The organism is Enterobacter sp. A8 (genome assembly GCF_004296595.1).
GTDB classification, from domain to species: domain Bacteria; phylum Pseudomonadota; class Gammaproteobacteria; order Enterobacterales; family Enterobacteriaceae; genus Enterobacter; species Enterobacter cloacae.
Genome location: NZ_SCMF01000002.1, coordinates 230,687 through 286,699, shown reverse-complemented (window position 1 = coordinate 286,699; position 56,013 = coordinate 230,687). Strand labels below are relative to the sequence as shown.

54 protein-coding genes, 5 tRNA genes and 1 riboswitch (1 of these 60 running past the window's edge) are annotated in these 56,013 nt (G+C 56.9%); of the genes, 35 read left to right on the top strand and 24 right to left on the bottom strand.

Annotation, left to right across the window (positions count from 1 at the left end; translation table 11 throughout):
- Positions 1–127 precede the first annotated feature (127 nt).
- The 10 genes from tolB to pnuC all read left to right on the top strand — a co-directional run bounded on the left by tolB (position 128) and on the right by pnuC (position 5,413).
- Positions 128–1,420: a Tol-Pal system beta propeller repeat protein TolB gene (gene tolB, locus EQV24_RS09420; RefSeq protein WP_013097529.1), complete on the top strand. Its 1,293-nt coding sequence runs from the start codon at positions 128–130 to the stop codon at positions 1,418–1,420.
- Between the two features lie 35 nt (positions 1,421–1,455).
- Positions 1,456–1,977, top strand: coding sequence for a peptidoglycan-associated lipoprotein Pal (pal, locus tag EQV24_RS09415; protein ID WP_006177214.1), 522 nt, complete (start codon positions 1,456–1,458; stop codon positions 1,975–1,977).
- 9 nt (positions 1,978–1,986) lie between these two features.
- Positions 1,987–2,781: a cell division protein CpoB gene (cpoB, locus tag EQV24_RS09410; RefSeq protein WP_013097528.1), complete on the top strand. Its 795-nt coding sequence runs from the start codon at positions 1,987–1,989 to the stop codon at positions 2,779–2,781.
- Positions 2,782–2,942: 161 nt separating this feature from the next.
- Positions 2,943–3,018, top strand: a tRNA-Lys gene (locus tag EQV24_RS09405).
- A 27-nt stretch (positions 3,019–3,045) separates the two neighbouring features.
- Positions 3,046–3,121, top strand: a tRNA-Val gene (locus EQV24_RS09400).
- 3 nt (positions 3,122–3,124) lie between these two features.
- Positions 3,125–3,200 (top strand) — tRNA-Lys (locus EQV24_RS09395).
- A gap of 46 nt (positions 3,201–3,246) precedes the next feature.
- Positions 3,247–3,322: transfer RNA gene (locus EQV24_RS09390), tRNA-Lys, on the top strand.
- Between the two features lie 22 nt (positions 3,323–3,344).
- Positions 3,345–3,420 (top strand) — tRNA-Lys (locus EQV24_RS09385).
- A gap of 191 nt (positions 3,421–3,611) precedes the next feature.
- Positions 3,612–4,655 (top strand): quinolinate synthase NadA, encoded by a 1,044-nt coding sequence (gene nadA, locus EQV24_RS09380; protein WP_058679323.1) that lies wholly within the window; start codon positions 3,612–3,614, stop codon positions 4,653–4,655.
- Between the two features lie 38 nt (positions 4,656–4,693).
- Entirely contained in the window at positions 4,694–5,413 is a 720-nt protein-coding gene (pnuC, locus tag EQV24_RS09375; RefSeq protein WP_020685075.1) for a nicotinamide riboside transporter PnuC, read from the top strand.
- Here pnuC and zitB read toward each other — a convergent pair.
- A complete protein-coding gene (gene zitB, locus EQV24_RS09370; protein ID WP_058679322.1) occupies positions 5,410–6,342 on the bottom strand; it encodes a CDF family zinc transporter ZitB in 933 nt (310 codons plus the stop codon). The genes pnuC and zitB overlap by 4 nt on opposite strands.
- A 106-nt stretch (positions 6,343–6,448) precedes the next feature.
- Positions 6,449–6,826, bottom strand: a complete 378-nt coding sequence (locus EQV24_RS09365) for a YbgS-like family protein (RefSeq protein ID WP_020685076.1) — start codon at positions 6,824–6,826, stop codon at positions 6,449–6,451.
- Between the two features lie 304 nt (positions 6,827–7,130).
- On the opposite strand from EQV24_RS09365, the gene aroG reads away from it, so the two are divergent.
- Positions 7,131–8,183 (top strand): 3-deoxy-7-phosphoheptulonate synthase AroG, encoded by a 1,053-nt coding sequence (gene aroG, locus EQV24_RS09360; RefSeq protein WP_013097523.1) that lies wholly within the window; start codon positions 7,131–7,133, stop codon positions 8,181–8,183.
- Between the two features lie 61 nt (positions 8,184–8,244).
- On the opposite strand, the gene gpmA is transcribed toward aroG, so the two are convergent.
- From gpmA to modE, 7 genes are all read right to left on the bottom strand, one after another.
- Entirely contained in the window at positions 8,245–8,997 is a 753-nt protein-coding gene (gpmA, locus tag EQV24_RS09355) for a 2,3-diphosphoglycerate-dependent phosphoglycerate mutase (protein WP_008501111.1), read from the bottom strand.
- 220 nt (positions 8,998–9,217) lie between these two features.
- Positions 9,218–10,261: a galactose-1-epimerase gene (gene galM, locus EQV24_RS09350; protein WP_095427303.1), complete on the bottom strand. Its 1,044-nt coding sequence runs from the start codon at positions 10,259–10,261 to the stop codon at positions 9,218–9,220.
- Complete coding sequence (gene galK / locus EQV24_RS09345) at positions 10,255–11,403, bottom strand: galactokinase (protein WP_013097521.1); 1,149 nt, start codon at positions 11,401–11,403, stop codon at positions 10,255–10,257. Before galK ends, galM begins: the two co-directional genes overlap by 7 nt.
- A 3-nt stretch (positions 11,404–11,406) precedes the next feature.
- Positions 11,407–12,453 (bottom strand): galactose-1-phosphate uridylyltransferase, encoded by a 1,047-nt coding sequence (galT, locus tag EQV24_RS09340; RefSeq protein WP_013097520.1) that lies wholly within the window; start codon positions 12,451–12,453, stop codon positions 11,407–11,409.
- Between the two features lie 9 nt (positions 12,454–12,462).
- Positions 12,463–13,479 (bottom strand): UDP-glucose 4-epimerase GalE, encoded by a 1,017-nt coding sequence (galE, locus tag EQV24_RS09335; protein ID WP_023622345.1) that lies wholly within the window; start codon positions 13,477–13,479, stop codon positions 12,463–12,465.
- 201 nt (positions 13,480–13,680) lie between these two features.
- Positions 13,681–15,153, bottom strand: a complete 1,473-nt coding sequence (gene modF / locus EQV24_RS09330) for a molybdate ABC transporter ATP-binding protein ModF (RefSeq protein WP_130626496.1) — start codon at positions 15,151–15,153, stop codon at positions 13,681–13,683.
- 67 nt (positions 15,154–15,220) lie between these two features.
- The gene (gene modE, locus EQV24_RS09325; protein WP_013097517.1) at positions 15,221–16,009 is read right to left on the bottom strand and encodes a molybdenum-dependent transcriptional regulator; all 789 of its coding nucleotides are present in this window, start codon (positions 16,007–16,009) and stop codon (positions 15,221–15,223) included.
- Between the two features lie 129 nt (positions 16,010–16,138).
- On the opposite strand from modE, the gene EQV24_RS09320 reads away from it, so the two are divergent.
- The 4 genes from EQV24_RS09320 (at position 16,139) to modC (ending at position 18,990) form a co-directional block, all read left to right on the top strand.
- Positions 16,139–16,288 (top strand): AcrZ family multidrug efflux pump-associated protein, encoded by a 150-nt coding sequence (locus EQV24_RS09320; protein ID WP_013097516.1) that lies wholly within the window; start codon positions 16,139–16,141, stop codon positions 16,286–16,288.
- A gap of 178 nt (positions 16,289–16,466) precedes the next feature.
- Complete coding sequence (gene modA, locus EQV24_RS09315) at positions 16,467–17,243, top strand: molybdate ABC transporter substrate-binding protein (RefSeq protein WP_038418921.1); 777 nt, start codon at positions 16,467–16,469, stop codon at positions 17,241–17,243.
- Positions 17,240–17,929, top strand: coding sequence for a molybdate ABC transporter permease subunit (gene modB / locus EQV24_RS09310; protein WP_013097514.1), 690 nt, complete (start codon positions 17,240–17,242; stop codon positions 17,927–17,929). Before modA ends, modB begins: the two co-directional genes overlap by 4 nt.
- A 2-nt stretch (positions 17,930–17,931) precedes the next feature.
- A complete protein-coding gene (gene modC, locus EQV24_RS09305) occupies positions 17,932–18,990 on the top strand; it encodes a molybdenum ABC transporter ATP-binding protein ModC (protein WP_029882496.1) in 1,059 nt (352 codons plus the stop codon).
- Here modC and EQV24_RS09300 read toward each other — a convergent pair whose 3' ends face one another.
- Complete coding sequence (locus tag EQV24_RS09300; protein ID WP_038986077.1) at positions 18,991–19,809, bottom strand: pyridoxal phosphatase; 819 nt, start codon at positions 19,807–19,809, stop codon at positions 18,991–18,993. It lies immediately after the preceding gene.
- Positions 19,810–19,949: 140 nt separating this feature from the next.
- Here EQV24_RS09300 and pgl point away from each other — a divergent pair, with 140 nt between their 5' ends.
- Positions 19,950–20,945, top strand: coding sequence for a 6-phosphogluconolactonase (gene pgl / locus EQV24_RS09295; protein ID WP_013097511.1), 996 nt, complete (start codon positions 19,950–19,952; stop codon positions 20,943–20,945).
- Between the two features lie 106 nt (positions 20,946–21,051).
- On the opposite strand, the gene EQV24_RS09290 is transcribed toward pgl, so the two are convergent.
- On the bottom strand, positions 21,052–22,335 hold the full coding sequence (locus tag EQV24_RS09290; RefSeq protein WP_095907526.1) for a putative acyl-CoA thioester hydrolase: 1,284 nt from the start codon (positions 22,333–22,335) through the stop codon (positions 21,052–21,054).
- Between the two features lie 224 nt (positions 22,336–22,559).
- Here EQV24_RS09290 and hutI point away from each other — a divergent pair, with 224 nt between their 5' ends.
- The 5 genes from hutI to hutH all read left to right on the top strand — a co-directional run bounded on the left by hutI (position 22,560) and on the right by hutH (position 28,799).
- Positions 22,560–23,780: an imidazolonepropionase gene (hutI, locus tag EQV24_RS09285; RefSeq protein WP_130626495.1), complete on the top strand. Its 1,221-nt coding sequence runs from the start codon at positions 22,560–22,562 to the stop codon at positions 23,778–23,780.
- Positions 23,777–24,712: a formimidoylglutamase gene (gene hutG / locus EQV24_RS09280; RefSeq protein ID WP_130626494.1), complete on the top strand. Its 936-nt coding sequence runs from the start codon at positions 23,777–23,779 to the stop codon at positions 24,710–24,712. The genes hutI and hutG overlap by 4 nt, the downstream gene beginning before the upstream one ends.
- A 19-nt stretch (positions 24,713–24,731) precedes the next feature.
- Complete coding sequence (locus EQV24_RS09275) at positions 24,732–25,466, top strand: histidine utilization repressor (RefSeq protein ID WP_013097507.1); 735 nt, start codon at positions 24,732–24,734, stop codon at positions 25,464–25,466.
- Between the two features lie 127 nt (positions 25,467–25,593).
- Positions 25,594–27,282 (top strand): urocanate hydratase, encoded by a 1,689-nt coding sequence (hutU, locus tag EQV24_RS09270; protein WP_013097506.1) that lies wholly within the window; start codon positions 25,594–25,596, stop codon positions 27,280–27,282.
- Positions 27,279–28,799: a histidine ammonia-lyase gene (gene hutH, locus EQV24_RS09265; protein WP_130626493.1), complete on the top strand. Its 1,521-nt coding sequence runs from the start codon at positions 27,279–27,281 to the stop codon at positions 28,797–28,799. The genes hutU and hutH overlap by 4 nt, the downstream gene beginning before the upstream one ends.
- An 86-nt stretch (positions 28,800–28,885) precedes the next feature.
- Here hutH and EQV24_RS09260 read toward each other — a convergent pair whose 3' ends face one another.
- Entirely contained in the window at positions 28,886–29,362 is a 477-nt protein-coding gene (locus EQV24_RS09260) for a kinase inhibitor (protein ID WP_013097504.1), read from the bottom strand.
- A gap of 48 nt (positions 29,363–29,410) precedes the next feature.
- On the bottom strand, positions 29,411–30,718 hold the full coding sequence (gene bioA, locus EQV24_RS09255; protein WP_130626492.1) for an adenosylmethionine--8-amino-7-oxononanoate transaminase: 1,308 nt from the start codon (positions 30,716–30,718) through the stop codon (positions 29,411–29,413).
- A gap of 68 nt (positions 30,719–30,786) precedes the next feature.
- Between bioA and bioB the strand changes: the two genes are divergently transcribed.
- From bioB to bioD, 4 genes are read left to right on the top strand one after another with little or no spacing between them, the layout of a single operon-like run.
- Positions 30,787–31,827 carry a biotin synthase BioB gene (gene bioB / locus EQV24_RS09250; protein WP_014831141.1) on the top strand — a complete coding sequence of 347 codons (1,041 nt, stop codon included), beginning with the start codon at positions 30,787–30,789 and terminating at the stop codon, positions 31,825–31,827.
- Positions 31,824–32,981: an 8-amino-7-oxononanoate synthase gene (gene bioF / locus EQV24_RS09245; RefSeq protein ID WP_058679315.1), complete on the top strand. Its 1,158-nt coding sequence runs from the start codon at positions 31,824–31,826 to the stop codon at positions 32,979–32,981. Before bioB ends, bioF begins: the two co-directional genes overlap by 4 nt.
- Complete coding sequence (gene bioC, locus EQV24_RS09240) at positions 32,965–33,720, top strand: malonyl-ACP O-methyltransferase BioC (RefSeq protein ID WP_130626491.1); 756 nt, start codon at positions 32,965–32,967, stop codon at positions 33,718–33,720. The genes bioF and bioC overlap by 17 nt, the downstream gene beginning before the upstream one ends.
- A complete protein-coding gene (bioD, locus tag EQV24_RS09235; protein ID WP_020685271.1) occupies positions 33,713–34,414 on the top strand; it encodes a dethiobiotin synthase in 702 nt (233 codons plus the stop codon). The genes bioC and bioD overlap by 8 nt, the downstream gene beginning before the upstream one ends.
- Here bioD and EQV24_RS09230 read toward each other — a convergent pair.
- Complete coding sequence (locus tag EQV24_RS09230; protein WP_013097498.1) at positions 34,377–35,099, bottom strand: ATP-binding cassette domain-containing protein; 723 nt, start codon at positions 35,097–35,099, stop codon at positions 34,377–34,379. The two genes, bioD and EQV24_RS09230, sit on opposite strands and share 38 nt — an antisense overlap.
- 751 nt (positions 35,100–35,850) lie before the next feature.
- Between EQV24_RS09230 and uvrB the strand changes: the two genes are divergently transcribed.
- Entirely contained in the window at positions 35,851–37,866 is a 2,016-nt protein-coding gene (uvrB, locus tag EQV24_RS09220; protein ID WP_130626490.1) for an excinuclease ABC subunit UvrB, read from the top strand.
- 71 nt (positions 37,867–37,937) lie between these two features.
- Here the strand turns inward: uvrB and yvcK are convergent, their stop codons facing one another.
- A complete protein-coding gene (gene yvcK, locus EQV24_RS09215) occupies positions 37,938–38,846 on the bottom strand; it encodes a uridine diphosphate-N-acetylglucosamine-binding protein YvcK (protein WP_040020669.1) in 909 nt (302 codons plus the stop codon).
- Positions 38,847–39,072: 226 nt separating this feature from the next.
- A riboswitch (molybdenum cofactor riboswitch) is annotated at positions 39,073–39,207 on the top strand.
- On the opposite strand from yvcK, the gene moaA reads away from it, so the two are divergent.
- From moaA to EQV24_RS09180, 6 genes are all read left to right on the top strand, one after another.
- The gene (moaA, locus tag EQV24_RS09205; RefSeq protein WP_038984999.1) at positions 39,195–40,184 is read left to right on the top strand and encodes a GTP 3',8-cyclase MoaA; all 990 of its coding nucleotides are present in this window, start codon (positions 39,195–39,197) and stop codon (positions 40,182–40,184) included. Its footprint overlaps the riboswitch before it by 13 nt.
- Before the next feature lie 24 nt (positions 40,185–40,208).
- Positions 40,209–40,721 carry a molybdenum cofactor biosynthesis protein B gene (gene moaB, locus EQV24_RS09200; RefSeq protein ID WP_013097493.1) on the top strand — a complete coding sequence of 171 codons (513 nt, stop codon included), beginning with the start codon at positions 40,209–40,211 and terminating at the stop codon, positions 40,719–40,721.
- 3 nt (positions 40,722–40,724) lie between these two features.
- Positions 40,725–41,210, top strand: coding sequence for a cyclic pyranopterin monophosphate synthase MoaC (moaC, locus tag EQV24_RS09195; protein ID WP_013097492.1), 486 nt, complete (start codon positions 40,725–40,727; stop codon positions 41,208–41,210).
- Positions 41,203–41,448: a molybdopterin synthase sulfur carrier subunit gene (gene moaD / locus EQV24_RS09190; RefSeq protein ID WP_013097491.1), complete on the top strand. Its 246-nt coding sequence runs from the start codon at positions 41,203–41,205 to the stop codon at positions 41,446–41,448. Before moaC ends, moaD begins: the two co-directional genes overlap by 8 nt.
- 1 nt (position 41,449) lies before the next feature.
- On the top strand, positions 41,450–41,902 hold the full coding sequence (gene moaE, locus EQV24_RS09185) for a molybdopterin synthase catalytic subunit MoaE (RefSeq protein WP_038984995.1): 453 nt from the start codon (positions 41,450–41,452) through the stop codon (positions 41,900–41,902).
- A gap of 58 nt (positions 41,903–41,960) precedes the next feature.
- Positions 41,961–42,668 (top strand): Bax inhibitor-1/YccA family protein, encoded by a 708-nt coding sequence (locus EQV24_RS09180; protein ID WP_014831151.1) that lies wholly within the window; start codon positions 41,961–41,963, stop codon positions 42,666–42,668.
- Between the two features lie 83 nt (positions 42,669–42,751).
- Here EQV24_RS09180 and EQV24_RS09175 read toward each other — a convergent pair whose 3' ends face one another.
- The 3 genes from EQV24_RS09175 to EQV24_RS09165 are packed head-to-tail and all read right to left on the bottom strand — an operon-like array spanning position 42,752 to position 45,710.
- Positions 42,752–43,714, bottom strand: a complete 963-nt coding sequence (locus tag EQV24_RS09175) for a YbhN family protein (RefSeq protein ID WP_013097488.1) — start codon at positions 43,712–43,714, stop codon at positions 42,752–42,754.
- The gene (gene clsB, locus EQV24_RS09170) at positions 43,714–44,952 is read right to left on the bottom strand and encodes a cardiolipin synthase ClsB (protein ID WP_130626489.1); all 1,239 of its coding nucleotides are present in this window, start codon (positions 44,950–44,952) and stop codon (positions 43,714–43,716) included. Before clsB ends, EQV24_RS09175 begins: the two co-directional genes overlap by 1 nt.
- Positions 44,949–45,710, bottom strand: a complete 762-nt coding sequence (locus EQV24_RS09165) for an endonuclease/exonuclease/phosphatase family protein (protein ID WP_013097486.1) — start codon at positions 45,708–45,710, stop codon at positions 44,949–44,951. The genes clsB and EQV24_RS09165 overlap by 4 nt, the downstream gene beginning before the upstream one ends.
- Before the next feature lie 133 nt (positions 45,711–45,843).
- On the opposite strand from EQV24_RS09165, the gene EQV24_RS09160 reads away from it, so the two are divergent.
- On the top strand, positions 45,844–46,254 hold the full coding sequence (locus EQV24_RS09160; RefSeq protein WP_014831155.1) for a YbhQ family protein: 411 nt from the start codon (positions 45,844–45,846) through the stop codon (positions 46,252–46,254).
- Here EQV24_RS09160 and EQV24_RS09155 read toward each other — a convergent pair.
- From EQV24_RS09155 to cecR, 5 genes are read right to left on the bottom strand one after another with little or no spacing between them, the layout of a single operon-like run.
- Entirely contained in the window at positions 46,216–47,322 is a 1,107-nt protein-coding gene (locus EQV24_RS09155) for an ABC transporter permease (protein WP_038984991.1), read from the bottom strand. The two genes, EQV24_RS09160 and EQV24_RS09155, sit on opposite strands and share 39 nt — an antisense overlap.
- A 9-nt stretch (positions 47,323–47,331) precedes the next feature.
- Entirely contained in the window at positions 47,332–48,465 is a 1,134-nt protein-coding gene (locus tag EQV24_RS09150; RefSeq protein ID WP_130626488.1) for an ABC transporter permease, read from the bottom strand.
- Positions 48,455–50,194: an ATP-binding cassette domain-containing protein gene (locus tag EQV24_RS09145; RefSeq protein ID WP_013097482.1), complete on the bottom strand. Its 1,740-nt coding sequence runs from the start codon at positions 50,192–50,194 to the stop codon at positions 48,455–48,457. Before EQV24_RS09145 ends, EQV24_RS09150 begins: the two co-directional genes overlap by 11 nt.
- Positions 50,187–51,182, bottom strand: a complete 996-nt coding sequence (hlyD, locus tag EQV24_RS09140; RefSeq protein ID WP_013097481.1) for a secretion protein HlyD — start codon at positions 51,180–51,182, stop codon at positions 50,187–50,189. The genes EQV24_RS09145 and hlyD overlap by 8 nt, the downstream gene beginning before the upstream one ends.
- On the bottom strand, positions 51,179–51,856 hold the full coding sequence (gene cecR / locus EQV24_RS09135) for a transcriptional regulator CecR (protein WP_130626487.1): 678 nt from the start codon (positions 51,854–51,856) through the stop codon (positions 51,179–51,181). The genes hlyD and cecR overlap by 4 nt, the downstream gene beginning before the upstream one ends.
- A 207-nt stretch (positions 51,857–52,063) precedes the next feature.
- On the opposite strand from cecR, the gene rhlE reads away from it, so the two are divergent.
- Together rhlE and dinG are read left to right on the top strand one after the other, a co-directional pair.
- Positions 52,064–53,416, top strand: a complete 1,353-nt coding sequence (gene rhlE / locus EQV24_RS09130) for an ATP-dependent RNA helicase RhlE (RefSeq protein WP_038418948.1) — start codon at positions 52,064–52,066, stop codon at positions 53,414–53,416.
- A 97-nt stretch (positions 53,417–53,513) separates the two neighbouring features.
- Positions 53,514–55,691: an ATP-dependent DNA helicase DinG gene (gene dinG, locus EQV24_RS09125; protein ID WP_047352104.1), complete on the top strand. Its 2,178-nt coding sequence runs from the start codon at positions 53,514–53,516 to the stop codon at positions 55,689–55,691.
- On the opposite strand, the gene EQV24_RS09120 is transcribed toward dinG, so the two are convergent.
- Positions 55,678–56,013, bottom strand: partial view of a fimbrial protein gene (locus tag EQV24_RS09120; protein ID WP_038984985.1) — the 3' portion only. 165 nt of this gene lie beyond the right edge of the window; only the last 336 of its 501 coding nucleotides appear in the window; its start codon lies beyond the right edge, outside the window; it ends in the stop codon at positions 55,678–55,680. The two genes, dinG and EQV24_RS09120, sit on opposite strands and share 14 nt — an antisense overlap.

The window sequence follows — 56,013 nt, the reverse complement described above, 5'->3', positions numbered from 1 at the left end:
TTTTCCCCGTGCAAACGGGGAAAAATAGACCAGGTTTAGTCACAGGGTTTAGTAGTTTTGTCTATTTGGGTTTGTTAACATTCTGCTAAATTATCGTGGGTAAGGTTACCCAGATAAGGGAGATATGATGAAGCAGGCATTACGTGTAGCATTTAGTTTCTTAATGCTGTGGGCAGCTGTACTGCACGCAGAAGTACGTATCGAGATCACCCAGGGGGTGGACTCGGCACGCCCAATCGGTGTAGTTCCATTCCAGTGGGCTGGCCCTGGTGCGGCGCCTGAAGATGCCGGCGGCATCGTGGCAGCTGACCTGCGTAACAGCGGTAAATTCAACCCGTTAGATCGTTCTCGTCTGCCTCAGCAGCCGGGTAGCGCGCAGGAAGTTCAACCTGCCGCATGGTCTGCACTGGGCATTGATGCCGTGGTTGTGGGTCAGGTTACCCCTAACCCGGACGGCTCTTACAACGTGGCCTGGCAGCTGGTGGATACCGGCGGTGCACCGGGTACCGTTCTGGCTCAGAACTCTTACAAGGTCACTAAACAGTACCTGCGCTATGCGGCTCACGCTGCCAGCGATGCGGTATTCGAAAAACTGACCGGTATTAAAGGTGCGTTCCGTACCCGTATCGCCTATGTGGTACAGACTAACGGCGGCCAGTTCCCGTATGAGCTGCGCGTCTCTGACTACGACGGTTACAACCAGTTCCTGGTGAAACGCTCTTCTCAGCCGCTGATGTCTCCAGCCTGGTCTCCGGACGGGTCTAAACTGGCTTACGTGACCTTCGAAAGCGGTCGTTCTGCGCTGGTTATTCAGACGCTGGCTAACGGTGCTGTTCGTCAGGTGGCGTCGTTCCCACGTCACAACGGTGCGCCTTCGTTCTCGCCGGACGGCTCTAAGCTGGCCTTTGCGCTGTCCAAAACCGGTAGCCTGAACCTGTACGTGATGGACATTGGTTCTGGTCAGATCCGTCAGGTGACGGATGGTCGCAGCAACAACACGGAACCATCATGGTTCCCGGACAGCCAGAACCTGGCGTTTACCTCTGACCAGGCAGGCCGTCCACAAATCTATAAAGTGAACATCAACGGCGGGGCTCCGCAGCGTATCACCTGGGAAGGCTCTCAGAACCAGAACGCAGATGTGAGCAGCGACGGTAAATTTATGGTAATGGTCAGCTCCAACGGTGGGCAGCAGCACATTGCCAAACAAGATCTGGTAGCGGGTGGCGTCCAAGTTCTGTCGTCAACGTTCCTGGATGAAACGCCAAGTCTGGCACCTAACGGCACTATGGTAATCTACAGCTCTTCTCAGGGGATGGGATCTGTGCTGAATCTGGTTTCTACAGATGGGCGTTTCAAAGCGCGTATTCCGGCAACTGATGGACAGGTAAAATCCCCTGCCTGGTCGCCGTATCTGTAAATAATAATTAATTGATTACTAAAGGAATCATAGAAATGCAACTGAACAAAGTGCTGAAGGGGCTGATGATCGCTCTGCCTGTAATGGCAATCGCAGCGTGTTCTTCTAACAAGAACGCCAGCAATGACCAGAGCGGCGAAGGCATGATGGGTGCCGGCACCGGTATGGACGCGAACGGCAATGGCAACATGTCCTCTGAAGAGCAAGCGCGTCTTCAGATGCAGCAGCTGCAGCAGAACAACATCGTTTACTTCGATCTGGATAAATACGACATCCGTTCTGACTTCGCTGCGATGCTGGATGCTCACGCTAACTTCCTGCGTAGCAACCCGTCTTACAAAGTCACCGTAGAAGGTCACGCGGACGAACGTGGTACTCCAGAGTACAACATCTCCCTGGGTGAACGTCGTGCTAACGCTGTTAAAATGTACCTGCAGGGTAAAGGCGTTTCTGCTGACCAGATCTCCATCGTTTCTTACGGTAAAGAAAAACCTGCAGTACTGGGTCATGACGAAGCGGCGTACGCCAAAAACCGTCGTGCCGTACTGGTTTACTAAGAGAATTGCATGAGCAGTAACTTCAGACATCATCTGTTGAGTCTGTCGTTACTGGTTGGAATAGCGGCCCCCTGGGCCGCTTTTGCTCAGGCACCAATCAGTAGTGTCGGCTCAGGCTCGGTGGAAGACCGGGTCACTCAACTCGAGCGTATCTCTAACGCTCACAGTCAGCTTTTAACCCAACTCCAGCAACAACTTTCCGATAACCAAACTGATATCGACTCCCTCCGTGGTCAGATTCAGGAGAGCCAGTATCAGCTTAACCAGGTTGTGGAACGTCAAAAGCAGATCTTGCTGCAGATTGATAGCCTGAGCAGCGGGGGGGCAGCAGCGCAACCAGCAGCGGGCGATCAAAGCGGAGCGGCCACAGACGCGCCAGCGCCTTCAGCCGATGCCTCTGCTGCGACAGGGGCGCCTGTGCAGAGTGGTGACGCGAACACGGATTACAACGCGGCCATTGCACTGGTACAGGATAAATCGCGCCAGGATGATGCTATCGTTGCGTTTCAGAACTTCGTTAAGAAGTACCCGGATTCCACTTACCAGCCAAACGCAAATTACTGGCTGGGTCAGTTGAATTACAACAAGGGTAAAAAAGACGATGCGGCGTTTTATTTCGCTTCTGTGGTGAAAAATTACCCCAAATCGCCAAAAGCGCCTGATGCGATGTTTAAGGTCGGCGTGATCATGCAGGACAAAGGTGACACTGCGAAAGCCAAAGCGGTTTATCAGCAGGTGGTTGCAAAATTCCCGGGCACGGAAGGGGCCAAACAGGCGCAAAAACGTCTGAGTTCGATGGGATGATTATCGCATGACCAGAAATCGCGTTATTTCTGGTCGTGCAGCATGATTACTAAGCAGTTAAGTGATCTTCATCGAAATTTTTGTTGCGCAGAATTCTTAAATCAGTAATATATGCCGCCGTTGCCACGGGATATCAAACAACGTGAAAGCAGCGTAAAAGTGGGTCGTTAGCTCAGTTGGTAGAGCAGTTGACTTTTAATCAATTGGTCGCAGGTTCGAATCCTGCACGACCCACCACTTATAGCAGTTCCGGCAGTACAGAGTGGGTGATTAGCTCAGTTGGTAGAGCATCTCCTTTACACGGAGGGGGTCGGCGGTTCGAGCCCGTCATCACCCACCACTCGGGTCGTTAGCTCAGTTGGTAGAGCAGTTGACTTTTAATCAATTGGTCGCAGGTTCGAATCCTGCACGACCCACCACTTCAAACGTGGAACCGAGTAAAATCTTCGAAGTCAGCACCCGAATGGGTCGTTAGCTCAGTTGGTAGAGCAGTTGACTTTTAATCAATTGGTCGCAGGTTCGAATCCTGCACGACCCACCACTTCGAAGAAAAATCCCGCAAGGGGTCGTTAGCTCAGTTGGTAGAGCAGTTGACTTTTAATCAATTGGTCGCAGGTTCGAATCCTGCACGACCCACCAATGTTAAAAAGCGCCCTAAAGGCGCTTTTTTGCTATCTGCGATACAACAAATGCTCCGCACATCTATTCCCGGTGACTTTTCACTCCAGATTCGCTATCTTGTTTAGTATACAAAACACAATTGTCCTGCGTTTTGCTATGTCAGGCAAAAGAAAGGCAATATTGTTAAGCCAGTAAAACGAGAAGCCATAATGAGCGTGATGTTTGATCCTGAAGCCGCAATCTATCCCTTCCCGCCGAAGCCTGTTCCGCTGAGCATGGATGAAAAGCAGTTCTACCGTGAGAAAATCAAGCGTCTTCTCAAAGAGCGAGATGCCGTGATGGTGGCACATTACTACACCGACCCGGAAATCCAGCAGTTGGCGGAAGAGACCGGAGGCTGTATTTCTGACTCTCTGGAGATGGCGCGCTTTGGTGCAAAACATCCTGCTTCCACGCTACTGGTTGCGGGGGTGCGTTTTATGGGGGAAACGGCAAAAATCCTTAGCCCTGAAAAAACCATCCTGATGCCAACGCTGAACGCGGAGTGTTCACTGGATCTCGGCTGTCCGATTGACGAATTCTCGGCCTTCTGCGATGCCCATCCTGACCGGACCGTGGTGGTGTACGCCAATACGTCCGCTGCAGTGAAAGCGCGCGCAGACTGGGTTGTTACGTCGAGCATCGCCGTTGAACTGATTGAGCACCTGGACAGCCTGGGTGAGAAGATTATCTGGGCACCCGACCGCCATCTGGGAAGCTACGTCCAGAAGCAGACCGGGGCAGACGTGCTCTGCTGGCAGGGCGCCTGCATCGTTCATGACGAGTTCAAGACGCAGGCACTGTCCCGCATGAAGGCGCTTTACCCTGATGCCGCTATTCTTGTTCATCCTGAATCACCGCAGTCGATTGTCGACATGGCCAATGCCGTGGGTTCAACCAGCCAGCTTATTAATGCTGCCAGAACGTTGCCGCATAAGCAGCTTATCGTGGCGACCGATCGCGGTATCTTCTACAAGATGCAGAAGGCCGTGCCGGAGAAAGAGCTCCTCGAAGCGCCAACCGCAGGCGAGGGGGCCACGTGCCGCAGCTGTGCGCACTGCCCGTGGATGGCGATGAACGGCCTGAAAGCGATTGCCGAAGGGTTAGAAACCGGCGGTGCGTCGCATGAAATCCATGTGGATGCCGCTCTGCGTGAAGGCGCGTTAGTTCCACTTAACCGCATGCTGGATTTTGCGGCTACACTACGTACTTAATTCACTACGTACTTAATTCACTACGTCCCGGGGAAAAGATGGATTTTTTTAGCACACAAAACATTCTGGTTCATATACCGATTGGTGCAGGTGGCTATGACCTGTCATGGATTGAGGCCGTTGGCACGCTGGCGGGATTACTCTGTATCTGGCTCGCAAGCCTGGAGAAGATCAGCAATTACGCGTTCGGGCTCATTAACGTTACGCTGTTTGCGATTATCTTCTTCCAGATCCAGCTCTACGCAAGCTTGCTTTTGCAGCTGTTCTTTTTTGCGGCCAATATCTACGGGTGGTACGCGTGGTCGCGGCAGAACAGCCAGCAGGAGGCCGAGCTGCAGATCCGCTGGTTACCCTTGCCGAAAGCCATCGCCTGGTTTGTCGCGTGTGTGGTCGCCATTGGTTTAATGACGGTCTACATCAACCCGGTATTTGCTTTCCTGACCCGCATTGCTGTGGCGGCCATGTCCGGCATCGGGTTACAGGTGACAATGCCTGTGCTTCAGCCGGATGCTTTCCCGTTCTGGGATTCCTGCATGATGGTGTTGTCCATTGCGGCGATGATCCTGATGACCCGTAAATACGTTGAGAACTGGCTGCTGTGGGTCATCATCAATGTCATCAGCGTGGTGATTTTCGCCCTGCAGGGCGTCTACGCGATGTCTCTGGAATATCTGCTGTTGACCTTCATTGCCCTGAACGGAAGCCGGATGTGGATTAACAGCGCGCGTGAGCGAGGCTCACACGCGCTCTCCAGTTAATGGTGGTGATGATGTGAATGGTCGGACTGCGCCTCATTCAGGTGGCAATCCGGCCCGTTACAGGGCTGGTACTCCATCTGGATGGTCGCGTGACCAATTTCATAGTGATGTTCAAGAAAGTGCTGGATGCGTTCGAGCAGCGCATCGTGGTCGTGCGGCGGGATCACCTGGACGTGCAACGTCATAACCGGTTTCTCGCCCACCAGCCAGACGTGCACGTGGTGGACGTTACGTACTTCAGGAACTGAACGATGCAGATTACGCTTTAACTCGGCGATATCCACAGAGGCGGGCGCCCCCTCCAGCAACTCATTGACGCTCTCCTTCAATAGCCGCCAGGCGCTGCGTAACACCAGACACGAGACCAGTACAGAAAGAATAGGGTCGACAGGCGTCCAGCCAGTGTAGAGGATCACCAGTGCGGCAACAATGGCTCCCACCGAGCCCAGTAAATCTCCCATCACATGCAGAGCGGCGGCGCGTACGTTAAGGTTCTTTTCGCCACTGCCGCTATGCAAAATCCAGAAGGCCAGAAGATTGGCAAGCAGCCCCGCCACGGCGATCGCCATCATTGTCATCCCGGCGACCGGCTGAGGGTGTCTGAAGCGCTGAATGGCCTCCCAGACGATAAGAAGGGTAATGACCACCAGCGCAATCGCATTAACAAACGCGGCAAGCGTCGTCAGCCTCAGCCAGCCGAACGTATGGCGTGCATTAGGAGGACGACGGGCAAACTGTACGGCCAGGAGGGCAAAAAGCAGCGCTGCTGCATCGGTAAGCATATGTCCGGCGTCAGCCAGCAGCGCCAGGGAGCCGGAGATCAAACCGCCGATCACCTCAATAATCATGAAGGTGGCGGTAACGCCGAAGGCCAGCAGCAGGCGTTTAGCGTTGTCGTCGCCGGAGGCGTGGGAATGCGTGTGTGCCATGTTATCTTTCCTGATTCGTTATTGTTATTAGTGTAGCGTTTTTAATAAGTTACTCAAAAAGAAAGGAGAGCCTGAGCTCTCCTTTCGCAGTTAAATCCCTAACCGGTTACTGGGTTGTACCATCCGTTTTGGTATTGGCATCATCGCCCACTTTGTCATTCGCGTCCGGGCAACGGCCGTCTTTACACATTGTGTTTTTGTGAACCTCATCCTTGCTCATATTGTCATGATTCATGGTGCCGGAGTCGGTACCATCAGGGTGCAGCATCGTGCCGCCGGTATTCGTGTTCCCGTTATTAATTTGGCTGTTATCGACATTGTTCGGGGCGACATTCTGTTTGGCATCAGGGGCCACCTGGCCTGCTGACGCAGCCGCGTTAGCATCGCCGTTACCCGATGAGCTCGTTTCAGCCGCAAGAACGCTGCCGCTTGCCAGGGTGAGGGTTGCCGTCAGGAAGAGAGTTGCCAGTTTCGTCATTTTCATCATGGTGCTCCTGTTCTTGTCGTTACGCTGGATAACATTCTCCAACAGTGCATCTTTTTCAGAGGCGAAAGATCCCGCCAGACGGACTTACGTCAGTAGGGAATCGCGTTTAATAAAGCAAAAATGGTTGTTACAGTTAAAAAGCTTAGGTTAGATCTCGTTTTTCGCTATTTTGTGGCGATTTTTAGGCGAATTCCAGGAATTATCTGCGTGAAGTGTAAAACCGTGTTTACACTTCCTGGTCGACAAGATAGATTGAAAGGATTGCTTTCATTACAAAAGATATGGCAGAGCTGGAAAGAAGATGAATTATCAGAACGACGATTTACGCATTAAAGAGATCAATGAGTTATTACCTCCTGTAGCACTCCTTGAGAAATTCCCCGCCACTGAAAATGCCGCAAACACGGTTTCTCATGCTCGTAAAGCGATCCACAAGATCCTGAAAGGTAATGACGATCGTCTTCTGGTGGTGATTGGCCCGTGCTCAATCCACGATCCTGCCGCGGCAAAAGAGTATGCCGCGAGACTGCTTAAGCTGCGCGAAGAGCTTAAAGATGAGCTGGAAATTGTGATGCGCGTGTACTTTGAAAAGCCGCGCACCACCGTTGGCTGGAAAGGGCTGATTAACGATCCGCATATGGACAACAGCTTCCAGATTAACGACGGCCTGCGTATTGCGCGCAAGCTGCTGCTGGAGATTAACGACAGTGGCCTGCCAGCCGCCGGTGAGTTCCTGGATATGATTACGCCACAATATCTGGCAGACCTGATGAGCTGGGGCGCCATTGGCGCGCGTACCACTGAATCTCAGGTTCATCGTGAACTGGCGTCCGGCCTCTCTTGCCCGGTGGGTTTTAAAAACGGTACCGATGGCACCATCAAAGTCGCTATTGATGCCATCAATGCGGCAGGGGCACCACACTGCTTCCTGTCCGTGACCAAATGGGGTCACTCTGCCATTGTTAACACCAGCGGTAACGGTGACTGCCATATCATTCTGCGCGGCGGTAAAGAGCCTAACTACAGCGCAAAACATGTCGCAGAGGTGAAGGTCGGGCTGGAAAAAGCGGGGCTGCCGCCTCAGGTGATGATCGACTTCAGCCACGCTAACTCCAGCAAGCAGTTTAAAAAGCAGATGGAAGTTGGCGCAGATGTTTGTCAGCAGATTGCTGGCGGCGAGAAAGCGGTGATTGGGGTGATGATTGAAAGCCATCTGGTTGAGGGTAACCAGAACCTCGAAGGCAGCGAGCCGCTGGTCTATGGCAAGAGCGTGACGGATGCCTGCATTGGCTGGGAAGATACCGACGCCATCCTGCGTCAGCTGGCGAATGCGGTAAAAGCCCGTCGCGGTTGATTCTTCCGACTCAAATAAAAAAGCGCGGAAGGCTCCGCGCTTTTTTTATGTCCGGCGAAAATTACTTCGCTTTACCCTGGTTCGCAACAGCCGCGGCTTTCGCTGCGATCTCATCCGCGTTACCCAGATAGTAGTGTTTGATTGGCTTGAAGTTTTCGTCGAACTCATACACCAGCGGTACGCCAGTCGGGATGTTCAGTTCGAGGATCTCGTCTTCACCCATGTTGTCCAGGTATTTCACCAGCGCGCGCAGGGAGTTACCGTGAGCGGCGATGATCACGCGCTCACCGCTTTTCAGGCGTGGCAGAATGGTTTCGTTCCAGTAAGGAACAACGCGGTCAATGGTCAGCGCCAGGCTCTCGGTGGTTGGCAGCTCAGCGTCGGTCAGTTTCGCGTAACGCGGGTCGTGGCCCGGATAGCGCTCGTCATCTTTGGTCAGCTCTGGTGGGGTTACCGCGAAGCCGCGACGCCACTGTTTAACCTGCTCGTCACCGTACTTCTCAGCGGTTTCGGCTTTGTTAAGACCCTGCAGCGCACCGTAGTGACGCTCGTTCAGTTTCCAGGATTTCTCAACCGGCAGCCAGGCCTGATCCAGCTCGTCCAGCACGTTCCACAGGGTGTGGATGGCACGTTTCAGCACAGAGGTGTAAGCAAAATCAAAGCTGAAGCCTTCTTCTTTCAGCAGTTTACCTGCTGCTTTTGCTTCGCTTACGCCTTTCTCAGACAGATCAACGTCGTACCAACCGGTGAAGCGGTTTTCGTTGTTCCACTGGCTTTCGCCGTGGCGCACCAGAACCAGCTTAGTAATAGCCATCTCTTACTCCTCAAGCATTTTTAGAATGATAACAATTCTCATTATATTGCCGTGGCCGTGCCAGCAGCAACGCTTAACCCTAACCATAGCGAAAATAGTCTCTGAGTGTAAGGTGCTTGTGAATCCAGGGTTATGATTTTGTCTGCGATTGGCGCTATTTTCAGCAAGGCGTGCAGAAAAAAGCCCTCCGGGGGAGGGCTGACGATGTTGCGGCCGGAGGTTAACCGTGCGGAGTAAAATGATACTCGGTGACGCTGACGTACTCTTCACCCGGGCGCAGCACACAGTCCGGCTGTGGCCATTCGGGATGGTTCGGGCTGTCCGGCAGGAACTCACTCTCCAGCGCCAGACCTTGCCAGTCGCTGTACTCGCCGTGCTCTCGTGCGGTTGTCCCGCCAAGATAGTTACCTGAGTAGAATTGCAGGGCAGGGGCGCTGGTGTAGACCGTCATCTGCAGTTTTTCATCCGCAGACCAGACCTGTGCAGCAGGCTGTTTCACATTGCCTTGTGCCTGCAGCAGGAACGCGTGGTCGTAACCTTTCACCTTGCGCTGATCGTCATCGCTCAGGAAATCCTGGGCGATAGATTTTGCGTTGCGGAAGTCAAAGCTGGTACCTTCCACGGGCTTCAGCCCCTGATACGGAATGCCCATCTCGTCCACCGGCAAATAGGCATCCGCAAGGATCTGCAGCTTATGGTTACGCACATCGCACTGGTTACCGTCCAGATTGAAGTAGGCGTGGTTGGTCAGGTTGACCGGACACGGCTTATCGACCGTCGCACGGTATTCAATGGCGATACGGTTGTCGTCGGTCAGCGTAAAGCGTGCAAACGCGGTAAGGTTACCCGGGAATCCCTGGTCGCCATCCAGCGAGTCAAGTGAAAACAGCACTTCCCGGTCGTTTTGCTGGACAATTTTCCAGCGGCGTTTGTCAAATCCTTCCGGTCCACCATGCAGCTGGTTCTCACCCTGGCTTGGCAGCAACGTGTAGCGAACACCGTCGAGCTCAAAACGGCTTTTCGCAATGCGGTTCGCATAGCGCCCGACGGACGCGCCAAGATAGGCGGCCTGGTTGATATACTGCTCAGGCGAGGCGCAGCCGAGAAGGGTTTCGCGCACGCTGCCGTCTGGCATTGGTACGCGGGCGGAAAGTAGGGTGGCACCCCAGTCCATGAGCGTAACAACCATCCCCGCGCTGTTGCGCAGGGTTAACAGGCGATACGGCAGACCATCCGGTGCGAGGGTTGGCGTTTCGTTTAGCACTGTCCGGCTCCTTGTGATGCTTTACAAACATAGAACGTTTCTTTAATGCCCGTTTTGGCTTCGTACTGTTTCTCCACCGCCGACTGGACGGCCGGGACGAGATCTTCCGGCACCAGAGCGACGATGCAGCCACCAAAACCACCGCCCGTCATGCGTACACCGCCTTTATCGCCGATGACCGCTTTGACAATCTCCACCAGGGTGTCGATTTGCGGAACGGTGATTTCGAAGTCATCGCGCATGGAGGCGTGGGACTCTGCCATCAGTTCCCCCATACGTTTCAGGTCTCCTTTTGCCAGCGCGGAAGCGGCTTCAACGGTTCGGGCGTTTTCGGTCAACACATGACGAACGCGTTTTGCCACTACCGGATCCAGCTCGTGCGCCACTTTGTTGAATTCATCAAGCGTCACGTCGCGCAGGGCCGGCTGCTGGAAGAAGCGTGCGCCGGTTTCGCACTGCTCGCGGCGGGTGTTGTACTCGCTGCCCACCAGCGTACGTTTAAAGTTGCTGTTGATAATCACGACCGCGGCACCCTTTGGCAGGGGAACGGCTTTGGTTCCAAGCGTTCGGCAGTCAATCAGTAACGCATGCTCTTTTTTGCCCAGCGCGGAGATAAGCTGGTCCATGATGCCGCAGTTGCAGCCCACAAACTGATTCTCCGCTTCCTGGCCGTTCAGTGCGATTTGCGCCCCGTCCAGCGGCAGATGGTACAGCTGCTGGAAGACGGTTCCTACCGCCACTTCCAGGGATGCCGACGAGCTTAAACCGGCCCCTTGTGGCACGTTGCCGCTGATGACGAGATCCGCACCGCCAAAATTCTTATTACGCTTTTGCAGATGTTTCACCACGCCGCGCACATAGTTGGACCACTGCTGGCTGTCGTGGATAACAATCGGGGCATCGAGGGAAAACTCGTCCATCTCATTACCGTAATCCGCCGCAATCACGCGCACTTTGTGGTCATCGCGCTTTGCGCAGGCGATCACCGTCTGGTAATCAATGGCACAGGGCAGAACAAAACCGTCGTTGTAGTCGGTGTGTTCACCAATCAGGTTTACGCGGCCAGGTGCCTGGATAACGTGGGTGGCAGGGTAGCCAAATTTTTCAGCAAACAGGGATTGTGTTTTATCTTTCAGACTCATTTATTAGACTCCTGATTCGCGATAATGGACATCGCTAACGGCACGCAGGCGTTCTGCGGCCTGTTCTGCCGTCAGGTCACGCTGGGTTTCCGCCAGCATTTCATAGCCCACCATAAATTTACGCACCGTCGCAGAACGCAGCAGCGGCGGATAGAAATGGGCATGCAACTGCCAGTGTTGATTCTCTTCGCCGTTAAACGGTGCGCCGTGCCAGCCCATTGAGTACGGGAAGGAGCACTGGAACAGATTGTCGTAACGGCTGGTCAGCTTTTTCAGCGCCAGCGCAAGATCGTCACGCTGTGCGTCGCTGAGATCCGTAATGCGCTGAACATGTGCTTTAGGCAGCAGCAGCGTTTCAAAGGGCCACGCCGCCCAGTACGGTACAACGGCCAGCCAGTGTTCCGTTTCGACCACAGTACGGCTACCGTCGGCCAGTTCACGCCGGGTGTAGTCCACCAGCATCGGGGAGCCGTTTTCCGCGTAATAGGCTTTTTGCAGGCGATCTTCTCGTTCGGCTTCGTTGGGCAGGAAACTGTTCGCCCAGATCTGCCCGTGTGGATGCGGGTTAGAGCAGCCCATCGCGGCGCCTTTATTTTCGAATACCTGCACCCACGGATAAGTCTGGCCCAGCTCCGCAGTTTGTGCCTGCCAGGTGCTCACCACTTCTTTCAGCGCATCAACGCTAAGCTCCGGTAGCGTTTTGCTGTGATCGGGCGAGAAGCAGATCACGCGGCTGGTTCCCCGGGCGCTTTCACAACGCATCAGCGGATCATCGCTCTGCGGCGCGTCCGGCGTGTCGGTCATGAGCGCGGCAAAATCGTTGGTGAAAACGAAGGTGCCTTTGTAGTCCGGGTTTTTATCTCCCGTTACGCGGGTGTTGCCCGGGCACAGGAAGCAGTCCGGGTCGTGCTGTGGCAGCGTCTGTTTTGCAGGCGTCTCTTGCGCCCCCTGCCAGGGGCGCTTGGCGCGATGCGGAGACACCAAAATCCATTGCCCGCTAAGCGGGTTAAAACGACGATGCGGATGATCGACGGGATTGAATGAAGTCATGACGGATCCTTAGTCCGGATAACCTTGTGGGTGGCGAGACTGCCAGTGCCAGGTATCCTGTGCCATTTCATCCAGCGTGCGGGTAACACGCCAGTTAAGCTCTTTATCGGCTTTGGTTGCATCAGCCCAGTATGCCGGGAGGTCTCCTTCGCGGCGGGGGGCGAAGTGATAGTTGACCGGCTTACCGCAGGCTTTGCTGAAGGCGTTAACCACATCCAGCACGCTGCTGCCAATACCGGCGCCGAGGTTGTAAATATGCACGCCCGGTTTGTCGGCCAATTGCTGCATTGCTGCCACGTGGCCGTCGGCCAGATCCATAACGTGGATGTAATCACGCACGCCGGTGCCATCTTCAGTTGGATAGTCATTGCCGAACACCGCCAGCGACTCGCGGCGGCCCACCGCCACCTGTGCGATATACGGCATCAGGTTATTTGGAATACCCTGCGGATCTTCACCCATATCGCCTGACGGATGGGCGCCGACCGGGTTGAAGTAGCGCAGCAGGGCGATGCTCCACTCCGGCTGTGCTTTTTGCAGGTCGGTCAGGATCTGTTCCACCATTAGTTTGCTTTTGCCGTACGGGCTTTGTGGCGTACCGGTGGGGAAGCTTTCAACGTAAGGAATTTTGGGCTGGTCGCCGTAGACGGTGGCGGATGAGCTAAAGATGAAGTTTTTGACGTTCGCCGCGCGCATGGCGGAGATAAGACGCAGGGTACCGTTGACGTTGTTGTCGTAATACTCAAGCGGCTTCGCGACCGACTCACCGACCGCTTTCAGGCCAGCGAAGTGGATCACCGTTTCAATGGCGTGGTCGTGGAGGATCTCGGTCATCAACGCTTCATTGCGGATGTCACCTTCGACGAAAGTCGGCTGTTTTCCGCCAAGACGTTCAATCACAGGCAGCACGCTGCGCTTACTATTGCACAGGTTGTCGAGGATGATGACATCATGACCGTTTTGCAGCAGTTGCACACAGGTATGACTTCCTATGTAACCGCTACCACCTGTTACCAGAACTCGCATATTTCGCTCCATTAGGCTTATGGTATGTAATAACCATAGCATAACAGAGACGTGAAAAGTGTGACATGGGATAAATTAGTGGAATCGTTTACACTGTTTTTCAAACCCGCTTTTTTTTGATCCACTCGCATTGTAGATCAAAGAGATAAAAGAGTATCACTGCAGGTTATCTGAAAAGCGGAGGGCGGCGCCCTCCGGAAGTTAATCGATTTTGCTCAGCAGGTAACGATAGTGCTCACCGTCCGGGATAAACTCCAGACGGTGCGTGATGCAGGCCGGTGCGTCTTCAGCATGATGTGAGACAAACAGTAACTGGGTCTCACCTTCGCCAATCAGCACATCCACAAAGCGACGGATCAGCTGGCGGTTCAGCGGATCCAGCCCCTGAAGCGGCTCATCGAGGATCAGCAGGGTCGGGTGTTTCACCAGCGCCCGGACGATCAATGCCAGACGCTGCTGCCCCCAGGACAGACTGTGAAACGGCGCGTCAGCGACCCGGTTGTCCATCCCCAGAATATCCAGCCACTGCTGGGCCAGCTTGTGCTGTTTGTCCGATACCGCCTGATAAATACCGATGGAATCAAAGTACCCGGAGAGGATCACATTGCGTACAGTGGTGCTGACCCGGTAATCCAGATGCAGGCTACTGCTGACATAGCCGATATGCTTTTTGATATCCCAGATGGTTTCACCGCTTCCGCGACGGCGGCCAAACAGGGTCAGATCGTTGCTGTAGCCCTGCGGGTGATCGCCGGTGATCAGACTCAGCAGCGTCGATTTCCCCGCGCCGTTGGGACCGACAATCTGCCAGTGTTCGCCCGGATTAACCGTCCAGCTGAGATGATTCAGGATCGGACGATCGTCATAAGAGACCACCCCGTCACGCAGCACAATCCGCGGCTGATTAGGATCTAAAGCGAGACGTACCGAAGGGGCGTCGGGTTCGGGCAGGGTAATGCCGTCGAGCTTTTCGCTGTGCGCCAGTTGGGCAATCAACGCCTGCTTCAGTAGTACCGATTTTTCGCCGGTTTCGGTAAGGCTGCAGTCCGCCAGCACCCCGGCGTTCTGCACAAAATCCGGGATTTCATCAAAACGGTTAAGCACCAGCACAAGGGTGTAGCCCTGCTGGTTAAGCGAGGCCAGCAGGTCCGCCAGCTGGGCGCGGGACTGCACGTCCAGACCGTCGAACGGCTCATCCAGGATTAACAGCTCAGGTTCACTCATCAGCGCCTGGCAGAGCAGCGTTTTACGCGTCTCGCCGGTAGAAAGGTATTTGAAGCGGCGGTTGAGAAGGGCGGTGATGCCAAACTGCTCCGCCAGCTGCTGACAACGGGCGGGATTGTTGACTTCATCCTGAATAATTTCTGCCGTTGTGCGGCCCGTGTCTTCTTCGCCCGGGCTGAGGAGGTCCGTGTTGTTACGCTGCCATTCATCGCTCACCAGCTTCTGCAGCTGTTCAAACGACAGGCGCGTCGTACGCGTAAAATGGCTCTGGCGTTCTCCTTTAAGCAGGATGAGCTCTCCGGCCAGCGCCCGGGCCAGCGCGGACTTGCCGCTTCCGTTGGTGCCCACAAATGCCCAGCTTTCACCCGCATGGAGTGTTAAATCTGGCAGCGTCAGCGTTCGGGTATCGCCAAGACGAAACGTACCTTGCGAAATATGCAATGATGACATGATTTATCCCATTTTTTGCAGCATCAGATGTCAGGGATACTCACTGTCGACACGCTTGTCAATCCGCTCAGCACAATGTGGCGATAATTACCCGGTCTGCGTTGAAATATGCGGTGACTACAGCACCTTCTTCTAATTCGTGCGCCTCGCTCAGGGCAACCGTCGCGCACAGCACCTGGCCGTCCGGCAGGGTCATCAGGACCTCACACTGCGCTTCACCACGTTCAATGCGCTGGATGGTGCCCTGCAGCTGGTTGTCTGCCGCTTTGGCGCGTTCGGCATCGCGCGTCACTGCGACCCACGGCGCTTTCAGCAACACCAGCACCTCCTTGCCTTCATCCAGCCCCAGACGCTCTCCGCTTTGGGCGGTAATCGCGGCTTTCAGGCGGGTCGTACCGTCGGCAAGCAGGATCTCGATATGTTGCTGGACCTGCCCGTTATCGCGCGCGGTGACCGTGCCAAACCACTGGTTGCGGGCGCTGGTCTGGAGTGAGAAGCGAGAAATGGCGGCTAACAGGCTGTCCAGCGGGAGGTTATCATCGTCACTTAGCACATCGAACGCTTTCTGCTGGATCTGGGCCAGCAGGTCATAAAGCTGAATCAGACGCTGGCCGTAGCGGGTCAGCACGGCGCCACCGCCCCCTTTGCCGCCCGTGGCTCGCTCAACCAGCATCTGCTCGCTCAGGGTATTCATGTCGTTGATCGCGTCCCAGGCGCTTTTATAACTAATGCCCGCGTTCTTTGCCCCCTGGCTTATTGAACCCGTTTGTTCTATTTGTTTAAGCAGGGCGATACGTCGCGGATCGGCGAAAAGCTTCTGCTGAAGTCGTAGGGTAAGGAGAATTTCAGCCTGCATAACGGAGTGTCCTGACAAAAGGGCTATTGTGAACCAAATGGCACAGGGCGCAAAGGGGACCGCACAAAAGGGGATGTTTTTCTTACTTTTCAGGGTAGAATAAGCCGTCCACAATATCTGGAGAAAACCATGTTAGAGTTGTTGAAAAGTCTGGTATTCGCCGTGATCATGGTACCAGTAGTGATGGCCATCATCCTCGGTGCCATCTACGGCCTGGGTGAAGTGTTCAACGTCTTTTCGAACATTGGTCACAGAGACCGCGCTAAAAAGCAGCACTGATTCCCCACAAAACGCCCGGCTTGCCCGGGCGTTTTGCTCTCAAGTATTTTTCGTCAACGCCGATATGATTTAAAGCATCCGGTAATTGTACCTCTTGATCGGTACGATTTAACGCTGGGATATCTCCGGCGTTGTCGTTATATTATTGCGTATATAACGAAACTCACAGGAGCTACAGATGGCACGTACAGGGTTACGCTTTTTCGCAGGGGCAACGCTGGCACTTTCGCTGACCGGACACGCGCTGGCCGACGAAGGTAAAATTACGGTTTTTGCGGCGGCGTCGCTGACGAATGCGATGCAGGATATTGCTGCTGCGTATAAAAAAGAGAAGAACGTCGACGTCGTCTCCTCTTTCGCGTCTTCTTCTACACTGGCGCGCCAGATAGAAGCGGGGGCACCGGCCGATCTGTTCATCTCTGCCGATCAGAAATGGATGGATTACGCCGTTGATAAGAAAGCCGTGGATACCACAACCCGCGAAACGCTGCTGGGGAATAGCCTTGTCGTGGTCGCGCCAAAAGCCAGTCCGCAGGGTGACATCACCATCAACAAAGAGACTCACTGGACGCGTCTTCTGAACGGTGGCCGGCTGGCCGTGGGCGATCCGGACCATGTACCGGCTGGGATTTACGCGAAAGAGGCCCTGCAGAAACTGGGCGCGTGGCAGACACTGTCATCAGATCTGGCGCCGGCGGAAGATGTACGCGGTGCGCTGGCGCTGGTGGAACGCAATGAGGCTCCGCTGGGCATTGTCTACGGCTCGGATGCCGTTGCCAGCAAGGGGGTCAAAGTGGTTGGCACGTTCCCGGAAGACGCCCACAAGAAAGTGGAATATCCTGTTGCGATTGTTGATGGACATAAAAATGCGACCGTGACGGCCTTCCAGGCGTACCTGAAGGGGCCGGAAGCGTCCGCAATCTTTAAACGTTATGGATTTACGACTCACGAATGATATTGACCGATCCTGAATGGCAGGCTGTACTGCTGAGCCTGAAAGTCTCTTCCCTGGCGGTTGCGCTAAGTTTGCCCTTTGGGATCTTTTTTGCCTGGTTGCTGGTGCGCTGTAAGTTTCCCGGCAAAGCGCTACTTGACAGCGTTCTCCATCTTCCGCTGGTATTGCCGCCCGTCGTGGTGGGATATCTGCTGCTTGTATCCATGGGCCGACGCGGGTTTATCGGCCAATGGCTGTACGACTGGTTCGGGCTGACCTTTGCCTTTAGCTGGCGCGGTGCGGTGCTGGCCGCGGCGGTGATGTCATTTCCGCTGATGGTGAGGGCTATCCGCCTGGCGCTGGAAGGGGTGGATATCAAACTGGAACAGGCCGCCCGCACGCTGGGTGCCGGGCGCTGGCGCGTCTTTTTCACCATTACGCTACCGCTCACGCTGCCGGGCATTATTGTCGGTACGGTACTGGCCTTTGCCCGTTCGCTGGGTGAATTCGGTGCCACCATTACCTTTGTTTCGAACATCCCCGGTGAAACGCGGACGATCCCTTCGGCCATGTATACGCTGATACAGACGCCGGGTGGCGAAGGTGCTGCGGCGCGTCTGTGCGTTATCTCAATTGTGCTGGCGCTGATATCGCTGCTGGTCTCTGAATGGCTGGCGCGACTCAGCCGCGAGCGGATGGGGAAATAGTTATGCTGGAACTCCATTTCACCCAGACGCTGGGAAACCACACCCTTACACTGGACGAGACGCTGCCTGCCACCGGCATCACCGCCATCTTTGGGGTCTCCGGCGCCGGGAAAACCTCGCTCATTAATGCGATCGGTGGCCTGACACGTCCTCAGGCAGGGCGCATTGTGCTGAATAATCGCGTCCTGAATGACGTTGAAAACAAGATTTACCTGACGCCGGATAAACGGCGTATTGGCTATGTGTTTCAGGATGCGCGGTTATTCCCGCACTACAGCGTGCGCGGGAATCTGCGTTACGGCATGGCCAAAAGCATGGCCGCGCAGTTTGACAAGCTGGTGGCGCTGCTGGGCATTGAGCCACTGCTTGACCGGTTGCCTTCCTCGCTCTCCGGCGGTGAGAAACAGCGGGTGGCGATAGGGCGCGCGTTGCTCACCGCCCCCGAACTCCTGCTGCTTGATGAGCCGCTGGCCTCGCTGGATATTCCGCGTAAACGTGAACTCCTGCCGTATCTCCAGCGCCTGGCGCGTGAAATCAAGATCCCGATGCTGTACGTCAGCCACTCCCTGGATGAAATTCTGCATCTGGCGGATAACGTACTGGTGCTGGAAAACGGCAGCGTAAAGGCGTTTGGCAATCTTGAAGAGGTCTGGGGCAGTAGCGTCATGCACCCGTGGCTGCCCCGGGAGCAGCAGAGCAGTATCCTGAAGGTGAGCGTGCTGGAGCACCACCCGCATTACGCTATGACCGCCCTGGCATTGGGCGACCAGCACCTGTGGGTGAATAAAATCGACAAGCCCCTGCAGTCGGCGCTGCGTATTCGTATTCAGGCGTCGGATGTCTCTCTGGTTTTACAGCCTCCGCTGCAGACCAGTATCCGTAATATCCTGCGCGCGAAGGTCGCCGAGTGTTTTGATGATAACGGTCAGGTAGAGGTGCAGCTTGAGGTGGGGAGCAGGACGCTCTGGGCACGGATCAGTCCGTGGGCCAGGGATGAGTTAGGGATCAAACCTGGCCTGTGGCTTTACGCGCAAATCAAGAGCGTCTCCATTACCACCTGATTACAGCAGGTGGGTATAAATATACTGCGCGATGCTGTCGGTGGTGTTATCGCCAATCACCACGTTAGCGCGCGCTTTCACCGCGTCATCGGCATTGCCCATTGCCACGCCCGTTCCGGCGGCTTCCAGCATGCTGATGTCGTTGTAGTTATCGCCAAAGGCGATTACATCCTGCATTGACCACCCCTGAGACTCCACGAACTGTGTCAGGCGTTTACCTTTGCTGTTGCCTTTACGGGCAATATCCACCTGGTCATGCCAGGACCATTCGCACTCCAGACCCAGCGCCTGTTCAACGTGTTTCGCGAAGGTATTCAGTTTGGTGGTATCTTCATCGGTTAACGCGAATTTCCAGATAGCCTCAACATCCTGAGCCGCCTGGCGCAGGGAAGAGACCTGGGTAAAGACCGGACGCTGCGCTTCTGGCAGAGACTGAGCCCAGTTGGTGGTGCGGATAACGTGGCCGGTCGGGCGCTCATAGACCATCGCATTATCGACATACATCAGGCCGTGGATCGCATGTTCATCCAGCAGATCAATTAACTGCAATGCCTGGGGAACCGGCAGCGGGTCGGATTCTAAAACCTTTTTTGCTTGATAATCATACAAATAAGTGCCATTACAACAAATTGCAGGTGTATCTAACGCCAGTGCCTGATAAAAAGGGTGAATGGCAACGTGATGTCGACCCGTTACGATAAGGAGTTGATATCCCACTTCCTGTGCGCGTTTAAGCGCTTGAAGGGAGGAGGGGAGAAGGGTTTTTTGCGGCGTCAGTAAGGTACCGTCTAAATCCAGAGCAATCACACGCGAGGTCATTTGTTTTTCCGGGTTAATATTGAATTTACGATCTGATGGGATGGTACACCGAGAGGCGAACGCGTCAAAATTCCCGTCGACAATTCAGCATTCACCGTCAAAAGTTAACTACTTTCATGCGCAGTGAGGAGTGAATATTCATGAAACAAACCGTTTATACCGCCAGTCCTGAAAGCCAGCAGATCCACGTCTGGCGTTTAAATGCCGAGGGGACCCTCACGCTGGTGCAGGTTGTTGATGTGCCAGGTCAGGTACAACCAATGGCGATCAGCCCGGATAAACGTTTCTTGTACGTGGGTGTGCGCCCGGAGTTTCGCGTGCTGGCCTACCGCATCTCTCCGGATGACGGCGCGCTGACTTACACTGCGGAAGCGCCATTGCCGGGTAGCCCAACCCACATCTCAACCGATCGCCAGGGCAACTTTGTTTTCAGCGGCTCCTATAACGCGGGCTGTGTCAGCGTGACGCGTCTGGAAGAGGGCATTCCGGTCGAAACCGTGGATGTGGTGGAAGGGCTGGAAGGCTGCCACTCGGCGAATATCTCCCCGGACAACCGCACGCTGTGGGTACCGGCGCTGAAGCAGGATCGTATCTGCCTGTTTACCCTGAGCGACGATGGTCACCTGGTGGCGCAGAATCCGGCTGAAGTGACCACCGTAGAGGGGGCAGGCCCGCGTCATATGGTCTTCCATCCAAACCAGCAGTACGCCTACGTGGTCAACGAGCTGAACAGTTCGGTGGACGTCTGGGAACTGAAAGATCCTAACGGGCAGATTGAGTGTGTGCAGACGCTGGATATGATGCCGTCTGACTTCTCGGATACCCGCTGGGCGGCGGATATTCACATTACGCCGGATGGTCGTCATCTCTACGCTTGTGACCGTACTTCCAGCCTGATCACCATCTTTAGCGTTTCGGAAGACGGCAGCGTGCTGGCAGTAGAAGGCTTCCAGCCGACGGAAACGCAGCCGCGTGGCTTTAATATCGATCACAGCGGTAAATACCTGATTGCAGCGGGGCAGAAGTCTCACCACATCGCCCTGTACGAAATCAAAGGCGAGCAGGGGCTGCTGGAAGAGAAAGGGCGCTATGCGGTAGGCCAGGGGCCAATGTGGGTAGTGGTAAACGCTCACTAAGCGGCTTAAAACAAAAAACCTCGCGAACGCGAGGTTTTTATATGCCCGATGGTACTGCAGTAACGGACAGGCCGGGTAAGGCGAAGCCGCCACCCGGCAAAACAGATTACTGCTTCGACTCAGCAACCACTCTGCTACCCAGACCGCGGTTGTTGTATTCCCACATGCGGTTGAAGTTAGCGTCGTTCAGGTTGCGCTGCACGTTTCCTTTATCGTCCACGGAACCGGTATTGCCGGAGAATGGACGTTTGGAGATGGCGGCGTCAGCCCATGGTTTTGCCACGTTGAAACCTTCGTTGATAACGCTGTCGCGGATCACAACCTGACCGTTGGTTGCAGAGTCCACGTCCAGGGATCGACCCAGCTGCGCCACGCCGTCACCGGAGGCGTTGAAGCGGCTGTTGACGGCGAGGAAACCGTAGAACAGGTTAGACTGTGTCGCTGGCGCAAAGACATAACCTTCCTGCTGGGTACGTGAGTTCACGACGCGGAAATCGGTGTTATCAAATACCACCGCGCCACGACCGGAGACCATATCCACATCACCTTCGATGTAGCTGTTGGTCACCAGCGTACGGGTCAGACGGTTATTCTGCAGGGTGTTCTGTACGCCGCTGTTGGTCACGAAGAAGGTGTTCTGACGACCCAGAATGTTCACGTTGTTGATCTGCACTTTGTCGCCATCGCTACGCAGCGCCACGGCCTGGTGGTTACCCGCATCAACGCTGTCGCCCAGGGTGTTCTGAATGGTCAGGTTCTGCAGCTGCAGACCGTTGTTCTGAGACCAGACGACCGCAGAACACATCACGCCAATGGTAGCGGCACGCTTGCTCTGGCAGTTATCAAACATATACCAGGCTGGTTTGCCCGGCATGTATTTACCCGCCGGGTTGACCAGGTGACGCCAGGTGGTGCTGTCCATTTCGGAATCAATCGCCAGACCAATTTTAACGTCGATGGCTTTTTCGCCCAGACCGTAAAGGGTGATGCTGCCCGGTGCTGCCGGAATGTAAACGGTACCTTCATATTCACCTGGCATGATCGCGATGTACTGGCGAGATGCGCTGTGTTTGGTGATGGCAGCGTCAACCGCAGCCTGAATAGAGGTATGCGTCACGCCCTGCGCCCCTGCCGGACCCACAACAAAGTTTGGCTGCTTCGGCAGGTTAATAGAAGACGGCGTCCACGGCGCAGCGTTTGGATCCATCGCGGAGAAGTAGTGCGCGCGATCGAAGTTTTTCGCTTCATCAGCGGACAAAATCGGACGGGACGCGGTGCCTGGCGCGACCTGCTCAGAAGGTCGCTGATCCGGTGGCGTTGAACTGCATGCGGATAATGTCACGCCAAAGGCGAGTGCCAACGCCAGACGGGAAATCCTGGAAATGTTCAAGGTGAAGCTCCTGGGTATGCAAGTCTTAAACGAGATAGACGAAATAGCCTGCTTTTTTATACTAAGTTGAGCGAAACGGGAAGATAAAAAGGGGAAAAGTTGCATTTTTCGCCCGCAGGGGGCGGGAAAGTCGTCACAAATAAATAACATTTTCATAAAGGCGGTTGACAGCAGCCAGCAGATGAAAATAAATGTCTATACAACCCATGACAAGTGAAAGGCTTATGCTGCAACTTCATCCCGACGATGTGATATGGCGAAATGCGCGACTGGCGACAATGGTTCCTGGTGAAGAATCGTATGGCCTGCAAGCGCATCATGCCCTTGTGGTGCGCGGTCAAACCCTTCTGGCCGTTATTCCTGAAGCAGACCTCCCTTCCGGGCATGATAAATGCGTCGATCTCGGTGGACGCCTGGTCACGCCGGGTCTTATCGACTGCCATACCCACCTGGTGTTTGGCGGCAATCGCGCGGCGGAGTGGGAGCAGCGTCTCAACGGTGTCTCCTATCAGTCCATCAGTGCACAGGGGGGCGGAATTAACGCCACCGTCTTGGCAACCCGCGACAGTTCGCCGGAAAATTTGCTTACACTGGCGCAGCAGCGGCTGGAGCGGTTAATGAATGAAGGGGTGACCACCCTGGAAATCAAATCCGGCTACGGTCTTAACGCCGCGGCTGAAGAAAAAATGCTGCAGGTCGCACGCCAGCTCAGCCTGAGTAATCCGGTTGAGATCAGCCCAACCCTGCTGGCGGCACATGCGGTTCCGGCGGAATACCGCCACGATCCAGACGCGTACCTTACCCTGGTGTGCGAGCAGATCATGCCCGAACTGTGGCAAAAAGGGCTGTTCGAAGCGGTGGATGTTTTTTGTGAAAACGTCGGCTTCACGCCAGCACAAACCGAGCGGCTTTTCCTGGTCGCCCGCGCACGGGGTATTCCGGTGAAAGGACACGTGGAGCAACTTTCTAACCTTGGCGGTGCGGCGCTGGTCAGCCGATTTAAAGGGTTATCTGCCGATCATATCGAATACCTGGATGAGGAGGGTGTTCAGGCCATGGCGCAAAGCGGCACGGTCGCGGTACTGCTGCCTGGCGCGTTCTATTTTCTTCAGGAGCGTCAGCGTCCACCGGTTGAACAGCTCCGGGCGCAGGGCGTACCGATGGCGGTCGCCACGGATTACAACCCCGGCACCAGCCCGTTCGCGAGCATTCATCTGGCCATGAACATGGCCTGCGTACAGTTTGGCCTGACGCCTGAAGAGGCCTGGGCTGGCGTCACGCGACATGCCGCGCAGGCGCTGGGGCGTGGAACAACGCACGGGCAGTTAAAGGCCGGTTTCATGGCTGATTTTATCGTCTGGGATGCAGACCATCCGGTAGAAATGGTTTACGAGCCGGGACGCAATCCGCTGTATCAACGCATTTTCCGGGGGGAGGCAGTATGAGTTGGCAGCCTGTTGCAGAGACCGTCTGGCAGGGGCGCGACGACAGCGCCGAGGCCAGCAACGCAAAACGTATTTTTCAGACCATACGCCAGCCGTCGCAATTTACCCCGGTTTCATCCGCGATTGCGCTGATAGGCTTTGCCTGTGATGAAGGAGTAAGGCGTAATCAGGGCAGGCAGGGTGCGGCGCAGGCTCCCGACGTGCTGCGTAAGGCGCTGGCGAACATGGCAACGCATTCCGGCCACGAACGGCTGGTGGACATGGGGTCGGTTTACGTTGAGGATGACCAACTGGAAGAGGGACAACAGGCACTGAGCGATGCCGTGGTCACCTGTCAGCAGGCTGGCATGCGTACGCTGGTGTTGGGCGGCGGACACGAGACCGCCTGGGCCCACGGCCGTGGTATCCTTGAGGCGTTCCCGAATGAGCGCGTGGCGGTCATCAACCTGGATGCGCATCTTGATTTGCGCAAGGCCGAACGGGCCACCTCCGGCACCCCGTTTCGTCAGCTGGCGAACTACTGTGCTGACCATGCGCGGGAATTTCAGTACGCCTGTTTTGGCGTCAGCCGCGCGGCGAACACCCAGGCGCTGTTTGACGAGGCTGAACGGCTTAACGCCACGCTGGTGGACGATCTGCATTTCCACCGGGATGCGCTAACAGCCCTGGAACAGGTGCTGGCGCAGGCCGATCGTGTTTACCTCACCATTGATCTGGACGTTCTGCCCGCAGCCGAGATGCCCGCCGTGTCAGCCCCCGCGGCGTTAGGCGTGCCTGCGCGGGATCTCCTGCCCGCGATCGAGCGCATTTGCCGTAGCGGAAAACTGCAGGCCGCCGATCTGGTAGAATTTAACCCTCACTACGATCGGGACGGACAGGGGGCGAAGCTTGCCGCCCGTCTGGCCTGGCAAATTGCTCACTGGTGGGCATAACAACATTTAAGGAGTCACGATGTTCTCACGCTCACCTCAGCCGCCGTCCGGCTCTCCCGCGCCTTTCTACGAAAAGGTGAAGCAGACGATCAGCGAAAAAATCGCCACCGGCGTCTGGCGGCCGCATGACCGCATTCCCTCTGAAGCCGATCTGGTGGCGCAGTTTGGTTTTAGCCGGATGACCATCAACCGGGCGTTACGCGAGCTAACCGACGAAGGCCTGCTGGTGCGTCTGCAGGGGGTCGGGACGTTTGTGGCGGAGCCAAAAGGACAATCGGCGCTGTTTGAAATCCGCAGCATTGCGGACGAGATAGCGTCGCGAAACCATCAGCACCACTGCGAAGTGCTGGTGCTTGAAGAGACGCAGGCCAGCGCCGAACAGGCTGCGGTACTGAACGTCAAGGAGGGAACCCGGATCTTCCATTCCGTAATGGTGCATTTCGAAAATGACGTGCCGGTGCAGATTGAGGATCGCTGCGTAAACGCCGAACGGATACCGGACTATCTGGACCAGGATTACACTCAAACCACGCCGCATGCCTTTCTCTCGCTTGTCGCACCGCTGACGGAAGGGGAGCACATTGTGGAAGCGGTGCGCGCGACGCCGCAGGAGTGCGAGCTGCTGCGTATCAAAGAGCACGATCCCTGCCTGCTGATCCGCCGCCGCACCTGGTCATCCGCGCAGATTGTGTCGCATGCAAGACTGCTGTTCCCCGGTAGCCGCTATCGGTTGCAGGGCCACTTTATGTCATAAGTTTTAAAAGCGTGATAGCTAACGCAATATAACAAAATTGTATCTTTTTTGTTAAATCCGACCTTGTGTGTGCTTGTCTATACAAGTATATCTAAATGCATCATCTGTCCCGTATGAGGAGCACACAATGTCGTCAGGTAAATACCGTCAGCAGGATGTCCGCGCCGCGCGCGGCACCACCCTTACCGCCAAAAGCTGGCTCACCGAAGCACCACTGCGCATGTTGATGAACAACCTTGATCCTGAGGTTGCGGAAAACCCCCACGAGCTGGTGGTGTACGGCGGCATTGGCCGCGCCGCGCGCAACTGGGAATGCTATGACGCCATTGTTAAGGCCCTGACCGAACTGGAACACGACGAAACCCTGCTGGTGCAATCCGGCAAGCCGGTCGGCGTGTTTAAAACCCACAAAAACGCGCCGCGCGTTTTGATTGCCAACTCTAACCTGGTCCCACACTGGGCGACCTGGGAACACTTTAACGAACTGGATGCCAAAGGGCTGGCGATGTATGGCCAGATGACCGCGGGTAGCTGGATCTACATTGGCAGCCAGGGGATTGTGCAGGGCACCTATGAAACCTTCGTCGAAGCCGGTCGTCAACACTACAACGGCTCGCTGAAAGGCCGCTGGGTACTGACCGCGGGTCTGGGTGGCATGGGCGGTGCACAGCCGCTGGCCGCGACGCTGGCTGGCGCCTGCTCGCTGAACATTGAGTGCCAGCAGAGCCGCATCGATTTCCGTCTGCGTACCCGCTATGTTGACGAACAGGCCGACAGCCTCGATGACGCGCTGGCGCGTATCAAAAAATATACCGCGGAAGGTAAAGCGGTATCGATAGCGTTGTGCGGCAACGCGGCAGAGATCCTGCCGGAACTCGTGGCCCGTGGCGTTCGCCCTGACCTCGTCACCGACCAGACCAGCGCCCACGATCCGCTGCACGGCTATCTGCCAAAAGGCTGGACGTGGGAAGCCTACCAGCAAAAAGCCGAAACCGATCCTGAAGGCACGGTACTGGCCGCTAAGCGTTCGATGGCAGAACACGTCTCCGCCATGCTGGCGTTCAGCGAGATGGGCATTCCGACCTTCGATTACGGCAACAACATCCGCCAGATGGCAAAAGAGATGGGCGTCAGCAACGCCTTTGATTTCCCGGGATTTGTCCCAGCCTATATTCGTCCGTTGTTCTGTCGCGGTATCGGTCCGTTCCGCTGGGTGGCCCTGTCCGGAGACCCGGAAGATATCTACAAAACCGATGCCAAAGTGAAGGAAATTGTCGCGGACGATGAACACCTGCACCACTGGCTGGATATGGCCCGCGAGCGCATTAACTTCCAGGGCTTGCCGGCGCGTATCTGCTGGGTCGGGCTGGCGTGGCGGCAAAAGCTGGGTCTGGCTTTTAACGAAATGGTGCGCAGCGGCGAAGTGTCAGCCCCGATTGTGATTGGTCGCGACCATCTGGATTCTGGCTCCGTCGCCAGCCCGAACCGTGAAACCGAAGCCATGCGCGACGGCTCAGACGCGGTCTCCGACTGGCCGCTGCTGAATGCCTTACTCAACACCGCCAGCGGCGCGACCTGGGTATCGCTGCACCACGGTGGCGGCGTGGGGATGGGCTTCTCCCAGCATTCCGGGATGGTTATCGTCTGTGACGGAACGGATGAAGCCGCCGCGCGTATCGCACGCGTGCTGCACAACGACCCGGCAACCGGCGTGATGCGTCACGCAGATGCGGGTTACGAGATTGCTATTGAATGTGCCACAGAGCAGGGACTTAACCTGCCGATGATCCCTGCCACACAAGGAAAGCATGAATGAACGCGTTAACACTCACTCCCGGCTCGCTCACGCTCAAACAGCTGCGTCACGTCTGGCGTCAGCCGGTCACGCTCTCGCTGAATGAAAGCGCCCATGCCGCCATTAACGACAGCGTGGCCTGCGTTGAAGCCATTATTGCCGAGGGGCGTACCGCCTACGGTATCAACACCGGTTTTGGTCTGCTGGCGCAGACGCGCATTGCCACGCACGATCTGGAAAATCTCCAGCGTTCGCTGGTGCTTTCCCATGCCGCAGGCGTTGGCCAGCCGCTGGACGACGAGATTGTCCGTCTGATGATGGTGCTCAAAATTAACAGTCTGGCGCGCGGCTTTTCCGGCATTCGTCTGAGCGTGATCCAGGCCCTGATAGCGCTGGTGAACGCGGAAGTCTATCCGTGGATCCCCGCCAAAGGCTCCGTTGGCGCCTCCGGCGATCTCGCCCCGCTGGCGCATATGTCGCTGCTGTTGTTGGGGGAGGGCCAGGCGCGCTGGCAGGGAGAGTGGCTCCCGGCAAAAGAGGCGCTGAAAAAGGCCGGATTAGCGCCAATCACCCTTGCGGCAAAAGAGGGGCTGGCGCTGCTTAACGGCACGCAGGCCTCCACGGCCTTTGCGCTGCGCGGTCTGTTTGAAGCCGAAGATCTGTTCGCCTCGGCCGTGGTGTGCGGTGCGCTGACCACGGAGGCGGTGCTGGGCTCGCGTCGTCCGTTTGACGCGCGTATTCATGACGTACGTGGCCAGCGCGGGCAAATTGACGCTGCCGCGATGTATCGCCATCTGCTGACGGAGACCAGTGAGATTGCTGATTCGCACCATAACTGTGACAAGGTACAGGATCCGTACTCGCTGCGCTGTCAGCCGCAGGTGATGGGCGCGTGTCTGACGCAGCTGCGCCAGGCCGCAGAAGTGCTGCTGGTGGAAGCCAACGCGGTGTCCGATAACCCGCTGGTGTTCGCCCAGGAAAACGAGGTGGTCTCCGGTGGTAACTTCCACGCCGAGCCCGTGGCGATGGCGGCGGATAACATCGCGCTGGCGATTGCCGAAGTGGGCGCCTTGTCCGAGCGGCGAATTGCGCTGATGATGGATAAGCATATGTCCCAGCTGCCACCGTTCCTGGTGCGCAACGGCGGGGTGAATTCAGGCTTTATGATTGCCCAGGTGACGGCCGCAGCGCTGGCGAGCGAAAACAAAGCGCTGTCGCATCCGCACAGCGTGGACAGCCTGCCAACCTCTGCCAACCAGGAAGACCACGTCTCAATGGCTCCGGCAGCCGGACGTCGTCTGTGGGAGATGGCCGCCAATACCCGTGGCGTGCTGGCGGTGGAATGGCTGGCGGCGTGTCAGGGGATCGATCTGCGTGAAGGGCTGAAGTCCAGCTCGCAGCTGGAACAGGCACGTCATGTGCTGCGTGAGCACGTAACGCATTACGATGATGACCGCTTCTTTGCGCCGGATATTGATAAGGCGATGCAGCTTCTGGAAGAGGGGCGTCTGGTGGGGTTGCTGCCTTCGGTGCTGTGATTTTTTTGCCCGGTGGCGCTGCGCTTACCGGGCCTACGAATCCGAAATGTAGGCCGGGTAAGGCGTAGCCGCCACCCGGCTTTTTTTTACGAATACATCGCCGTAATCGACGCGCTCTCCAGCGAATGGAAATGCACGTTAAACCCTACCATCGCGCCGCTCGCCCCTTCGTCGACCTCAATCTTCTCTACATCCAGCGCGTGAACCGTGAAGATATAGCGGTGCGTTTCTCCTTTTGGCGGCGCTGCGCCACCGTAACCGGCTTTCCCAAAATCGGTGCGCGTCTGAATGGCGCCTTCCGGCAGGGCGACCAGGTCGGAGCCGGAACCCTGCGGCAGAACGCGCGTATCGGCGGGCAGGTTAGCCACAACCCAGTGCCACCAGCCGGAGCCGGTTGGCGCATCCGGGTCGTAGCAGGTGACCACAAAGCTTTTAGTACCCGCCGGCACATCGTCCCATGCCAGGTGCGGAGAGATATTATCTCCCTGATACCCCATCCCGTTGAAGACGTGGCGTTCTGGCAGTTTTTCGCCGTCGCGCAGATCTTTACTGATGATTTTCATACGGTTTGCCCTCGTTATTCACTCGTTCAGGAAGTGTAACGCATAGGGTCAAATCGTGAAATGCGCCGGAATGTTAACGGCTTCAACCACCGCGGCGGTTAACGTGCGTAGCTGTTCAGCCGTGATGATATACGGTGGCATCAGGTAGATAAGTTTGCCGAAAGGCCGCACCCAGACCCCCCGCTCTACAAAGAAGCGCTGCAATGCCGCCATATTCACCGGATGGGTGGTCTCAATCACGCCGATGGCACCCAGCACGCGCACGTCCGCCACGAAGTTCGCCCCCGAGGCGGCGCTCAGCTCTTCTTTCAGCTGCGCCTCAATCGCCGCAACCTGCGTTTGCCACTCGCCGTTTTGCAGGAGCGCGAGACTTTCGTTTGCCACCGCGCAGGCCAGCGGATTACCCATAAAGGTCGGGCCATGCATAAAGCAGCCCGCTTCGCCGTCGCTGATGGTGTCGGCCACCTGACGGGTAGTGAGGGTGGCGGAGAGCGTCATGGTGCCACCGGTCAGCGCTTTCCCCAGGCACAGGATATCCGGTGTGATATTCGCATGTTCGCAGGCAAACAGCTTACCCGTGCGGCCAAATCCGGTGGCGATCTCATCGGCAATCAGCAGGATGCCCTCGCGGTCACACATTTTACGAATGCGTTTTAACCACTCGGGATGGTACATGCGCATCCCACCAGCACCCTGAACAATCGGTTCGAGGATCACGGCGGCAATCTCATGGCGGTGGGCAGCCATCAGCCGCGCAAAGCCGGCCATGTCCATTTCATTCCACTCGCCGTCGAAACGGCTCTGCGGGGCCGGGGCAAACAGGTTTTCCGGCAGGTACCCCTTCCACAGGCTGTGCATGGAGTTATCCGGATCGCACACCGACATCGCGCCAAAGGTATCGCCGTGGTAGCCGTTGCGGAAGGTCAGGAATCGCTGACGGGATTCCCCCCTGGCATGCCAGTACTGCAGCGCCATTTTCATCGCCACTTCCACCGCCACCGAGCCGGAGTCGGCAAGGAATACGCACTCCAGCGCATCGGGCGTCATCGCCACCAGACGACGGCAGAGATCAACCGCCGGTTGATGGGTAATGCCGCCAAACATCACGTGCGACATCTGCTCAATCTGCGCTTTCATCGCGGCATTCAGACGCGGGTGGTTGTACCCGTGAATGGCCGCCCACCAGGATGACATACCGTCAACAAGCGGCTCGCCGCTGGCAAGGTGCAGTTCGCAGCCGTGGGCCGAGGCCACCGGGTAGACCGGAAGCGGGCGGGTCATGGAGGTGTAAGGGTGCCAGATATGCTGCTGGTCGAAGGCGAGATCGTCCTGGGTCATAATCGACTTGTAAACCATTTTGAAAAGTTTTAGGTTTACGAGTATAAACCGAACCGAAAATTAACAAAACCCTTTGGAGAAGCCCCATGGCTCACCACGCACGCTGGACGATGTCGCAAGTCACTGAATTATTCAATAAACCTTTCCTGGAGCTGATGTTCGAAGCCCAACAGGTGCATCGTCAGCACTTCGATCCGCGCCATGTTCAGGTCAGTACGCTGCTGTCGATCAAGACCGGTGCCTGCCCGGAAGATTGCAAATATTGCCCGCAGAGCGCGCGCTATAAAACCGGGCTGGAATCTGAACGTCTGATGGAAGTGGAGCAGGTGCTCGACTCCGCGCGTAAGGCGAAAAACGCGGGCTCTACCCGTTTCTGCATGGGGGCGGCATGGAAAAACCCACACGATCGCGACATGCCGTACCTGGAGCAGATGGTAAAAGGGGTCAAAGAGATGGGGCTGGAAGCCTGTATGACCCTCGGCACGCTGAACGAAGAGCAGGCGCAGCGCCTGTCTGCTGCAGGGCTGGATTATTACAACCACAACCTCGACACCTCACCAGAGTTTTACGGCAACATCATTACCACCCGTACCTATCAGGAGCGTCTGGATACGCTGGACAAAGTGCGCGAAGCGGGCATCAAAGTGTGCTCGGGCGGGATTGTGGGGCTGGGCGAAACGGTGAAAGATCGCGCCGGTCTGCTGCTGCAACTGGCGAACCTGCCGACCCCGCCGGAAAGCGTGCCAATCAACATGCTGGTGAAGGTCAAAGGCACGCCACTGGCGGATAACGAGGATGTCGATGCGTTTGATTTTATCCGCACCATCGCGGTCGCGCGCATCATGATGCCAACCTCATACGTCCGCCTTTCTGCCGGTCGCGAACAGATGAACGAGCAGACGCAGGCGATGTGCTTTATGGCTGGCGCTAACTCCATCTTCTACGGCTGCAAGCTGCTGACCACGCCGAACCCGGAAGAGGACAAAGACGTCCAGCTGTTCCGCAAGCTGGGGCTGAACCCGCATCAGACCGAGGTGCTGGCGGGAGATAACGAGCAACAGCAGCAGCTGGAGCAGCAGATTTTCAACGCCGATACCGAACAGTTCTACAACGCGGCATCCGTATGACCTGGCAGGCTCGTATTCAATCCGCGCTGGAAGAGCGCCGGGCGCGGGATGCTTTTCGCGTTCGCAGGGTAGTGGAAAACGGTGCAGGCCGTTTTCTGACCCACGCCCGGCGGCAGTACTGTAATTTTTCCAGCAATGATTATCTCGGCCTGAGCCAGCATCCGGCGATTGTCCGCGCCTGGCAGCAGGGGGCGGAACACTACGGCGTGGGCAGCGGGGGGTCGGGGCACGTCAGCGGCTATTCGACAGCGCATCAGGCGCTGGAAGAGACGCTTGCCGACTGGCTGGGCTATCCGCGCGCGCTGCTGTTCATCTCCGGCTTTGCCGCCAATCAGGCGGTGATTGCCGCGCTGATGGGCAAGGACGATCGTATCGCCGCGGACCGCTTAAGCCACGCCTCTTTGCTGGAGGCGGCGAGTCTCAGCCCGGCACAGCTGCGGCGCTTTGCCCACAACGATGCGCTTTCGCTCGCCACGCTGCTGGATAAACCCTGTGCCGGACAACAGCTGGTGGTGACGGAAGGGGTGTTTAGCATGGATGGCGACAGCGCGCCGCTTCTTGCGCTGTCTGACGTTGCGAAACAGCAAAACGCCTGGCTGCTGGTGGATGATGCCCACGGTATTGGCGTGATGGGTGAGGACGGTCGCGGTAGCGCCAGTCAGCAGGGCGTGAAGCCGGAACTGCTGATCGTCACCTTTGGCAAAGGCGTTGGCGTGAGCGGGGCCGCCGTGCTGTGCAGCGAGTCCGTCGCCGATTATCTGCTGCAGTTCGCCCGACATCTGATTTACAGCACCAGTATGCCGCCTGCGCAGGCGGTGGCGCTCTCTGCCTCGCTGGAGGTGATCCGCGGTGAAGAGGGGGCTGAACGGCGCGCGCGTCTGGCAGAACATATTCAGCGTTTCCGTCAGGGTCTGGATCGGCTTCCTTTCCAAAGCACCGATTCGCAGAGCGCCATCCAGCCCGTTATCGTGGGGGAAAACAACCGTGCGCTCGCGCTGGCACAGACGCTGCGCGAACGGGGAATGTGGGTCACGGCCATCCGTCCGCCCACCGTGCCGCCGGGTACGGCGCGTCTGCGTTTGACGCTGACGGCGGCGCACAAAGCGGAAGATATCGATGCGCTGCTGGAGGCTCTCCATGTCGCCAGTCAATAAACAGGCCATTGCGGCGGCGTTTGGCCGGGCTGCACGCAGTTATTCGCAGCATGATGAGCTTCAGCGTCAGAGCGCTCAGGGGCTGCTTGAGCTACTCGGTGCGCGTCGTTTCCGGTACGTACTGGATGCCGGATGCGGCCCCGGCGGTAACAGCCGCTACTGGCGCGACGCCGGAAGCCACGTCACCGCACTCGATCTCTCTGAGCAGATGCTGGACGAGGCGCGACAGCAACAGGCGGCTGACCGCTATCTGGCTGGCGATATTGAGTCGCTTCCGCTGCCGGATGCGCAGTTCGATCTGGTGTGGAGTCACCTGGCGGTACAGTGGTGCAGTAGCCTTTCGCAGGCGTTAAACGAGCTGTATCGCGTGGCGCGTCCGGGCGGAAAGGTGGCCTTTACCACCCTGCTGGAAAGCTCGCTGCCCGAGCTGAATCAGGCATGGAAAGCGGTAGACGAACAGCCGCACGCCAACCGCTTTTTAGCGTATGACCAGGTGACGGACGCGCTGACGGGCTGGCGCTATCAAAGCCAGGTGCAGACCATCACGCTGAACTTTAGCGATGCGTTCAGCGCCATGCGCTCGCTGAAGGGCATTGGCGCTACGCATCTGCATGCCGGGCGCGAGAGAAAACCGCTCACGCGCGGGCAATTGCAGCGCCTGGAGCTGGCCTGGCCGCAGCGGCGGGGCACTTTCCCGCTCTCTTATCAACTCTTTCATGGGATTATCGAACGTGACTGAACGTTATTTTGTCACCGGAACGGATACCGAAGTGGGTAAAACGGTGGCCAGTTCCGCGCTGTTGCAGGCGGCTCGTCTGCAGGGCAAAACCACCGCCGGGTACAAGCCCGTCGCCTCCGGAAGTGAGATGACGGCACAGGGGTTACGCAACACCGACGCGCTGGCGCTGCAGCGTAACAGCACGCTGCCGCTGGACTATGCGGCGGTGAATCCTTATACCTTTGCCGAGCCGACGTCGCCGCACATTATCAGCGCCGACGAAGGTCGCCCCATCGCGTTTTCCGTGCTCTCGGACGGCCTGCGCGCACTGGAACGCCAGGCTGACTGGGTACTGGTGGAAGGCGCAGGGGGCTGGTTTACGCCGCTGTCGGACGAACTGACGTTTGCGGACTGGGTCCAGCGTGAGCAGCTTCCGGTGATCCTCGTGGTCGGGGTGAAGCTCGGCTGTATCAACCACGCCATGTTAACGGCACAGGCCGTTCAGCAGGCCGGGCTGCGTCTGGCGGGCTGGATAGCCAACGACGTGGTCGCACCCGGTAAGCGTCACCAGGAGTATCTGGCCACGCTCAGGCGAGTGCTTCCCGCGCCGTTCCTTGGGGAGATCCCATGGCTTGCGGACGGTGCTGAGCACGCCGACACCGGACATTACCTCGACCTCAGTGCCTTGCTTCCCGCGACATCCAGTGGGCAATAAGCTCGTCATCCAGCTCGGTAACGTGGCCCTGGGCCACGTTACGCCCGCGATACAGCATACAGAAGCGATCCACTACCCGGCGGATAAACGACAGTTGCTGCTCGGCTAATAACACCGTCATCCCCAGCTCACGATTAAGCCTCGCCAGCAGATGGCCCAGCTTCTGAGCAAAGCTGTACCCTGCGCCCTGCAGCGGCTCATCCAGAATCAATACCCGCGGTCGGTTGACCAGCGCGTTAGCCAGCGCCAGCTGATACTGATCGTCCGGGGAGAGCCCGTTCGCCCGAATTTGTCGCAGCGCCCACAGCTGCGGGAACAGGTCATAGACATCGCTTTTTGCACGCGTGTCCGTTGCCCCTGTCGCCCGCATGGCGATGTGCAAGTTTTCCTCAATGGTCAGTTGCGAAAAAATCCGTCGGTCCTGAGGCACGTAGCCAATCCCCGGCAGCGCGCGTTGATCCGGTGCCTGACGCAGTAAATCACAGGGCGGGGCACCGGCTTCGTGCCAGACGATGGTTCCGCTCTGCACCGGTAACGCGCCGGTGATGCAGTTGATGAGGGTGGTTTTTCCCATGCCGGGCAGGCCAATCACCCCTGTGCATAAGCCCTGCGGTAAATCCAAATCGACATTCCATAGCGTATGTTGGTTTCCGTAAAACTGATTGACTGCACGCAGACTCAACATCTTTCTCTCCTTAAAAATGTATGTGGGTGAGGCTCGTTAATGAATCTGCAAATCTCCTGCCAGAACCGTTGAACTGATTAAAAAAGAGGCTTTTTTAGGATAATGCCGTCGCAAAACGACGGATCGATAAGCGGATTGCACTGTCTCAGTGCCAGAACTGTTAGCGGTGGTGCAGGGACTGAAATGGCTGAATTGTGAGCAAGATCTCATTGGTTGGTTATGAATAACGCAACGGTTGATTGGCAAAAATTAGCGATAAAAATTTTTTGTCACCGCCTCGTGGGAAAAACCGGGAATTTGCTGAGCGGCAGTCTGTATGGGCTGGACGCAGTTATCCACTATTCCTGTGGATAACCATGTGCATTAGAGTTAGAAAACACGCGATAAGCGAGAGAAGACGCGGGTTACGCCCAAATTGACGCGAAACGCGGCTCTGGAAAATATCCTTTAAGATTTAACTGGTTAGATAAAATCAATTGCCGTCATAAAAGTGTCACCGGTTACCATAAAACTACCATTACCTGGCTTGACAAATGTTAAAAATGAAAATGTTCTGGGGATAACCGGGTAGGGCTGGTGTTTTATGTCGTCTCAGTCGAAATTTTGACCGGGAATACGCTAATCCTTCGGGTGCTATGCTAAATATCGTGACACGCTACTGGTTTTACATCCAGTGTTTTTTACTGGCATTCCTGGCCACAACGAGTAAAATTACTCACCTGCCGCTTTTTACATCACCAGGTTGTCGCCCATGAGTAAACCGTTCAAACTGAATTCTGCTTTCCGTCCTTCTGGCGACCAGCCTGAGGCGATCCGTCGTCTTGAAGAGGGGCTGGAAGATGGGCTGGCACACCAAACGCTGCTGGGGGTGACCGGTTCGGGTAAAACCTTCACCATCGCCAACGTCATTGCGGATCTGCAACGCCCCACCATGGTGCTGGCGCCCAACAAAACGCTGGCGGCGCAGCTGTATGGCGAGATGAAAGAGTTCTTCCCGGAGAATGCCGTGGAGTATTTCGTCTCGTATTACGATTACTACCAGCCAGAAGCCTATGTGCCGAGCTCTGACACTTTCATCGAGAAAGATGCCTCGGTGAACGAACACATTGAGCAGATGCGTCTCTCGGCGACGAAGGCGCTGCTGGAGCGTCGTGATGTGGTGGTGGTCGCATCGGTGTCTGCCATCTACGGTCTGGGCGACCCGGATCTCTACCTCAAGATGATGCTGCACCTGACGCAGGGGATGATCATCGATCAGCGCGCGATTTTGCGCCGACTGGCGGAGCTGCAGTACACCCGTAACGACCAGGCGTTCCAGCGCGGTACGTTCCGCGTGCGCGGCGAGGTTATCGACATCTTCCCGGCGGAATCGGACGACATTGCCCTGCGCGTTGAGCTGTTTGACGAAGAGGTGGAACGCCTGTCGCTGTTCGACCCGCTCACCGGCCACGTCGAGTCCGTTATTCAGCGTTACACCATCTACCCGAAAACGCACTACGTAACGCCACGCGAGCGTATTGTGCAGGCGATGGAAGAGATCAAAGAGGAGCTGGCGGAACGCCGTAAGGTGCTGCTGGCGAACAATAAACTGCTGGAAGAGCAACGCCTGAGCCAGCGTACCCAGTTCGATCTGGAGATGATGAACGAGCTGGGCTACTGCTCCGGCATCGAAAACTACTCCCGTTTCCTCTCCGGTCGTGGGCCGGGCGAGCCGCCGCCGACGTTGTTTGACTACCTTCCGGCGGACGGGTTACTGGTGATCGACGAATCCCACGTCACGATCCCGCAGATCGGCGGGATGTATCGCGGTGACCGCGCGCGTAAAGAGACGCTGGTTGAGTACGGCTTCCGTCTGCCGTCGGCGCTGGACAACCGTCCGATGAAGTTTGAAGAGTTTGAAGCGCTGGCACCGCAAACCATTTACGTTTCGGCGACGCCGGGCAACTACGAGCTGGAGAAATCGGGCGATGAGGTGGTTGACCAGGTGGTTCGTCCGACAGGGCTGCTGGATCCGGTGATCGAAGTCCGTCCGGTTGCGACGCAGGTGGACGATCTGCTCTCCGAGATCCGCGCCCGTTCGGCAATCAACGAGCGCGTGCTGGTCACCACGTTGACCAAACGTATGGCGGAAGACCTGACCGAATATCTGGAAGAACACGGCGAGAAGGTGCGTTATCTGCACTCGGATATCGATACCGTGGAGCGTATGGAAATTATCCGCGACCTGCGTCTGGGCGAGTTTGACGTGCTGGTGGGGATCAACCTGTTGCGAGAGGGTCTGGATATGCCGGAAGTCTCGCTGGTGGCAATCCTCGACGCCGACAAAGAGGGCTTCCTGCGTTCAGAGCGCTCGCTGATCCAGACCATTGGCCGCGCCGCGCGTAACGTCAACGGTAAAGCGATTCTCTACGGCGATAAAATCACCCCGTCGATGGCGAAAGCGATTGGCGAAACGGAACGCCGTCGCGAGAAACAGCAGCGCTACAACGAAGAGCATGGCATTACGCCGCAGGGTCTGAACAAGAAGGTGGTGGATATTCTGGCCCTGGGTCAGAACATTGCGAAGACCAAAGCGAAAGGACGCGGCAAGGCGCGTTCCATGGTGGAGGAAGATACCGTCGCGCTGACGCCGAAAGCGCTGCAGCAGAAAATCCACGAGCTGGAAGCGCAGATGATGCAGCACGCCCAGAACCTGGAGTTCGAAGAGGCAGCGCAAATTCGCGACCAGCTGCATCAGCTGCGGGATCTTTTCATCGCCGCATCTTAGGTAAAGCAGCGTGTTTTCGCCCTCTCCCTGGAGAGGGCCAGGATGAGGGCATCAGGCCGCACAAAACGAGCCTAACCCAACTCCTGAATCGCCTTCTCCAGCGCGTCACGCAACAAGTGACGGTCATGACGGTATTTGATATCGCTGGCCTCCAGCGGCTCCTGCACCACCACGCGATCGCCAATACCCGACACATCCACTTTCGGCCCGACCACGACACCATCGATGATTTTTTTACCGACGTACTGCTCCATCAGTTCCAGTTTATCCGCCAGGGACAGGCTGGCCGCAGCCGGACTCAATTCACGGCCTAAATTACCGATGTACACCATCGGGGCGGGCGTTCTGCGCAGGGCCTGCGCCAGCTCTTTCACCAGTAAAATCGGCATCAGGCTGGTGTAAAAACTGCCCGGGCCAATCAGGATCAAATCCGCCTCGGCGATGGCCTCAACTGCTTCACGCGTGGCGGGAACGGCCGGGTAAGTCATCAGCTCTTTTGGCGGCAGCGTAAGCTGATCAATATTTACTTCGCCGTACACTTCATGGCCTTCCACGTCGATGGCCATCAAATCGACCGGTTGTTCAGACATCGGGATCAGGAACGCATCCACTTTGAGCAGATTGCGGATGAGATTGATCGCTTCCAGCGGGCGCACGCTCAGGTGATCCAGCGCTTTAAGCATCAAATTTCCAAGGTTATGCCCGGAAAGTTCCCCGTTACCGCCAAAACGGTACTCAAACATCGCCGAGGCGACGCTCGGTTCGGTAATTAACTGGTTCAGGCAGTTACGCATATCGCCCCAGGCAATGCCGCCTTCTGCGCGTCGGATCCGCCCCGTCGATCCGCCGTTATCCGTTGTTGTTACTATCCCTGTCAGTCTTGAGCCAAGGGATGACAAAGAGGACATCACCCGGCCCAGACCATGGCCTCCACCCAGTGCCACCACCCGGTCAAGATCCGCAAAAGTGCGATTGCGCATACCTATTCCTTATCACGTTCGATCTGCGTAACAGTAACCTAACTACCCCTAAAAGACGATGCCTCAGCCAGGGCAAAATGACGTATATCAATGCGAATCTGCTGTTTTGGCGTATTCTGTAACGAAAATGCACGATCAGGTCGCTATATACATGTTTATATAGCGTTAAGCGATAATGGCGAAAGGGTGATTTACGCGCTACTATCGCCATAACCACGTTTTCAAATTTGAAAACATACACTCTAGCCCTGGTGCCTGTGTCGAAAGATATGGCGCCCTGGCCGTGGCAACTATGCCACCAGGGTACAGAAAGAAATGACTGTGCCTCCCGTATCTGGAAAGGTGTACATGGCTTCACAACTTACTGATGCTTTCGCGCGTAAGTTTTACTACTTACGTCTGTCGATTACCGATGTGTGCAACTTCCGTTGCACCTACTGTCTGCCCGACGGCTACAAACCGGGCAGTGTCACCAATAACGGCTTTCTCTCCGTGGATGAAGTTCGCCGCGTTACGCGCGCGTTCTCGGCACTCGGCACGGAAAAAGTGCGTCTGACCGGCGGAGAACCTTCGCTGCGCCGTGACTTCCCCGACATTATTGCCGCCGTGCGTGAAAACGAACACATCCGTCAGATTGCGGTGACCACCAATGGCTACCGCATGGCGCGCGATGTCGCAACCTGGCGTGATGCGGGCTTAACGGCCATTAACGTCAGCGTGGACAGCCTGGATGCCCGTCAGTTTCATGCCATTACCGGGCAGGATAAATTCCAGCAGGTGATGGACGGTATTGATGCCGCGTTTACCGCCGGGTTCGATAAGGTCAAAGTCAACACCGTACTGATGCGTGATGTAAACCATCATCAGCTGGACACCTTCCTGGCGTGGATCAAATCCCGCCCCATTCAACTGCGGTTTATTGAACTCATGGAGACGGGCGAGGGCAGCGAGCTGTTCCGCCGCCACCATATCTCCGGCATGGTGTTGCGCGATGAGCTGCTTAAACGCGGCTGGATCCACCAGATCCGCCAGCGCAGCGACGGCCCGGCGCAGGTCTTTTGTCACCCGGATTACGAAGGGGAGATTGGACTTATCATGCCTTACGAGAAAGATTTCTGCGCCAGCTGTAACCGCCTGCGCGTCTCCTCGGTGGGCAAACTGCATCTCTGTCTGTTCGGGGATGGCGGCGTTAACCTTCGCGATCTGCTGGAAGACGATGCGCAACAGACCGCGCTGGAAGCGCGTATTTCTGAGGCGCTGACGCATAAAAAACAGACCCACTTCCTGCATCAGGGCAACACCGGCATTACTCAGAACCTGTCATACATTGGCGGGTAATCAGGCTTAAGAAGGAACCAGAAGATGAGTCAGGTCAGCGCGGAATTTATCCCGACACGTATTGCCATCCTTACCGTTTCCGACCGTCGTGGCGAAGAGGATGACACCTCCGGCCACTGGCTGCGCGAAGCCGCCCATGACGCCGGGCATAAGATCGTTGATAAAGCGATCGTCAAAGAGAACCGCTATGCCATACGCGCGCAGGTCTCCCAGTGGATTGCCAGCGATGAAGTGCAGGTGGTGTTGATCACCGGCGGCACCGGTTTTACCGCAGGCGACCAGGCGCCAGAGGCGCTTATCCCGCTGTTCGACCGCGAGGTAGAAGGCTTCGGCGAAGTGTTTCGCATGCTGTCGTTTGAAGAGATTGGTACCTCGACGCTGCAGTCACGTGCGGTGGCGGGCATGGCGAACAACACACTGATATTCGCCATGCCGGGCTCGACCAAAGCCTGCCGCACCGCGTGGGACAACATTATCGCCCCGCAGCTGGATGCCCGTACCCGTCCGTGTAATTTTCATCCCCATTTAAAGAAATAAGCTATGTCGCAACTGACCCACATTAACGCCGCTGGCGAAGCGCATATGGTGGACGTTTCTGCCAAGGCCGAAACGGTCCGCGAGGCGCGTGCCGAAGCGTTCGTTACCATGCTGCCAGACACCCTGGCGATGATTATCGACGGCAGCCACCATAAGGGTGATGTCTTTGCCACTGCCCGCATCGCCGGGATCCAAGCGGCGAAACGCACCTGGGACTTAATTCCGCTCTGCCACCCGCTGATGCTCAGCAAGGTGGAGGTCAATCTTCAGGCCCAGCCAGAGCACAACCGCGTGCGCATCGAATCGCTGTGTCGTTTAACCGGTAAAACGGGCGTGGAGATGGAAGCGCTGACGGCGGCGTCCGTTGCCGCGCTGACTATCTACGATATGTGCAAAGCGGTGCAGAAAGATATGGTGATTGGCCCGGTTCGTCTGCTGGCGAAAAGCGGCGGCAAATCCGGTGATTTTAAGGTGGACAGCCATGATTAAGGTGCTCTTTTTTGCCCAGGTGCGTGAACTGGTGAATACCGACAGCCTGACGCTGGAGGCGACGTTTAAAGACGTTGCCGCACTGCGTGCGCATCTGGCGGCGCAAAGCGACCGTTGGGCGCTGGCGCTGGATGAAGGGAAGCTGCTGGCCGCCGTCAACCAGACGCTGGTGGAGTTTACCCATCCGCTGGCGGCAGGTGATGAAGTGGCCTTCTTCCCACCGGTGACGGGGGGTTAAGATGGTTGATACGCGAATTCTGGTTAGCCCTGAGCGCTTTAACGTCGGTACGGAATATCACTGGCTGGCAGAGCGCGATGAAGACGGTGCTGTTGTGACCTTCACCGGTAAAGTGCGTAACCACAACCTTGGCGACAGCGTAAAAGCGCTGACGCTGGAACACTATCCGGGCATGACCGAGAAATCTCTGGCTGCGATCGTCGAAGAGGCGCGAGGCCGCTGGCCGCTCGGGCGTGTGACGGTTATCCACCGCATCGGTGAGATGTGGCCGGGCGAGGAGATCGTTTTCGTGGGGGTGACCAGCGCCCATCGCGGCAGCGCGTTTGCTGCCGGGGAGTTCATCATGGATTACCTGAAAACCAAAGCCCCGTTCTGGAAACGTGAAGCGACGCCGGAGGGGGAGCGGTGGGTTGAATCGCGCGACAGCGACAAACAGGCCGCCAGCCGTTGGTAACAGGTTTATGTGGATGTGTTAGTCTTAACGTGTGTGTCTACTTAATCAGGAGTGAATCATGGACCGATTTCCGCGTTCCGATTCGATAGTACAGCAGACCCGTAGTGGCCTGCAGACGTATATGGCTCAGGTTTATGGCTGGATGACGGTGGGCTTACTGCTTACCGCATTTATCGCGTGGTATGCGGCCAATACCCCTGAACTGATGATGTTTATCTTTTCCAGCAAAATCACCTTCTTTGGGCTGATCATTGCGCAACTGGCACTGGTGTTTGTGCTCTCCGGTCTGGTACAGAAGCTGAGTGCCGGGATGGCGACCACCCTGTTTATGCTCTATTCGGCACTGACGGGGCTGACGCTTTCCAGCATTTTCATCGTCTATACCTACTCCTCCATCGCCAGCACCTTTGTGGTCACCGGCGGGATGTTTGGTGTGATGAGCCTGTACGGTTACACCACCAAACGTGACCTCAGCGGTCTTGGCAACATGCTGTTCATGGGGCTGATCGGGATTGTGCTGGCGTCGCTGGTGAACCTGTGGCTGAAGAGCGACGCGCTGATGTGGGCGGTGACCTATATCGGGGTGGTGATCTTCGTTGGCTTAACCGCCTACGACACCCAGAAGCTGAAAAACATCGGTGAGCAGATTGACGTGCGTGACAGTTCCAACCTGCGTAAATACTCAATTCTGGGTGCCCTGACGCTGTATCTGGACTTCATCAACCTGTTCCTGATGCTGCTGCGTATTTTCGGCAACCGTCGTTAAATACTGCCCCTCACCCTAACGGTGCGGTTTTTCTCCCTCTCCCTGTGGGAGAGGGCCGGGGTGAGGGCATCAGACCGCTGCGCCTATTTTGCCATCGCCTTCTCGTTCTTCGCTCTTAGCTTCTTCGCCCGGCTCTCAAGCACCAGATAACAGACCGTGGCCAGTGCCAGCGGCAGGAAGTAATAGAGCATGCGGTAGGCGAGCAGGGCGGCGATAATCGTCCCATGAGAAACATGTTCTCCGGCAAGCAGGGCGATAAATACCGCTTCCAGCACCCCAATCCCGGCCGGAATATGTACGATCACCCCGGCAATACTGCTCACCAGCAGCACCCCCAGCACGAAGAAATAATTCACATCTTCGCCAATGAGCAGCCAGATAATTGCCCCCATCGCCATCCAGTTGGCGCTGGAGACCGCCATCTGCAGCACGGCAAATTTCCATGAAGGTAAAACCAGCTTTTGCCCTTTGATGGTCATATGGCGGCGTCTGGCAAAGGCGCAGGCCCAGAGATACAGGGCGATAATGAGCAGGAGCGCGAAACCTAAAATCCGCAGCGTGGCTTCATCGATATACCAGTGTGCGGGCAACTGCACCACGCCGATGGTAAAGATCACCCCACCCAGCAGAATATAACCCAGCCAGTTGGTGGTAATGCTCAGCGAAAATATACGCGTGATGGTCCCACCGGGCAGTCCCAGGCGCGAGTACAGGCGATAGCGCATGCCAATCCCCCCGACCCAGGTGCTGAGCGTCAGGTTAAAGGCGTAGCAGATAAACGACACCAGCATGACCTGGCGTTTTGCCAGCTTGTGGCCGCAGTAGGCGCGGCCCAGCAGGTCATAGCAGCCGTACATCAGATAGCTCACAATCACCAGCCCAACCGCTCCCAGCAGCACCATCCGGTTGTAGTTGCGGATGACTTTCCACACCTCTTCCCAATCCACCTTTTGCGCGTAAACCACCAGCAGCACCGCAACGGCAATAAAAAACAGCCAGGTCAGGATCTTTTTCGCCATTCGCCAGCGTGGATGCGATTTAGACATCAGGTTTTCCCTCCATCTTCCGCCTCAATGCGGTCCTGGGTTTCCATCTCGGGTTGAACAGGCGGATCCACCAGCGCAAGTTTTGGGGTATGCGCCGGCAGCCAGCCCACCATCGCCGGGAAATGGCGCAGGAAGTGGAACACCACTACGCTGATCCCCAGATTCCACCAGGTGCGTTTTGGCACCATGGACTCGTCCACGCGCACGCAGTCGTTGACGATCAGACCCTGCAGGTTATCCCGCAGGGTCTGGTTAAACTGGCGATCGTGAATGATCAGGTTCGCTTCCAGGTTAAGCGACAGGCTCAGCGGATCGAGGTTACTGGAGCCGACGGTCGCCCAGTGATCGTCCATCAGCGCGACTTTGCCGTGCAGCGGTCGGCGACGGTATTCGTAGATCTGCACTCCGCCTTTGAGCAGGTAGTTATAGAGCAGCCGCGCGCCGACTTTGACGATGGGCATATCCGGCTCGCCCTGCACAATCAGCTTCACGCGGACGCCGCGTCGGGCAGCACTGCGCATGGCGTGCAGCAGCCGGTAGCCCGGGAAGAAGTAGGCGTTGGCGATGATCACTTCGCGTTTGGCATTCGCCAGCATTTTCAGGTAGTGGCGCTCAATATCGTCCCGGTGCTCGCCGTTATCCCGCCAGACGAACAGCGCCTGCGCTTCGCCGGGCTTCCGGTTCTCTTCCGGACGATGGCGGCGCTTCCACCAGCGTCGGGCGGCCTCTTTGCCGGGTAAGTTTTCCAGTTCAAACAGCAAAATGTCCTGAACCACAGGCCCTTCGATGCGGATGGCGTAATCCTGCTTGGCCTCCGGGCCGTAGTCAGACATATGCTCGGCGGAGTAGTTAATGCCACCGACAAACGCCACCGTCTCATCAACGACGACGATTTTGCGGTGCATCCGGCGAAAGAGATTGGTACGCATGCCGAACAGGCGAGGGCCGGGATCGTAGTAGCGGAACACAACGCCTGCGGCAGTGAGCTTATTCACGAACGCATCGCTAAGATCGGGCGAGCCATAGCCATCCAGCAGCGCTTCAATTTTGACGCCGCGCTGGGCGGCGCGCAGCAGCACGCTGTGCAACTGTTTGCCCACATCATCTTCAAACCAGATAAAGGTCTCGAGGATCACTTTATGCTGCGCGTGGTCTATCGCATCAAAAACGGCGGGGTAATATTCGTCCCCGTTGACCAGCAGCGTGATCCGGTTGCCTTCCTGCCAGGTACATTTCATAAGTGGATCTCCGCGCTCAGCGGGGCATGGTCGGAAAGGTGGCGCCAGTTAAGCAACGCCAGCGCGGTCGGGCTGCTGGCATGGGCGTTTTTCACATAAATGCGGTCAAGCCTCAGCAACGGGAAGCGCACCGGAAACGTGCGCGCAGGTCTGCCGTGCGCGCGGGTGAAAATTTCCTCCAGCCCGGCCTCCACTTTCAGAGGGTGGTTAGCCCGCTGCCGCCAGTCGTTGAAATCCCCGGCAATGACCACTGGCTCTCCTTCGGGCAGGGCGTTAGTCCACTCGGCCAGCATCTGCAGCTGTGCCTGGCGATGCGCTTCCCGCAGACCGAGATGCACACAGCCAACGTGCACCGGAAAATCGAGATCCGGCGGGGCGATACGGCAATACAGCAGCCCACGCTTTTCGCTTTCGCCGACGGAGACGTCCCGGTTCTCGTAATGTTCAATGGGATAACGCGACAGCACCGCATTTCCGTGATGTCCTTCAGGATAGACCGCATTGCGGCCGTAAGCGTAATCACTCCACATGGTGTCGGCCAGAAATTCGTAGTGGGGCGTGTCGGGCCAGTTTTCGAAGTGCATCGGATGGACCTCGTGCGCGCCCATCACTTCCTGCAGGCAGACAATGTCCGCGCTGACGGTGCGAACCGCGTCGCGCAGCTCCGGTAAAATGAAGCGGCGATTAAATGCTGTGAAGCCTTTATGAATGTTTATCGTCAGCACTTTAAGCGAGAAATGCTGCATTTTTTTGGTCATAAGCTCCTTCCTGAGTGACTATCCCAATGAAAATAAAGTGTAGTCGTCGTCACAAAAAGATGCGGTGTTACGGAATTTTCCGTAAAGTGCGGTAGTCTGATTAGGCAGAGAAAAATCCTTCAGGAGAGAAGCCATGAAGTGGCAACAACGTGTTCGTGTCGCAACGGGTCTAAGTTGCTGGCAGATAATGTTGCATTTACTGGTCGTGGCCGTACTGGTGATGGGCTGGATGAGCGGCACGCTGGTGCGTGTTGGCTTAGGACTATGCGTCCTCTATGGCGTCACCGTGCTGTCGATGTTGTTCCTGCAGCGCCATCATGAAGCGCGCTGGCGCGAGGTGGGTGATGTGCTCGAAGAGCTCACCACCACCTGGTACTTTGGTGCCGCAATGATTGTGCTGTGGCTGCTGTCCCGCGTGCTGCAAAACAACCTGCTGCTGGCGCTGGCCGGTCTGGCCATTCTTGCAGGGCCTGCGGTGGTCTCTTTGCTGGCCAAAGAGAAAAAGCTACGCAATGTTGCGTCTAAACATCGCGTACGCCACTGACCCCGTCGTGGCCGCTATGACCAGTAGCGGCCACAAACTTCCCCAGATAATATCCAGACTCGCATCCTTCAGATAAATTTGCTTGGTGATATCCGTAAAGTGACGAATCGGGTTTATCCACGTCAGATCCTGTAACCACACCGGCATATTCTCAACCGGCGAAACATACCCGGAGAGCAGGATGGCCGGCATCATAAAGACAAACACGCCAATAAACGCCTGCTGCTGCGTGGAGCAGAGCGCGGAAATCAGCAGGCCAAACCCGACCAGCGACAGCCCGTAGATCAGCATCGTGAAGTAGAACAGCGCCAGCGACCCGGCGAACGGGATCTGGTAGGCCCAGATCCCCACGCCCAGCACGATGGTGGCCTGGAACGTGGCAACAATCAGGGCGGGAACCGCTTTACCGACGAAGATTTGCCAGGTCGCCAGCGGGGAGACCAGCAGCTGATCGAGCGTACCTTGCTCGCGTTCGCGGGCGACGGACAGGGAGGTGACGATCATCACCCCAATGGTGGTGATCATGGCGATCAGCGACGGCACCACAAACCATTTGTAGTCCAGGTTTGGGTTGTACCAGTTACGTACCACCAGCTCGCTGTTGTTGGGCTTCGGTTTCCCCTCCATCAACTCCTGCTGATAATCCTTCACCACCTGTTGCAGATAATTCGCGGCAATCTGCGCGCTGTTGGAGTTACGCCCGTCGAGGATCAACTGCATGGGCGCGGGCTGGAAGGTGTCCAGATTGCGGGAAAAATCAGCCGGAAAACGCACCAGCAGCAGCGCTTTCTGGGTATCGATGGTGGGCTGGATCGCCTGTGGGCTTTTCAGCAGCAGGATATGGGTAAAAGCCTTCGCCCGGGCAAAGCGCTGGGTCAGCTCGACGGAATGTTTACCGTTGTCTTCGTTGTAAATCGCGATGGTGGCGTTGGTCACCTCAAGCGTGGCGGCAAAAGGGAACAGAAACACCTGGATGAGCACCGGCAACACCAGAATGGCGCGGGTTTGCGGCTCGCGCAGCAGCGATTGCAGCTCTTTGCGTATTAACGTCCATAAACGGTGAAACATGTTCGCTCCTTAATCCAGACGCCGTTTGGTTTTCATCCACGTCAGCCCAATAAACATCGCCGCCGACGCCAGCAAAAACAGGGTATTGATAATCAGCACTCCCGGAATATTCCCCGCCAGGAACAGGCTTTGCAGCGTGCTGACGAAATAGCGCGCCGGAATTATGTAGGTCACGGCACGGATCACCGCGGGCATGCTGTCTATCTGGAAGATAAACCCGGACAGCATAATCGACGGTAAAAAGGCGGCGTTCAGCGCCACCTGCGCGGCGTTAAACTGGTTGCGGGTGACGGTGGAGATGAGCAGCCCCATGCCCAACGTGCTCAGCAGGAAGAGGCTGGTAATGAAAAAGAGCAGCACCAGTGAGCCGCGGTACGGCACCCCGAGGATAAACACCGAGACCAGCATACAGAGCAGCATCGCCAGCATGCCGAGGAAGTAGTAGGGGATAAGCTTACACAGCAGCAGCTCAAGGCGCGTCACTTCGGTTGAAAGCAGCGCCTCCATGGTGCCGCGCTCCCACTCGCGGGCAATCACCAGCGAGGTCAGGATTGCGCCAATCACCGTCATAATGATGGTGACCGCACCCGGGATAATAAAATGCTGGCTGATGGCGGCAGGGTTAAACCAGTAGCGCATCTGTATGTCGATCAGCGGTTCGAACGTTTCGCCCCGGTCTTCGGCGCGCTGCATCTGCCAGAGCTGCCAGATCCCCTCCACGTAGCCCTGGACAAAGTTGGCGGTATTCGGCTCGCTGCCGTCAGTGATCACCTGGATCGGTGCAGCGGTATCTGCCCGCGCCATGTTGGTGGCAAAATCGACCGGGATCACCACCAGACCGCGGATTTTCCCGGCCTGCATCTTCTGAATAAGCGCTTGCCGGTTGTCGCTGATGGTGGCGTCAATGTAGGGCGAGCCGGTCATGGCGTGGGTGAAATCCAGCGCCTCTTCGCTCTGCTGCTCCAGTAATATCCCGACCCGCAGCTTGCTGGAGTCGAGGTTGATCCCATAGCCGAAGATAAACAGCAGCAGAAGCGGGATAACCACCGCAATCAGCCAGCTGCTGGGGTCACGCACGATCTGACGCGTCTCTTTGATGCACAGCGCGCGCACCCGGCGCCAGGAAATCGCGTTATTGCGCATCGGCATTCTCCTTATCCCAGTCGTGGATGAGGGTGATAAACGCCTGCTCCATGGTCGGGTCCGGCACCTCGTCGTCTGCGGCCTGGGCTTTCAGGTCATCCGGCGTGCCGTGGGCAATCAGCTTGCCGCGATAGACCAGCCCGATGCGATCGCAATACTCCGCCTCGTCCATAAAGTGGGTGGTTACCATCACCGTTACCCCTTTCTCCACCATACTGTTGATGTGCAGCCAGAACTCGCGGCGGGTGAGGGGATCAACACCTGACGTGGGTTCATCCAGAAACAGAATATCGGGCTCGTGCATCAGCGAGCAGGCCAGCGCCAGCCGCTGTTTGAAGCCCAGGGGCAACTCATCCGTGGCGTGGGAAGCGATAGCTGTCAGGCCAAACGCCTCGCTCATGCGGTGGATTTTCTCGTCCTGGGCGCGCCCTCGCAGGCCGTAAACGCCGGAGAAAAAGCGCAGGTTCTGCTCGACCGTCAGGTTGCCGTACAGCGAGAACTTCTGCGCCATATACCCCAGATGCTGGCGCGCCTTGCCGGAGCTGACTTTCAAATCCATATCCAGTACCAGCGCTTTGCCGGACGTAGGCACCAGCAGGCCACACATCATCTTAAAGGTGGTGGATTTCCCCGCGCCGTTTGGCCCGAGCAGGCCAAAAATTTCACCGCGCTTCACCGCGAAATTGACGTTATCGGTGGCGGCGAAATCACCGAATTTTTTGGTCAGGGATTTGGCTTCGATCACCGTCTCACCCGGCGTACCTTCTACCGTGTGCAGGATCGCCCCGAGCGGCGATTCCGAAGTACCCGCACCGCCCAGCAGATCGATAAACGCGTCTTCAAAGCGGGGAGCCGTCTCTTCCATCTCAATGTCAGGCATGCCCGGCGCGTGACGAATATCCGCTTCGGTCGCCTCTTTGGTCAGGATCACGCGCACCGAACGGCCCTGAATCATCCCGTCGCTGACCTGGGGCAGCTTCAGCACCCGTTGCAGCAGTTTGCGGTTCGACTCCTGCGGGCTGTGCATCAGGAAACTGCGTCCGGCCATGCTTTGGGTCAGCTTCGTCGGTTCTCCCTGATAAAGCAGCTCGCCTTCGTTCATCAGCAGCACATCGCGACACTGCTCGGCTTCATCCAGATAGGAGGTGCTCCAGAGGATCAGCATTCCGTCACCGGCCAGCTCGTGCACCATCTGCCACAGCTCGCGGCGTGAAATGGGGTCCACGCCCACGCCGGGCTCATCCAGCAGCAGCACTTTCGGCTCGCCGACCAGGGTACAGGCCAGCCCCAGCTTTTGCTTCATCCCGCCGGAGAGCTTGCCCGCCAGACGATCGGTGAAGGGACCGAGGGAGGTGAAGGACAGCAGACGGGCGAAAGTCTGCTGACGGGTTTCACCGGTCACGCTACGCAGATCGGCGTACAGATTAAGGTTTTCCATCACCGTCAGGTCTTCATAGAGACCAAACTTCTGCGGCATATAGCCGAGCATGGCGTGGAGTGCACCGTCATCTTTAATCGGATCGAGCCCGAGCACGCTGGCCGCCCCTTCATCGGGCTTAAGCAGGCCTGCCAGCATCCGCATCAACGTGGTTTTGCCTGCGCCATCCGGGCCAACCAGCCCGGTCACATAGCCTTTCTGGATGGTACAGTTCAGCGGCGCGACGGCCGGTTTTTCCATGCCCGCGAAGCGTTTGACCAGATTGTCGAGCCGGATAACCGCGTCATTCATGTCGTTCCCCGCTGTTCACTTTTACGGTGACTGGCATGCCCTGGCGCAGCGCGTCGTCCGCATCGGTGACGATAATGCGCAGGCGATACACCAGGTCGGTACGCAGATCCGGCGTTTCCACCGTTTTTGGCGTGAACTCAGCGGTGGGTGAAACAAAGCCCACTTTGCCGTGATACGGCTTATCGGGACGGCCGTCGGTATAGAGCAACAGTTCGCGACCCGGCTGCATCTGGCCGAGGTTTGGTTCATCAATGTAGGCGCGCACCCATACCGGACGGGTGAGCGACAGGGTTAAAACGGTGCTTCCGGCGTTGAGCATGCTGCCGGGCTCCACGGCGCGGGTCATCAGCGTGCCATCAGACGGTGCCACCAGCGTGGTGTCGTGCAGATCGAGTTCCGCCTGGGCCAGCTGGGCCTGCGCCTGTTCAAGGCTGGCTTTGGCCTGGGCGATATCCTGCGGGCGGTTACCGGTGTGGTACTGACTCAGTTTGTCCTGTGCGGATTTCAGCGTTGCCTGAGCCTGATCGCGTGATGAACGGGCGTTTTCCAGATCGTTGGCCGAAATAGTGCGGCTTTTCCACAGCCCCTGCTGGCGGGCATAGAAATTCTGCGCATAGTCATAGGCCGCCTGCGCCTGTTTGACTGCGGCAGCAGCCTGGGCAATCTCTTCGTCACGATAACCGGCCAGCATCAGATCATATTGCGCCTGGGCGACGGAAACGCCGGCTTTTGCCTGCATCAGCGCGTTCTCGTAGGGCGCTTTATCAAGCATCCCCAGCGTCTGCCCGGTTTTGATGGTGTCGCCCTCATCCACGTTAAGCGACGCCAGCCGCCCCCCGACGCGGAAGCTCATGTTTACGGTGCGAATATCAACGTTACCGTACAGCGTCAGGCCGCGATCCTGATGGCTTTGATACCACAGCCAGCCACCGACGCCTGCGGCAAGCAAAACAACAACCACCAGAATGATGGCGACAGGTTTTTTCATGACTTCAGGCTCCTTTGCGTTAAGCCTTGCAGGATCAGATCCAGATGACAGGTGATAACCTGGCTAATCTGCGCGGCTTTATCCTCATCAAATTGTGTCCAGCCGGTGCGTAACAGAATCGTTTCTCGGCCCAGACGGAAGGCCAGAATCTCACCCAGCAGGGCGTGGGTATGCAAAATCGTAGCGGTATCGTTGGCGTTTTGCCCGGTATAGGCCGCGATCAGCCGGGTCAGGTGCGTGTGCATCGGGGCAATCACCTGCTCATGCACCAGCTGGTAGGCGGCAGTGGGGAAGAGCTGTTCACGGGAGATAAATCGACTCAGGTTCAGCGTGTCGTCGTGCGTCAGCAGGCGGATCATGTTGTGACAGGCGTTGAGGATCAGCTGGCGGATGGCGTCACGATCGGGCGACGGCTGGCTGAGCAGCGCGGTGGCTTCCTCCACGTGCGGGTGAAATTGCGTGCCAATAAAATCGGCGATCCACTGGGCACAGGCGCGGTATAAATCCTCTTTTGAGCCAAAATAGTAGGGGATAGCCGCAATGTTTTGCCCGGCCTGCGCCGCGATATCCCGGGTGGTGGCGTGTAAGCCATACTCACCAAACTGCGCCAGCGCGGCAGCAATAAGCTGGCTTTTGGCCTGTTCGCCTTTAGAGGTTGTCGGGGTTGTATTCATAGCGGCATTAAAAATTAATCAATCGATTGATTAAGATTATGCCTGATTAGCGAAATCGTCGAGGGAAGGTGGAGGGATATTTTATGCGCCACGTCACAAAAGCTGCTACACTCCGCCCCTTCGCGACATTGTGGTTTTTGTCCTCCCCTATTCGTTATATCTCCCTGAAAACTACACCTGTGATGGTCGGGGCGGTTCGGAGTTTTTATGTCTTTTGATTCCCTTGGCCTGAACCCGGAAATTCTGCGCGCGATCGCAGAGCAGGGCTACGTTGAGCCAACCCCAATCCAGCAGCAGGCGATCCCTGCCGTTCTGCAGGGCCGTGACCTGATGGCCAGTGCCCAGACCGGGACCGGTAAAACCGCAGGCTTCACCCTGCCACTGTTAGAGCTGCTGGTAAAAAATCAGCCGCACGCGAAGGGGCGTCGCCCGGTTCGTGCGCTGATCCTCACCCCAACCCGCGAGCTGGCGGCGCAGATTGGCGAGAACGTGCGTGATTACAGCCGCTATCTCAACATTCGTTCGCTGGTGGTTTTCGGCGGTGTGAGCATTAACCCACAGATGATGAAACTGCGCGGCGGCGTGGACGTGCTGGTGGCAACGCCGGGCCGTCTGCTGGATCTGGAACATCAGAACGCCGTGAAGCTAGATAACGTCGAAATTCTGGTGCTGGACGAAGCCGACCGCATGCTCGACATGGGCTTTATCCACGATATTCGCCGCGTGCTGGCTAAGCTCCCGCCGCGCCGTCAGAACCTGCTGTTCTCCGCGACCTTCTCCGACGAGATTAAAGCGCTGGCTGAAAAGTTGCTGCATAACCCGCTGGAAGTTGAAGTGGCGCGCCGCAACACCGCCTCTGAGCAGGTGACCCAGCACGTGCACTTCGTTGATAAAAAGCGTAAGCGGGAACTGCTCTCCCAGATGATTGGTCAGGGTAACTGGCAGCAGGTGCTGGTCTTTACCCGTACCAAGCACGGTGCAAACCACCTGGCGGAACAGCTGAACAAAGACGGTATTCGCAGTGCGGCTATCCACGGTAACAAGAGCCAGGGGGCGCGTACCCGTGCGCTGGCGGACTTTAAATCCGGTGATATCCGCGTGCTGGTGGCCACCGACATCGCTGCCCGTGGTCTGGACATTGAAGAGCTGCCGCACGTGGTGAACTACGAGCTGCCAAACGTGCCGGAAGACTATGTTCACCGTATCGGCCGTACCGGTCGTGCGGCGGCCACTGGCGAAGCGCTCTCGCTGGTCTGCGTGGATGAACACAAACTGCTGCGCGATATCGAACGTCTGCTGAAGAAAGAGATCCCGCGTATTGAAACGCCGGGGTACGAAGTGGATCCGTCCATTAAAGCGGAGCCAATTCAGAATGGTCGCCAGCAGCGTGGCGGCGGTGGACGCGGTCAGGGCGGCGGCCGTGGTCAGCAGCAGCCACGCCGTGCCGAAGGCGGTGCGCCTAAGTCGGGCAATAAACCGCCTCGCCGCGACGGCGAAGGGAAACCGGCAGGAGAAGGGCAGCGCCGTCGCCGTCCGCGTAAACCGGCTAACCCACAGTAATCTGGAAGCCCGGCCGTAAAGCCGGGCTTTTCTTTTTGCGGCGACGAAAATAAAGTGCCACAATAGTGGCTGTTTATACAGTATTTCAGGTTTTCCGATGGCTTTAACCGCGGCGCTGAAAGCGCAGATTGGTGCCTGGTATAAGGCACTCCAGCAGCAGATCCCCGACTTTATCCCCCGGGCACCACAGCGGCAGATGATTGCCGATGTGGCAAAAACGCTCGCCGGTGACGACGGGCGACATCTGGCGATTGAAGCACCAACCGGGGTCGGTAAAACCCTCTCTTATTTAATCCCGGGCATCGCTATTGCGCGGGAAGAACAAAAGACGCTGGTGGTCAGCACCGCTAACGTGGCGCTACAGGATCAGATCTTCAGCAAAGACCTGCCGCTGCTGCGCAAAATTATCCCCGAGCTGCGTTTTACCGCCGCCTTTGGCCGCGGACGTTATGTCTGCCCGCGTAACCTGGCGGCGCTCGCCAGCAGTGAGCCCACCCAGCAGGATCTGCTGGCGTTTCTTGATGACGAACTGACGCCAAACAACAAGGCGGAGCAGGAACAGTGCGCGAAGCTGAAAGCCGATCTCGACAGCTACAGGTGGGACGGTTTGCGCGATCACACCAGCCAGGCCATCGGCGATGATTTATGGCGCAGGCTCAGCACCGATAAAGCCAGCTGCCTCAACCGTAACTGTCACTACTACCGCGAGTGCCCGTTTTTTGTCGCCCGGCGGGAGATCCAGGAAGCGGAAGTGGTGGTCGCCAATCATGCGCTGGTGATGGCGGCGCTGGAGAGCGAGGCGGTGCTGCCGGAGCCGAAAAACCTGCTGCTGGTGCTTGATGAAGGCCACCATTTGCCTGACGTAGCCCGGGATGCGCTGGAGATGAGTGCTGAAATCACGGCCCCGTGGTTCCGCCTGCAGCTCGATCTGTTCTGCAAGCTGGTGGCCACCTGCATGGAGCAGTTCCGTCCTAAAACTACGCCGCCGCTGGCGGTGCCCGAGCGTCTGAGCGAACACTGTGACGAGGTCTACGGCCTTATCGCATCCCTGAACAACATTCTGAATCTGTATCTCCCGGCGACTCAGGAGGCAGAGCACCGTTTTGCCATGGGGGAGCTGCCGGACGAGGTGATGGAGATTTGCCAGCAGCTGGCGAAGCATCTGGAAAAGCTGCGCGGCCTGGCCGAGATGTTCTTAAACGATCTCAGTGAAAAGACCGGCACCCATGACGTGGTGCGTTTGCACCGTATTCTGCTGCAAATGAACCGTGCGCTGGGCATGTTTGAAGCGCAAAGCAAACTCTGGCGGCTGGCCTCAATGGCGCAGGCGTCCGGCGCGCCGGTCACCAAATGGGCCACCCGCGAAGTGAGAGACGGGCAGGTGCACCTCTTTTTCCACTGCGTGGGCATTCGCGTGGCCGATCAGCTGGAAAAGCTGATCTGGCGCAGCGTGCCGCACGTGGTGGTAACGTCAGCGACCTTGCGTTCCCTGAACAGCTTCTCGCGGCTGCAGGAGATGAGCGGCCTGAAAGAAAAAACGGGGGACCGTTTCGTGGCGCTGGACTCGCCGTTTAACCACTGCGAGCAGGGCAAGCTGGTGATCCCGCGTATGCGCTATGAGCCGCTTATCGATAACGAAGAGCAGCATATTGCCGAAATGGCCGCCTATTTCCGCGAACAGCTGGAGAGTAAAAAATACCCCGGCATGCTGGTGCTGTTTGCCAGCGGACGCGCCATGCAGCGCTTTCTGGAACATGTTACCGATCTGCGTTTACTGCTGCTGGTGCAGGGCGATCAGCCGCGCTATCGGCTGGTAGAGCTCCACCGCCAGCGCATCGATAACGGCGAGCGCAGCGTGCTGGTGGGGTTACAGTCTTTTGCGGAAGGTCTGGATCTGAAGGGCGACTATCTGACCCAGGTGCATATTCATAAAATCGCCTTCCCACCCATCGACAGCCCGGTGGTGATCACCGAAGGAGAATGGCTGAAAAGCCTCAACCGCTATCCGTTTGAGGTACAAAGTCTTCCGGCGGCGTCGTTTAACCTGATTCAGCAGGTGGGTCGTCTGATTCGTAGCCACGGCTGCTGGGGCGAAGTGGTGATCTACGACAAGCGTCTGCTCACCAAAAACTATGGTCAGCGCCTGCTGAATGCCCTGCCGGTGTTCCCGATAGAACAGCCGGAGGTGCCTGAAATAAAAAAACGCCCGGCAAAACAGACTGCCGGGCGTCGGAAAAGCATCCGTGCTAAGGGGCGCGGTCCTACTGGTAAGTAAAGGTGGCCTGAACAACGCTGTTGAAGGTACCCGCCGTCACAGGCAGGGCGGTAGCGTAATAGCGTGCCGCCATGGGAAAATCGGCGGTGTGGGTACCGGCGTCAATCACCACGCTAAAGCGGGCTTCGGGGGCAAGCACGATGTAATCCAGACGATCGGCCAGCTCTAATGCCACCCCTTTGGCGGTGCCACTATTGGCGAATTTAAAGGGGTGGTCCGTATCGCGGGGGCCGTCAACGCTGATGGTGGCAACCGTCAGGGTGGGCGGACAATTGGTGAGCTTTAAATCGAAGTTTTTCCACGGGCCGGTGTCGCCGATATC

Bases quoted from the DNA above. Each gene is read 5' to 3' on its own strand.
- tolB (WP_013097529.1), top strand. From the start codon at position 128: ATGAAGCAGGCATTACGTGTAGCATTTAGTTTCTTAATGCTGTGGGCA.
- pal (WP_006177214.1), top strand. From the start codon at position 1,456: ATGCAACTGAACAAAGTGCTGAAGGGGCTGATGATCGCTCTGCCTGTA.
- cpoB (WP_013097528.1), top strand. From the start codon at position 1,987: ATGAGCAGTAACTTCAGACATCATCTGTTGAGTCTGTCGTTACTGGTT.
- nadA (WP_058679323.1), top strand. From the start codon at position 3,612: ATGAGCGTGATGTTTGATCCTGAAGCCGCAATCTATCCCTTCCCGCCG.
- pnuC (WP_020685075.1), top strand. From the start codon at position 4,694: ATGGATTTTTTTAGCACACAAAACATTCTGGTTCATATACCGATTGGT.
- zitB (WP_058679322.1), bottom strand. From the start codon at position 6,342: ATGGCACACACGCATTCCCACGCCTCCGGCGACGACAACGCTAAACGC.
- EQV24_RS09365 (WP_020685076.1), bottom strand. From the start codon at position 6,826: ATGAAAATGACGAAACTGGCAACTCTCTTCCTGACGGCAACCCTCACC.
- aroG (WP_013097523.1), top strand. From the start codon at position 7,131: ATGAATTATCAGAACGACGATTTACGCATTAAAGAGATCAATGAGTTA.
- gpmA (WP_008501111.1), bottom strand. From the start codon at position 8,997: ATGGCTATTACTAAGCTGGTTCTGGTGCGCCACGGCGAAAGCCAGTGG.
- galK (WP_013097521.1), bottom strand. From the start codon at position 11,403: ATGAGTCTGAAAGATAAAACACAATCCCTGTTTGCTGAAAAATTTGGC.
- galT (WP_013097520.1), bottom strand. From the start codon at position 12,453: ATGACTTCATTCAATCCCGTCGATCATCCGCATCGTCGTTTTAACCCG.
- galE (WP_023622345.1), bottom strand. From the start codon at position 13,479: ATGCGAGTTCTGGTAACAGGTGGTAGCGGTTACATAGGAAGTCATACC.
- modF (WP_130626496.1), bottom strand. From the start codon at position 15,153: ATGTCATCATTGCATATTTCGCAAGGTACGTTTCGTCTTGGCGATACC.
- modE (WP_013097517.1), bottom strand. From the start codon at position 16,009: ATGCAGGCTGAAATTCTCCTTACCCTACGACTTCAGCAGAAGCTTTTC.
- EQV24_RS09320 (WP_013097516.1), top strand. From the start codon at position 16,139: ATGTTAGAGTTGTTGAAAAGTCTGGTATTCGCCGTGATCATGGTACCA.
- modA (WP_038418921.1), top strand. From the start codon at position 16,467: ATGGCACGTACAGGGTTACGCTTTTTCGCAGGGGCAACGCTGGCACTT.
- modB (WP_013097514.1), top strand. From the start codon at position 17,240: ATGATATTGACCGATCCTGAATGGCAGGCTGTACTGCTGAGCCTGAAA.
- modC (WP_029882496.1), top strand. From the start codon at position 17,932: ATGCTGGAACTCCATTTCACCCAGACGCTGGGAAACCACACCCTTACA.
- EQV24_RS09300 (WP_038986077.1), bottom strand. From the start codon at position 19,809: ATGACCTCGCGTGTGATTGCTCTGGATTTAGACGGTACCTTACTGACG.
- pgl (WP_013097511.1), top strand. From the start codon at position 19,950: ATGAAACAAACCGTTTATACCGCCAGTCCTGAAAGCCAGCAGATCCAC.
- hutI (WP_130626495.1), top strand. From the start codon at position 22,560: ATGCTGCAACTTCATCCCGACGATGTGATATGGCGAAATGCGCGACTG.
- hutG (WP_130626494.1), top strand. From the start codon at position 23,777: ATGAGTTGGCAGCCTGTTGCAGAGACCGTCTGGCAGGGGCGCGACGAC.
- EQV24_RS09275 (WP_013097507.1), top strand. From the start codon at position 24,732: ATGTTCTCACGCTCACCTCAGCCGCCGTCCGGCTCTCCCGCGCCTTTC.
- hutU (WP_013097506.1), top strand. From the start codon at position 25,594: ATGTCGTCAGGTAAATACCGTCAGCAGGATGTCCGCGCCGCGCGCGGC.
- hutH (WP_130626493.1), top strand. From the start codon at position 27,279: ATGAACGCGTTAACACTCACTCCCGGCTCGCTCACGCTCAAACAGCTG.
- EQV24_RS09260 (WP_013097504.1), bottom strand. From the start codon at position 29,362: ATGAAAATCATCAGTAAAGATCTGCGCGACGGCGAAAAACTGCCAGAA.
- bioA (WP_130626492.1), bottom strand. From the start codon at position 30,718: ATGGTTTACAAGTCGATTATGACCCAGGACGATCTCGCCTTCGACCAG.
- bioB (WP_014831141.1), top strand. From the start codon at position 30,787: ATGGCTCACCACGCACGCTGGACGATGTCGCAAGTCACTGAATTATTC.
- bioF (WP_058679315.1), top strand. From the start codon at position 31,824: ATGACCTGGCAGGCTCGTATTCAATCCGCGCTGGAAGAGCGCCGGGCG.
- bioC (WP_130626491.1), top strand. From the start codon at position 32,965: ATGTCGCCAGTCAATAAACAGGCCATTGCGGCGGCGTTTGGCCGGGCT.
- EQV24_RS09230 (WP_013097498.1), bottom strand. From the start codon at position 35,099: ATGTTGAGTCTGCGTGCAGTCAATCAGTTTTACGGAAACCAACATACG.
- uvrB (WP_130626490.1), top strand. From the start codon at position 35,851: ATGAGTAAACCGTTCAAACTGAATTCTGCTTTCCGTCCTTCTGGCGAC.
- yvcK (WP_040020669.1), bottom strand. From the start codon at position 38,846: ATGCGCAATCGCACTTTTGCGGATCTTGACCGGGTGGTGGCACTGGGT.
- moaA (WP_038984999.1), top strand. From the start codon at position 39,195: ATGGCTTCACAACTTACTGATGCTTTCGCGCGTAAGTTTTACTACTTA.
- moaB (WP_013097493.1), top strand. From the start codon at position 40,209: ATGAGTCAGGTCAGCGCGGAATTTATCCCGACACGTATTGCCATCCTT.
- moaC (WP_013097492.1), top strand. From the start codon at position 40,725: ATGTCGCAACTGACCCACATTAACGCCGCTGGCGAAGCGCATATGGTG.
- moaD (WP_013097491.1), top strand. From the start codon at position 41,203: ATGATTAAGGTGCTCTTTTTTGCCCAGGTGCGTGAACTGGTGAATACC.
- moaE (WP_038984995.1), top strand. From the start codon at position 41,450: ATGGTTGATACGCGAATTCTGGTTAGCCCTGAGCGCTTTAACGTCGGT.
- EQV24_RS09180 (WP_014831151.1), top strand. From the start codon at position 41,961: ATGGACCGATTTCCGCGTTCCGATTCGATAGTACAGCAGACCCGTAGT.
- EQV24_RS09175 (WP_013097488.1), bottom strand. From the start codon at position 43,714: ATGTCTAAATCGCATCCACGCTGGCGAATGGCGAAAAAGATCCTGACC.
- clsB (WP_130626489.1), bottom strand. From the start codon at position 44,952: ATGAAATGTACCTGGCAGGAAGGCAACCGGATCACGCTGCTGGTCAAC.
- EQV24_RS09165 (WP_013097486.1), bottom strand. From the start codon at position 45,710: ATGACCAAAAAAATGCAGCATTTCTCGCTTAAAGTGCTGACGATAAAC.
- EQV24_RS09160 (WP_014831155.1), top strand. From the start codon at position 45,844: ATGAAGTGGCAACAACGTGTTCGTGTCGCAACGGGTCTAAGTTGCTGG.
- EQV24_RS09155 (WP_038984991.1), bottom strand. From the start codon at position 47,322: ATGTTTCACCGTTTATGGACGTTAATACGCAAAGAGCTGCAATCGCTG.
- EQV24_RS09150 (WP_130626488.1), bottom strand. From the start codon at position 48,465: ATGCGCAATAACGCGATTTCCTGGCGCCGGGTGCGCGCGCTGTGCATC.
- EQV24_RS09145 (WP_013097482.1), bottom strand. From the start codon at position 50,194: ATGAATGACGCGGTTATCCGGCTCGACAATCTGGTCAAACGCTTCGCG.
- hlyD (WP_013097481.1), bottom strand. From the start codon at position 51,182: ATGAAAAAACCTGTCGCCATCATTCTGGTGGTTGTTGTTTTGCTTGCC.
- cecR (WP_130626487.1), bottom strand. From the start codon at position 51,856: ATGAATACAACCCCGACAACCTCTAAAGGCGAACAGGCCAAAAGCCAG.
- rhlE (WP_038418948.1), top strand. From the start codon at position 52,064: ATGTCTTTTGATTCCCTTGGCCTGAACCCGGAAATTCTGCGCGCGATC.
- dinG (WP_047352104.1), top strand. From the start codon at position 53,514: ATGGCTTTAACCGCGGCGCTGAAAGCGCAGATTGGTGCCTGGTATAAG.